The 53914-nt window shown below is 32.7% G+C and carries 79 protein-coding genes and 4 pseudogenes (1 of these 83 cut by a window edge); 69 read left to right on the forward strand and 14 right to left on the reverse strand.

All coding sequences use genetic code 11. The features are described 5' to 3' along the window. A partial coding sequence (gene istB / locus ACXQH5_RS10945; RefSeq protein WP_113590106.1) for an IS21-like element helper ATPase IstB occupies positions 1-739 on the forward strand: 739 nt, incomplete at its 5' end. Here the strand turns inward: istB and ACXQH5_RS10950 are convergent. The 5 genes from ACXQH5_RS10950 to ACXQH5_RS10970 all read right to left on the reverse strand — a co-directional run bounded on the left by ACXQH5_RS10950 (position 736) and on the right by ACXQH5_RS10970 (position 2982). Then, positions 736-927, reverse strand: coding sequence for a hypothetical protein (locus ACXQH5_RS10950; RefSeq protein WP_458067223.1), 192 nt, complete (start codon positions 925-927; stop codon positions 736-738). The two genes, istB and ACXQH5_RS10950, sit on opposite strands and share 4 nt — an antisense overlap. A 70-nt stretch (positions 928-997) precedes the next feature. Beyond that, a complete protein-coding gene (locus tag ACXQH5_RS10955; protein WP_000109189.1) occupies positions 998-1183 on the reverse strand; it encodes a hypothetical protein in 186 nt (61 codons plus the stop codon). After that, positions 1180-1326, reverse strand: a complete 147-nt coding sequence (locus ACXQH5_RS10960) for a hypothetical protein (RefSeq protein ID WP_000345949.1) — start codon at positions 1324-1326, stop codon at positions 1180-1182. The genes ACXQH5_RS10955 and ACXQH5_RS10960 overlap by 4 nt, the downstream gene beginning before the upstream one ends. A gap of 73 nt (positions 1327-1399) precedes the next feature. After that, positions 1400-2254, reverse strand: coding sequence for an HIRAN domain-containing protein (locus ACXQH5_RS10965; protein ID WP_001557601.1), 855 nt, complete (start codon positions 2252-2254; stop codon positions 1400-1402). A gap of 11 nt (positions 2255-2265) precedes the next feature. After that, on the reverse strand, positions 2266-2982 hold the full coding sequence (locus ACXQH5_RS10970) for a LexA family transcriptional regulator (RefSeq protein WP_001083975.1): 717 nt from the start codon (positions 2980-2982) through the stop codon (positions 2266-2268). 163 nt (positions 2983-3145) lie between these two features. On the opposite strand from ACXQH5_RS10970, the gene ACXQH5_RS10975 reads away from it, so the two are divergent. Genes ACXQH5_RS10975 through ACXQH5_RS10985 form a run of 3 tightly spaced genes read left to right on the forward strand, consistent with a single transcriptional unit; the run spans position 3146 to position 4002 of the window. After that, positions 3146-3388, forward strand: a complete 243-nt coding sequence (locus ACXQH5_RS10975; RefSeq protein ID WP_000639923.1) for a DUF739 family protein — start codon at positions 3146-3148, stop codon at positions 3386-3388. Positions 3389-3400: 12 nt separating this feature from the next. Next, positions 3401-3847: a hypothetical protein gene (locus ACXQH5_RS10980; protein ID WP_000435349.1), complete on the forward strand. Its 447-nt coding sequence runs from the start codon at positions 3401-3403 to the stop codon at positions 3845-3847. A 14-nt stretch (positions 3848-3861) separates the two neighbouring features. Further along, complete coding sequence (locus ACXQH5_RS10985) at positions 3862-4002, forward strand: hypothetical protein (protein ID WP_000939495.1); 141 nt, start codon at positions 3862-3864, stop codon at positions 4000-4002. On the opposite strand, the gene ACXQH5_RS10990 is transcribed toward ACXQH5_RS10985, so the two are convergent. Then, positions 3995-4204 carry a hypothetical protein gene (locus ACXQH5_RS10990; RefSeq protein ID WP_000772137.1) on the reverse strand — a complete coding sequence of 70 codons (210 nt, stop codon included), beginning with the start codon at positions 4202-4204 and terminating at the stop codon, positions 3995-3997. The genes ACXQH5_RS10985 and ACXQH5_RS10990 overlap by 8 nt on opposite strands. A 56-nt stretch (positions 4205-4260) precedes the next feature. Here ACXQH5_RS10990 and ACXQH5_RS10995 point away from each other — a divergent pair, with 56 nt between their 5' ends. Then, positions 4261-5010, forward strand: coding sequence for a phage antirepressor KilAC domain-containing protein (locus tag ACXQH5_RS10995; RefSeq protein WP_001148590.1), 750 nt, complete (start codon positions 4261-4263; stop codon positions 5008-5010). 12 nt (positions 5011-5022) lie between these two features. Next, positions 5023-5283, forward strand: coding sequence for a hypothetical protein (locus ACXQH5_RS11000; protein ID WP_000435343.1), 261 nt, complete (start codon positions 5023-5025; stop codon positions 5281-5283). Positions 5284-5306: 23 nt separating this feature from the next. On the opposite strand, the pseudogene ACXQH5_RS11005 reads toward ACXQH5_RS11000, so the two are convergent. Continuing rightward, a pseudogene (locus ACXQH5_RS11005) lies at positions 5307-5462 on the reverse strand (hypothetical protein); the annotation flags it as partial. A gap of 53 nt (positions 5463-5515) precedes the next feature. On the opposite strand from ACXQH5_RS11005, the gene ACXQH5_RS11010 reads away from it, so the two are divergent. The 47 genes from ACXQH5_RS11010 (at position 5516) to pepG1 (ending at position 36498) form a co-directional block, all read left to right on the forward strand. Beyond that, positions 5516-5836: a DUF771 domain-containing protein gene (locus ACXQH5_RS11010; RefSeq protein WP_001120936.1), complete on the forward strand. Its 321-nt coding sequence runs from the start codon at positions 5516-5518 to the stop codon at positions 5834-5836. Beyond that, a complete protein-coding gene (locus ACXQH5_RS11015) occupies positions 5833-5994 on the forward strand; it encodes a DUF1270 family protein (RefSeq protein ID WP_000048124.1) in 162 nt (53 codons plus the stop codon). Before ACXQH5_RS11010 ends, ACXQH5_RS11015 begins: the two co-directional genes overlap by 4 nt. A 94-nt stretch (positions 5995-6088) precedes the next feature. Further along, positions 6089-6349 carry a DUF1108 family protein gene (locus ACXQH5_RS11020; RefSeq protein ID WP_000291489.1) on the forward strand — a complete coding sequence of 87 codons (261 nt, stop codon included), beginning with the start codon at positions 6089-6091 and terminating at the stop codon, positions 6347-6349. A gap of 8 nt (positions 6350-6357) precedes the next feature. Further along, on the forward strand, positions 6358-6621 hold the full coding sequence (locus tag ACXQH5_RS11025) for a hypothetical protein (protein ID WP_001205732.1): 264 nt from the start codon (positions 6358-6360) through the stop codon (positions 6619-6621). Continuing rightward, positions 6618-8573, forward strand: a complete 1956-nt coding sequence (locus tag ACXQH5_RS11030; protein WP_155557517.1) for an AAA family ATPase — start codon at positions 6618-6620, stop codon at positions 8571-8573. Before ACXQH5_RS11025 ends, ACXQH5_RS11030 begins: the two co-directional genes overlap by 4 nt. A gap of 1 nt (position 8574) precedes the next feature. Further along, the gene (locus ACXQH5_RS11035) at positions 8575-9495 is read left to right on the forward strand and encodes a recombinase RecT (RefSeq protein WP_000138475.1); all 921 of its coding nucleotides are present in this window, start codon (positions 8575-8577) and stop codon (positions 9493-9495) included. Positions 9496-9575: 80 nt separating this feature from the next. After that, positions 9576-10193: an MBL fold metallo-hydrolase gene (locus ACXQH5_RS11040; protein ID WP_072460574.1), complete on the forward strand. Its 618-nt coding sequence runs from the start codon at positions 9576-9578 to the stop codon at positions 10191-10193. Continuing rightward, complete coding sequence (ssb, locus tag ACXQH5_RS11045) at positions 10194-10664, forward strand: single-stranded DNA-binding protein (RefSeq protein ID WP_458067234.1); 471 nt, start codon at positions 10194-10196, stop codon at positions 10662-10664. A gap of 29 nt (positions 10665-10693) precedes the next feature. Further along, positions 10694-11578: a DnaD domain-containing protein gene (locus tag ACXQH5_RS11050; protein WP_031833239.1), complete on the forward strand. Its 885-nt coding sequence runs from the start codon at positions 10694-10696 to the stop codon at positions 11576-11578. Between the two features lie 6 nt (positions 11579-11584). Further along, complete coding sequence (locus ACXQH5_RS11055; protein ID WP_000338530.1) at positions 11585-11803, forward strand: hypothetical protein; 219 nt, start codon at positions 11585-11587, stop codon at positions 11801-11803. Positions 11804-11811: 8 nt separating this feature from the next. Further along, positions 11812-12216 (forward strand): RusA family crossover junction endodeoxyribonuclease, encoded by a 405-nt coding sequence (locus ACXQH5_RS11060; RefSeq protein WP_000401960.1) that lies wholly within the window; start codon positions 11812-11814, stop codon positions 12214-12216. A 12-nt stretch (positions 12217-12228) separates the two neighbouring features. Continuing rightward, positions 12229-12600, forward strand: a complete 372-nt coding sequence (locus ACXQH5_RS11065; RefSeq protein ID WP_435749385.1) for an SA1788 family PVL leukocidin-associated protein — start codon at positions 12229-12231, stop codon at positions 12598-12600. After that, positions 12601-12849: a phi PVL orf 51-like protein gene (locus tag ACXQH5_RS11070; protein WP_114621340.1), complete on the forward strand. Its 249-nt coding sequence runs from the start codon at positions 12601-12603 to the stop codon at positions 12847-12849. 63 nt (positions 12850-12912) lie between these two features. After that, the gene (locus ACXQH5_RS11075; protein ID WP_114621341.1) at positions 12913-13260 is read left to right on the forward strand and encodes a YopX family protein; all 348 of its coding nucleotides are present in this window, start codon (positions 12913-12915) and stop codon (positions 13258-13260) included. Continuing rightward, positions 13257-13646, forward strand: a complete 390-nt coding sequence (locus tag ACXQH5_RS11080) for an acetyltransferase (protein ID WP_114621342.1) — start codon at positions 13257-13259, stop codon at positions 13644-13646. The genes ACXQH5_RS11075 and ACXQH5_RS11080 overlap by 4 nt, the downstream gene beginning before the upstream one ends. Then, the gene (gene higB, locus ACXQH5_RS11085; protein ID WP_031879102.1) at positions 13639-13887 is read left to right on the forward strand and encodes a type II toxin-antitoxin system toxin HigB; all 249 of its coding nucleotides are present in this window, start codon (positions 13639-13641) and stop codon (positions 13885-13887) included. The genes ACXQH5_RS11080 and higB overlap by 8 nt, the downstream gene beginning before the upstream one ends. Beyond that, positions 13880-14416, forward strand: coding sequence for a dUTPase (locus ACXQH5_RS11090; RefSeq protein WP_001066452.1), 537 nt, complete (start codon positions 13880-13882; stop codon positions 14414-14416). The genes higB and ACXQH5_RS11090 overlap by 8 nt, the downstream gene beginning before the upstream one ends. A 36-nt stretch (positions 14417-14452) precedes the next feature. After that, positions 14453-14659, forward strand: coding sequence for a DUF1381 domain-containing protein (locus ACXQH5_RS11095; RefSeq protein WP_000195779.1), 207 nt, complete (start codon positions 14453-14455; stop codon positions 14657-14659). Next, the gene (locus ACXQH5_RS11100; protein WP_000132920.1) at positions 14656-14850 is read left to right on the forward strand and encodes a hypothetical protein; all 195 of its coding nucleotides are present in this window, start codon (positions 14656-14658) and stop codon (positions 14848-14850) included. The genes ACXQH5_RS11095 and ACXQH5_RS11100 overlap by 4 nt, the downstream gene beginning before the upstream one ends. Continuing rightward, on the forward strand, positions 14847-15050 hold the full coding sequence (locus ACXQH5_RS11105; protein ID WP_001072795.1) for a hypothetical protein: 204 nt from the start codon (positions 14847-14849) through the stop codon (positions 15048-15050). Before ACXQH5_RS11100 ends, ACXQH5_RS11105 begins: the two co-directional genes overlap by 4 nt. Further along, positions 15043-15279: a DUF7366 family protein gene (locus ACXQH5_RS11110; protein WP_000608274.1), complete on the forward strand. Its 237-nt coding sequence runs from the start codon at positions 15043-15045 to the stop codon at positions 15277-15279. The genes ACXQH5_RS11105 and ACXQH5_RS11110 overlap by 8 nt, the downstream gene beginning before the upstream one ends. Then, on the forward strand, positions 15269-15658 hold the full coding sequence (locus tag ACXQH5_RS11115) for a hypothetical protein (RefSeq protein WP_170267442.1): 390 nt from the start codon (positions 15269-15271) through the stop codon (positions 15656-15658). Before ACXQH5_RS11110 ends, ACXQH5_RS11115 begins: the two co-directional genes overlap by 11 nt. Further along, positions 15655-15804, forward strand: coding sequence for a transcriptional activator RinB (gene rinB, locus ACXQH5_RS11120; protein WP_000595265.1), 150 nt, complete (start codon positions 15655-15657; stop codon positions 15802-15804). Before ACXQH5_RS11115 ends, rinB begins: the two co-directional genes overlap by 4 nt. Then, positions 15804-16004 carry a DUF1514 family protein gene (locus ACXQH5_RS11125; protein WP_000265043.1) on the forward strand — a complete coding sequence of 67 codons (201 nt, stop codon included), beginning with the start codon at positions 15804-15806 and terminating at the stop codon, positions 16002-16004. Before rinB ends, ACXQH5_RS11125 begins: the two co-directional genes overlap by 1 nt. Positions 16005-16031: 27 nt before the next feature. Then, positions 16032-16448 carry a hypothetical protein gene (locus ACXQH5_RS11130; protein WP_000590122.1) on the forward strand — a complete coding sequence of 139 codons (417 nt, stop codon included), beginning with the start codon at positions 16032-16034 and terminating at the stop codon, positions 16446-16448. A gap of 231 nt (positions 16449-16679) precedes the next feature. Then, the gene (locus tag ACXQH5_RS11135) at positions 16680-16979 is read left to right on the forward strand and encodes an HNH endonuclease (RefSeq protein ID WP_000988333.1); all 300 of its coding nucleotides are present in this window, start codon (positions 16680-16682) and stop codon (positions 16977-16979) included. Between the two features lie 130 nt (positions 16980-17109). After that, complete coding sequence (locus ACXQH5_RS11140; protein WP_000402904.1) at positions 17110-17454, forward strand: hypothetical protein; 345 nt, start codon at positions 17110-17112, stop codon at positions 17452-17454. Continuing rightward, positions 17451-19112 carry a terminase large subunit gene (locus ACXQH5_RS11145; protein WP_000625087.1) on the forward strand — a complete coding sequence of 554 codons (1662 nt, stop codon included), beginning with the start codon at positions 17451-17453 and terminating at the stop codon, positions 19110-19112. The genes ACXQH5_RS11140 and ACXQH5_RS11145 overlap by 4 nt, the downstream gene beginning before the upstream one ends. Before the next feature lie 15 nt (positions 19113-19127). Further along, complete coding sequence (locus ACXQH5_RS11150; protein ID WP_000025268.1) at positions 19128-20291, forward strand: phage portal protein; 1164 nt, start codon at positions 19128-19130, stop codon at positions 20289-20291. Beyond that, the gene (locus ACXQH5_RS11155; RefSeq protein ID WP_000861911.1) at positions 20275-21012 is read left to right on the forward strand and encodes a head maturation protease, ClpP-related; all 738 of its coding nucleotides are present in this window, start codon (positions 20275-20277) and stop codon (positions 21010-21012) included. Before ACXQH5_RS11150 ends, ACXQH5_RS11155 begins: the two co-directional genes overlap by 17 nt. 22 nt (positions 21013-21034) lie before the next feature. After that, positions 21035-22180, forward strand: coding sequence for a phage major capsid protein (locus tag ACXQH5_RS11160; RefSeq protein ID WP_000154567.1), 1146 nt, complete (start codon positions 21035-21037; stop codon positions 22178-22180). Between the two features lie 19 nt (positions 22181-22199). Further along, positions 22200-22484: a hypothetical protein gene (locus ACXQH5_RS11165; protein WP_000238240.1), complete on the forward strand. Its 285-nt coding sequence runs from the start codon at positions 22200-22202 to the stop codon at positions 22482-22484. Continuing rightward, complete coding sequence (locus ACXQH5_RS11170; RefSeq protein WP_000150936.1) at positions 22474-22758, forward strand: phage head-tail adapter protein; 285 nt, start codon at positions 22474-22476, stop codon at positions 22756-22758. Before ACXQH5_RS11165 ends, ACXQH5_RS11170 begins: the two co-directional genes overlap by 11 nt. After that, positions 22742-23104 (forward strand): phage head completion protein, encoded by a 363-nt coding sequence (locus ACXQH5_RS11175; RefSeq protein ID WP_000755150.1) that lies wholly within the window; start codon positions 22742-22744, stop codon positions 23102-23104. Before ACXQH5_RS11170 ends, ACXQH5_RS11175 begins: the two co-directional genes overlap by 17 nt. Next, positions 23101-23505, forward strand: coding sequence for an HK97 gp10 family phage protein (locus ACXQH5_RS11180; RefSeq protein WP_000114341.1), 405 nt, complete (start codon positions 23101-23103; stop codon positions 23503-23505). The genes ACXQH5_RS11175 and ACXQH5_RS11180 overlap by 4 nt, the downstream gene beginning before the upstream one ends. Beyond that, on the forward strand, positions 23502-23909 hold the full coding sequence (locus tag ACXQH5_RS11185) for a hypothetical protein (protein ID WP_000565498.1): 408 nt from the start codon (positions 23502-23504) through the stop codon (positions 23907-23909). Before ACXQH5_RS11180 ends, ACXQH5_RS11185 begins: the two co-directional genes overlap by 4 nt. After that, positions 23910-24551 carry a major tail protein gene (locus ACXQH5_RS11190; protein ID WP_000985141.1) on the forward strand — a complete coding sequence of 214 codons (642 nt, stop codon included), beginning with the start codon at positions 23910-23912 and terminating at the stop codon, positions 24549-24551. Beyond that, the gene (locus ACXQH5_RS11195) at positions 24512-24817 is read left to right on the forward strand and encodes an Ig-like domain-containing protein (protein ID WP_094969686.1); all 306 of its coding nucleotides are present in this window, start codon (positions 24512-24514) and stop codon (positions 24815-24817) included. The genes ACXQH5_RS11190 and ACXQH5_RS11195 overlap by 40 nt, the downstream gene beginning before the upstream one ends. A 50-nt stretch (positions 24818-24867) precedes the next feature. Beyond that, complete coding sequence (gene gpG / locus ACXQH5_RS11200) at positions 24868-25218, forward strand: phage tail assembly chaperone G (protein ID WP_001096355.1); 351 nt, start codon at positions 24868-24870, stop codon at positions 25216-25218. A 50-nt stretch (positions 25219-25268) separates the two neighbouring features. Next, the gene (gene gpGT / locus ACXQH5_RS11205; RefSeq protein WP_000566226.1) at positions 25269-25406 is read left to right on the forward strand and encodes a phage tail assembly chaperone GT; all 138 of its coding nucleotides are present in this window, start codon (positions 25269-25271) and stop codon (positions 25404-25406) included. 56 nt (positions 25407-25462) lie between these two features. Then, entirely contained in the window at positions 25463-29992 is a 4530-nt protein-coding gene (locus ACXQH5_RS11210) for a phage tail tape measure protein (protein ID WP_103150377.1), read from the forward strand. Beyond that, a complete protein-coding gene (locus ACXQH5_RS11215; protein WP_000567407.1) occupies positions 29989-31473 on the forward strand; it encodes a phage distal tail protein in 1485 nt (494 codons plus the stop codon). Before ACXQH5_RS11210 ends, ACXQH5_RS11215 begins: the two co-directional genes overlap by 4 nt. Positions 31474-31488: 15 nt before the next feature. After that, on the forward strand, positions 31489-35271 hold the full coding sequence (locus tag ACXQH5_RS11220) for a phage tail spike protein (protein ID WP_458067263.1): 3783 nt from the start codon (positions 31489-31491) through the stop codon (positions 35269-35271). Next, positions 35264-35416 carry a hypothetical protein gene (locus tag ACXQH5_RS11225; protein WP_001000058.1) on the forward strand — a complete coding sequence of 51 codons (153 nt, stop codon included), beginning with the start codon at positions 35264-35266 and terminating at the stop codon, positions 35414-35416. The genes ACXQH5_RS11220 and ACXQH5_RS11225 overlap by 8 nt, the downstream gene beginning before the upstream one ends. A gap of 45 nt (positions 35417-35461) precedes the next feature. Next, on the forward strand, positions 35462-35749 hold the full coding sequence (locus tag ACXQH5_RS11230; RefSeq protein ID WP_001262620.1) for a hypothetical protein: 288 nt from the start codon (positions 35462-35464) through the stop codon (positions 35747-35749). Positions 35750-35804: 55 nt separating this feature from the next. After that, positions 35805-36179 (forward strand): hypothetical protein, encoded by a 375-nt coding sequence (locus ACXQH5_RS11235; RefSeq protein WP_000340977.1) that lies wholly within the window; start codon positions 35805-35807, stop codon positions 36177-36179. Positions 36180-36363: 184 nt separating this feature from the next. Further along, positions 36364-36498: a type I toxin-antitoxin system toxin PepG1 gene (pepG1, locus tag ACXQH5_RS11240; protein WP_000880504.1), complete on the forward strand. Its 135-nt coding sequence runs from the start codon at positions 36364-36366 to the stop codon at positions 36496-36498. A 52-nt stretch (positions 36499-36550) separates the two neighbouring features. Here the strand turns inward: pepG1 and ACXQH5_RS11245 are convergent, their stop codons facing one another. Continuing rightward, positions 36551-36658, reverse strand: a complete 108-nt coding sequence (locus ACXQH5_RS11245) for a hypothetical protein (RefSeq protein ID WP_031762631.1) — start codon at positions 36656-36658, stop codon at positions 36551-36553. A gap of 51 nt (positions 36659-36709) precedes the next feature. Between ACXQH5_RS11245 and ACXQH5_RS11250 the strand changes: the two genes are divergently transcribed. The 4 genes and pseudogenes from ACXQH5_RS11250 to ACXQH5_RS11265 form a co-directional block, all read left to right on the forward strand. After that, on the forward strand, positions 36710-36964 hold the full coding sequence (locus tag ACXQH5_RS11250; protein ID WP_000611512.1) for a phage holin: 255 nt from the start codon (positions 36710-36712) through the stop codon (positions 36962-36964). An 11-nt stretch (positions 36965-36975) separates the two neighbouring features. Then, positions 36976-37731 (forward strand): CHAP domain-containing protein, encoded by a 756-nt coding sequence (locus ACXQH5_RS11255; protein WP_000861038.1) that lies wholly within the window; start codon positions 36976-36978, stop codon positions 37729-37731. 190 nt (positions 37732-37921) lie between these two features. Then, positions 37922-38413, forward strand: coding sequence for a staphylokinase (gene sak, locus ACXQH5_RS11260; protein ID WP_000920041.1), 492 nt, complete (start codon positions 37922-37924; stop codon positions 38411-38413). Positions 38414-39060: 647 nt separating this feature from the next. Then, positions 39061-39398 (forward strand): annotated as a pseudogene (locus ACXQH5_RS11265) (SH3 domain-containing protein); the annotation flags it as partial. 92 nt (positions 39399-39490) lie between these two features. On the opposite strand, the gene ACXQH5_RS11270 reads toward ACXQH5_RS11265, so the two are convergent. After that, positions 39491-39940 carry a chemotaxis-inhibiting protein CHIPS gene (locus tag ACXQH5_RS11270; protein ID WP_072491815.1) on the reverse strand — a complete coding sequence of 150 codons (450 nt, stop codon included), beginning with the start codon at positions 39938-39940 and terminating at the stop codon, positions 39491-39493. A gap of 680 nt (positions 39941-40620) precedes the next feature. Between ACXQH5_RS11270 and scn the strand changes: the two genes are divergently transcribed. Next, the gene (gene scn / locus ACXQH5_RS11275) at positions 40621-40971 is read left to right on the forward strand and encodes a complement inhibitor SCIN-A (protein WP_000702262.1); all 351 of its coding nucleotides are present in this window, start codon (positions 40621-40623) and stop codon (positions 40969-40971) included. A gap of 52 nt (positions 40972-41023) precedes the next feature. Here the strand turns inward: scn and ACXQH5_RS11280 are convergent, their stop codons facing one another. Genes ACXQH5_RS11280 through ACXQH5_RS11290 form a run of 3 tightly spaced genes read right to left on the reverse strand, consistent with a single transcriptional unit; the run spans position 41024 to position 41774 of the window. Continuing rightward, positions 41024-41284 carry a hypothetical protein gene (locus ACXQH5_RS11280; RefSeq protein WP_001791826.1) on the reverse strand — a complete coding sequence of 87 codons (261 nt, stop codon included), beginning with the start codon at positions 41282-41284 and terminating at the stop codon, positions 41024-41026. Next, positions 41263-41571 (reverse strand): hypothetical protein, encoded by a 309-nt coding sequence (locus ACXQH5_RS11285; protein WP_001792927.1) that lies wholly within the window; start codon positions 41569-41571, stop codon positions 41263-41265. The genes ACXQH5_RS11280 and ACXQH5_RS11285 overlap by 22 nt, the downstream gene beginning before the upstream one ends. 23 nt (positions 41572-41594) lie before the next feature. Next, positions 41595-41774: a hypothetical protein gene (locus ACXQH5_RS11290; RefSeq protein ID WP_000669789.1), complete on the reverse strand. Its 180-nt coding sequence runs from the start codon at positions 41772-41774 to the stop codon at positions 41595-41597. A 385-nt stretch (positions 41775-42159) separates the two neighbouring features. Here ACXQH5_RS11290 and sfaC point away from each other — a divergent pair. Further along, positions 42160-43062: pseudogene (sfaC, locus tag ACXQH5_RS11295) on the forward strand (staphyloferrin A biosynthesis protein SfaC); the annotation flags it as partial. A gap of 100 nt (positions 43063-43162) precedes the next feature. Here sfaC and ACXQH5_RS11300 read toward each other — a convergent pair. Further along, positions 43163-43289: pseudogene (locus ACXQH5_RS11300) on the reverse strand (hypothetical protein). Between the two features lie 164 nt (positions 43290-43453). Between ACXQH5_RS11300 and ACXQH5_RS11305 the strand changes: the two are divergent. The 4 genes from ACXQH5_RS11305 (at position 43454) to ACXQH5_RS11320 (ending at position 48050) form a co-directional block, all read left to right on the forward strand. Continuing rightward, positions 43454-44437: an ABC transporter substrate-binding protein gene (locus ACXQH5_RS11305; protein WP_001214647.1), complete on the forward strand. Its 984-nt coding sequence runs from the start codon at positions 43454-43456 to the stop codon at positions 44435-44437. Between the two features lie 11 nt (positions 44438-44448). Further along, entirely contained in the window at positions 44449-45480 is a 1032-nt protein-coding gene (locus ACXQH5_RS11310) for a FecCD family ABC transporter permease (RefSeq protein ID WP_000974920.1), read from the forward strand. Next, positions 45477-46445: a FecCD family ABC transporter permease gene (locus tag ACXQH5_RS11315; RefSeq protein ID WP_000989086.1), complete on the forward strand. Its 969-nt coding sequence runs from the start codon at positions 45477-45479 to the stop codon at positions 46443-46445. Before ACXQH5_RS11310 ends, ACXQH5_RS11315 begins: the two co-directional genes overlap by 4 nt. A 234-nt stretch (positions 46446-46679) precedes the next feature. Further along, on the forward strand, positions 46680-48050 hold the full coding sequence (locus tag ACXQH5_RS11320) for a YjiH family protein (RefSeq protein ID WP_458067277.1): 1371 nt from the start codon (positions 46680-46682) through the stop codon (positions 48048-48050). Positions 48051-48181: 131 nt separating this feature from the next. Here the strand turns inward: ACXQH5_RS11320 and ACXQH5_RS11325 are convergent, their stop codons facing one another. Beyond that, complete coding sequence (locus tag ACXQH5_RS11325) at positions 48182-48442, reverse strand: SunI/YnzG family protein (RefSeq protein ID WP_001251935.1); 261 nt, start codon at positions 48440-48442, stop codon at positions 48182-48184. Between the two features lie 177 nt (positions 48443-48619). Here ACXQH5_RS11325 and ACXQH5_RS11330 point away from each other — a divergent pair, with 177 nt between their 5' ends. The 6 genes from ACXQH5_RS11330 to lmrS form a co-directional block, all read left to right on the forward strand. Continuing rightward, positions 48620-49135, forward strand: a complete 516-nt coding sequence (locus tag ACXQH5_RS11330; protein ID WP_000147097.1) for a metal-dependent hydrolase — start codon at positions 48620-48622, stop codon at positions 49133-49135. Positions 49136-49178: 43 nt separating this feature from the next. Then, positions 49179-50366 carry a UTP--glucose-1-phosphate uridylyltransferase gene (locus ACXQH5_RS11335; RefSeq protein WP_000884744.1) on the forward strand — a complete coding sequence of 396 codons (1188 nt, stop codon included), beginning with the start codon at positions 49179-49181 and terminating at the stop codon, positions 50364-50366. An 18-nt stretch (positions 50367-50384) separates the two neighbouring features. Beyond that, on the forward strand, positions 50385-51068 hold the full coding sequence (trhA, locus tag ACXQH5_RS11340) for a PAQR family membrane homeostasis protein TrhA (protein WP_000047124.1): 684 nt from the start codon (positions 50385-50387) through the stop codon (positions 51066-51068). A gap of 172 nt (positions 51069-51240) precedes the next feature. Continuing rightward, positions 51241-52584 carry a multidrug efflux MFS transporter SdrM gene (sdrM, locus tag ACXQH5_RS11345; protein ID WP_001237512.1) on the forward strand — a complete coding sequence of 448 codons (1344 nt, stop codon included), beginning with the start codon at positions 51241-51243 and terminating at the stop codon, positions 52582-52584. Positions 52585-52682: 98 nt separating this feature from the next. After that, positions 52683-53156, forward strand: coding sequence for a multidrug efflux transporter SepA (gene sepA / locus ACXQH5_RS11350; RefSeq protein ID WP_000636857.1), 474 nt, complete (start codon positions 52683-52685; stop codon positions 53154-53156). A 565-nt stretch (positions 53157-53721) separates the two neighbouring features. Then, positions 53722-53914, forward strand: the beginning of a protein-coding gene (gene lmrS / locus ACXQH5_RS11355) for a multidrug efflux MFS transporter LmrS (protein WP_001141002.1). Its footprint extends 1250 nt past the window's final position; only the first 193 of its 1443 coding nucleotides appear in the window; its start codon is at positions 53722-53724; its stop codon lies off the right edge, out of view.

The following is a 53914-nucleotide window of genomic DNA, read 5'->3' on the forward strand; positions in this document are numbered from 1 at the left end:
GCGCTTAAAAGCGAATTTAGAATATTTGAAAATGAATCAAATGATTAATCATCTTGATGATGTTATCGATTTTAGTATTAAAAACAACCTGTCATTTATAGATACACTAATTAAATTAAGTGACTACGAAATCGAAATTAAAGAGAAAAATTTGATTGAATCGATGGTAAAGGTGGCGGCATTTCCGTTTAAAAAAGAAATATCAGATTTTGACTTTAATTTTCAACCGAGCATCAATCAACAAGAAATTTGGGATTTTACAGATTTGCGTTTTATAGAAAAATATCAAAACATTGTCTTTTTAGGCTCAAGTGGCGTTGGTAAAACACATTTAGCTACAGGCATTGGTATGGCTGCAGCTAAAAATAGAGTAAGTACTTACTTTATTAAATGTCATCATTTGATAGAGAATTTAAGAAAAGCAAAACTAGAGAACAGATTAGAAAATAGATTGAAGCACTATAGCAAGTATAAGTTATTAATCATAGATGAGATTGGGTACTTACCTATTGGAAGTGAAGATGCCAAACTATTCTTTCAATTAATAGATTTAAGATATGAGAAGAAAAGTACAATATTTACCACAAATATCAATTTCAACTTATGGAATGAAATATTTGATGATCCCAAAATCGCAAATGCGATTTTGGATAGGATATTGCATCATTCAAGTGTAGTTAAAATCACTGGCAAATCGTATAGATTAAAAGATCATTCACCTAAGAAGGAAATTACTTAGCAAACAATTTTGTACATTCTTATACAATCATTTATGTACATTTTTATATTGACATTTACATCCAAGTATTTACGCGCATTATGTGACGATAAATCTTTAGGTAACTCATAAGTGAATGGTTGATTACCACTAGTTAAAACTTCATATACTATAGTTTCTTTTTTTATTTTGCAATTAGTTATTTTCATTATAAACTTCCTTTCAAACACTGCTGAAATAGACGTCTTTTATATTAAAGCGCCACACAGGCGCTGTTAATCACAATTTAGTTCTATCAGTGATTTTAGACTCCATAACTCTTTGATGTGATTCTTTAGCTTCTCGAATCATATCTTTAAATTCTTGACTGTCTATAAAAGCTTTAGCCTCTTCTATTTGCTCTTGAGTAAGCTCTTTACCACCAGTATTGATGTGTAAGTGTTCAATTTCTTTATAAGTACTCATTTTTTCGACTCCTGTTCTTCAAGTTCACTTTTAGTTATAGGTAAACCATTGTTCAATCTATAAGTCAGTTCTTCTTCTGTATAAAAGGGGATTTCAACCATTTCCCACTCTTCAATGTTAATGTCAACTTCTTTAAAATCCATGTTAAACCCTCCTGTGAAATGAATTTTCTATTATTTATAGTAATTACTTATAAAAATACAATCTTTACCTATCTCAAACTTTGTATTCTAAATGTACTCGTAATCCATAGTCTGATTCTTTAGTAACGATTTTCTCTTCTAAATAATCTAAAGTTTTATACTTACCACCATTAATATATGCGTTACAAGAAACGATGTTGTCCATATGATTGACTAATCTTGAAGCATACTCTCTAGGTACATATCCAACGTGAAATTCAGAGTATTCATTTGAAATCATAACTTTTATCGCGTTTTCATCATAAGGATTATCCGGTTCTTTTTGTAAGAATACACCAGGAATAACCTCGTAATCAGAAATTTCATACACCTTGTCTTCATAAAGTAATTCTTCTTTAAGTTCATTTCCTTTCAAATCACTATATAAGAAAAAGAAATCGTCGTTATTTTTCATTTTCTTGATAAGTTTCTTTAATTCTTTTCTACGACCTTCATAATTTAATCCTACGACGTCGAAAATTTCAACTTTAGTTTGTTCATCATCATTAATAGGTAGACAATCATTCGAGATAATTGTTTCCTTATTCTTAGATAATTGCATATAAGTTTTTAAAATTGAGATGAATCCTGTTAAAGGAGAGTTTGTTACGAAATAAACTGTTAATTTTCTATTATCGTTTAATGTTAAAAAAGCTTGGTTTTTCCAAATAGTAACAACAGTGTTATAATCTATCACCTCTGATAATGAGATTTTGAATATATAATCTTCTTCTTTCCTTATAAAACAAATCTCTTCATGTGAAATGAATATAGAACCCATTCTCCTCTTGTTTTCGTCGAATTTTATGTCGCAACTGTCGCTGATTATTGGTTCAAAGTAACTGTATTGATCTGATAATATTTTTTCATCTTGCTTTCTAGGTTTCATTTTACTACCTCCTATAAAATAACTTTTCCAACTAACCTCACACTTTCGTTATCATAAAAATATAAATCTTTATACTTTTTATTTAAAGAAACCAACGTTAATCTATTATCTTCTACATAAACTTTCTTTACGTAAGCATCTCCATTTATAATAAAGACGCCTATTTGTCCATCTTTGATAGTGTGAGATTTTTCAATGAATATAATTTGTCCGTTTTTAAATAACGGCTCCATTGAGTCTCCATTTACTTTTAAAGCTATATCATGTGCGGGGACATAACCTCTTACGAATTCTTTTGAAATAGGCTCGTTATATAATCTTTCGCCAATACCAGCTGACGCACAACCATATATATCCACTTCGGATTTTTCTTGAATGTAAGAATTGAAATCTACCAGATTATCACTGTCATTATTTTGTTCTTCTAATTGATTAGTCGCATATTTTAGTACATTGCTTTGTCTTGGAGGCGTGAGTTTACTGTATATGGAAGTGATGTCGTTATTTTCAATTTTTCTATTCTTAGAAATATCAAACCCCATAAGCCACGCTTCGTTAACGTTTAAAGCCTTTGCTAGTTCAAAGACTTTGTCTTGTTTCGCTTCATATTTTCCGTTTAAATAATCGCTAATTGAGTTTCTACCAATACCAGTCCTTCTTGATAGCTCTGATTGAGATATCTTCCGTTCAGACATAATTTGCTTTAATCTATCCTTAAAACTGTTCATATTTCTGAACACCTCCTAAGAACATAATACTACGTACAATGACGATTATCAATAATTTTTAACAAATATTGTACAGAAAAATGTATTTTATGTGTTGACTTATTTGAACAAAGGTGTTTTAATTGATTTGTACAGAAAACCGAACAAGAAGGGAGGTGAGTTTATGATATACAATTTCGATTATAGTTTGCTGTACGAAAGAATGGCAGAGTATAGATATAGCCAAAGTTCTTTAGCGAACGCAATCCCTATTTCAAGGACATCTATTAATCACAAGTTGCAAGGAAAAAATTTATTTACACAATGGGAAATAAAACGAATCTGTGAATTATTAGAAATCCCACCAACAAAAGTAGGTAGATATTTTTTTGAACAAAATGTACAGAAACCTGTACAAATGTCGTAACAGGAGGAAACTATGGAACAAATCACATTAACCAAAGAAGAGTTGAAAGAAATTATAGCAAAAGAAGTTAGAGAGGCTATAAATGGCAAGAAACCAATCAGTTCAGGTTCAATTTTCAACAAAGTAAGAATCAGCCATAACGATTTTGATGAAATTAATAAAAAGTTTGCTTATACAGAACGTTTAAGAGGTGCTGACAATCTCGGCTTAGGACATCCATTATCTTTGAAGAAATATCAACACGGAATAGGATGTTATGAAAATTACAAAGCATACGCTAGTGAAATTCATGACCACATTAGAAAACTTACATTATCAGCTTTTGGTGTAACGCTTAATTCTGATTTAAAAGAGAGTGAATACGATGAAGCTAGCAGAATGTATGACATGTTGAAGAACTTTTATTTATATCGTTACCAAAAACGAATTGAAACCTTGTCAATTGAAGATTTCGAATAAAGGAGGAACTACAAATGTTACAAAAATTTAGAATTGCGAAAGAAAAAAATAAATTAAAACTCAAATTACTCAAGCATGCTAGTTACTGTTTAGAAAGAAACAACAACCCTGAACTGTTGCGAGCAGTTGCAGAGTTGTTGAAAAAGGTTAGCTAAATTCAACGGTAAGGATTTGCCCTGCCTCCACACTTAGAGTTTGAGATCCAACAAACACATAAGTTTTAGTAGGGTCTAGAAAAAATGTTTCGATTTCCTCTTTTGTAACAGTTTCAATTCCTTCATATCCTGGAAAAACAATTTTCTTTAAATCCGAAACATGTTTTTTTGAACCATCCTTTAAAGTAACTAGAAGTTTCATACTTATCACCTCCTTAGGTTGATAACAACATTATACACGAAAGGAGCATAAACAATATGCAAGCATTACAAACAAAATCGAACATAGGAGAAATGTTCAATATTCAAGAAAAAGAAAATGGAGAAATCGCAATAAGTGCAAGAGAGTTATATAAAGCTTTGGAAGTTAAAAAGCGTTTTAGCGCTTGGGCAGAAATTAACTTGAAGCATTTCAAAGAAAATAGGGATTTTACAAGTGTACTTACAAGTACGGTTGTTAATAACGGAGCTGTAAGACAACTAGAAGATTATGCTTTAACACTTGATGTAGCTAAACATGTTGCAATGATGTCAGGTACAGAAAAAGGTTTTGATTTTAGAGAGTACTTCATCCAAGTTGAAAAAGCATGGAATAGCCCAGAAATGATTATGCAACGTGCTTTAAAAATTGCTAACAACACAATCAATCAATTAGAAACAAAGATTGAACGTGATAAACCAAAAATTGTATTTGCAGATGCAGTAGCTACTACTAAGACATCAATTTTAGTTGGAGAGTTAGCAAAGATCATTAAACAAAACGGTGTAAACATCGGGCAACGCAGATTGTTTGAGTGGTTACGTCAAAACGGATTCCTTATTAAACGCAAGGGTGTGGATTATAACATGCCTACACAGTATTCAATGGAACGTGAGTTATTCGAAATTAAAGAAACATCAATCACACATTCGGACGGTCACACATCAATTAGTAAGACGCCAAAAGTAACAGGCAAAGGACAACAATACTTTGTTAATAAGTTTTTAGGAGAAAAACAAACATCTTAATAGGAGAACACTATGGAACAAATCACATTAACCAAAGAAGAGTGTGTCGAACAATGCATCAATAAAGACTTAAAACTTTTAGATTATCGAGTTCAACAAATTTTAGAAGGTGTTCTATCAGAAAGTACCACATACGGTGATGCAAGAAATAAATTAGAAACATTGAAAATTATTGCTGAATCTCATTTTAAAACCGAACATGCTTCAGTTATTTACAAATTAGCATTGAAAAAGTTAGACAAAAAAATCAACGCCACTCCAATTAAAGAGTGACGAAAAAGGAGGATTTCAAATGTTTAAGATTTTAAATGATATAAAAACTTCTTTAAAAAACCATCCTTGGGGTTGGAAAGAGCACTTACCTTATTTACTGATGTTAACTCTGTCACTTGTGGCTCTGATTTTCGGTGTTCTGTCCGCGATTCTATGATAACAGGTTTTATATAGATTCCTTACCTCCTCTCTGTAGGAGATAACAATATTATACACGAAAGGAATGATAGAAATGCCACATGTATTAAACGTAACCGTTCCAATACCTGAAACACACGTGCTTATCACAAAAGATGAATATGAAGAGTTAATAGCTTACTCATTAGACCCTGTATGGAACATGAGCGACTTAAAGAAGAAATTAAAAATTGCATCTGATGAGACTATCAAGGACAGATTACTATTTCATCCTAGATTTGAAAAAGAACTAAGAGCGCAAGGAATTGTGCATTACCCAGATGAGAATTTTAATCGCTGGAGATTTAACGCAAGAAAGATGAATAAATTCGTCGATGAGCATTTCAATGAAATATATAAGGAGAGAATAAAATGAGTAAAACTTATAAAAGCTACTTATTAGCAGTATTATGCTTCACAGTCTTGGCAATTGTACTTATGCCGTTTCTATACTTCACTACTGCATGGTCGATTGCGGGATTCGCAAGTATTGCAACTTTCATATTCTATAAAGAATACTTTTATGAAGAATAAAAAAACTGCTACTTGCGCCAACAAGTAACAGTGACAAACGATTAACAAAATTAATTCATGTTCAATATAAAACGAAATAAAGGAAGTGTCAACAATGTACTACAAAATTGGCGATGTATGTCAAAAAGTAATTAATGTAGACGGATTCGATTTTAAATTAGCAGTTAAGAAACAAGATTACAGCATTCTAGTGAATGTCTTAGATTTAGAAGATAGATTTATCGACAGTATAAATATAACAGATGAGAATGATCTATACACAGCATTAGACATATTAAATCAATCTATTTATGAATGGATTGAAGAGAACACAGACGAAAGAGACAGGCTAATTAACTTAGTCATGAGATGGTAGGTATAAGCATGAGAGATACAGAAAGAAATATATTGAATATTTTTAAAACGTTATTCGACGAATATACTTTGTCAAACCAACGAGCATTATTGGAAATTGAACGTAATCATCACGGATACTTATCGATTAATTTCTTGCACTATCACGACAGTTACAAAACGAACAATAAGCTTGTACAGATACATGAAATCAATCCGGACAGCCACGAACGAATAAAAAATTTAATTATCGAGGTGCTAAGAGGTCATCGGAAGATTAAAAAAGGAGCATGAGGATGGAAATAAAAATAAATAAGTTAACTATATCAAACTTTGCTGGAATCAAAGAAGAAAGCTTTAACTTTAACGGCAAAGATGCAAAAATATACGGCAATAATGCAACGGGTAAGACTACGACAGCAACCGCATTACAATGGCTGCTTTTCGATAAAGGTTTGGACGGATCAACCAAATCATTTAACCCTGTACCTTTAAACGAAAAAAACGAAGAAAATTATGAGTTAATTCCGACTGTTTTCGCAGAATTTGAAATCGACGGAAAAATTACGACTTTTAAAAAAGAGTCACATCCTAAATACACAATAAATCAAAAAACGAATCGCAAGGAATACTCACGAAGTCGAACGAAGAAACAATATATCAATGATGAATCAATAAAAGTAAAGGATTATAAAGCTCGTATTGATGAACTGATTGATGAAGATGTATTCAAGTTAATTACGAACCCTCAAGCATTTAACTTACTAGATTGGAAGAAGCGAAGAAGTTTGTTGTTTGAAATTGCTAAACCAATCAATGATGAGGATGTCATTAAAACAAATGATGATTTTAAAGAATTAAATAATATTCTTGGAGATCATGAAATTGAAACAAAGAAAAAGATTCTTACGGACAAGATAAAACAGATTAACAAAGATATCAAAGACATTCCGATACGTATTAACCAAACACAACAAAATAAGCAGGATGTACCTGAATTCGATAATGATAGATACGCAATTATCAAACAAGAAATTGAGCAACTTGAAAATGAGCGTATAGATATTCAAAACGGTAAGGAAGAAATTAATTTGCGTAATCAATTAGCTGATAAACAATCAGAATTGAAACGCATAGAAGACAATAACAGCGCAAGTAATGAGAACAAAATCCATGCTTTAACAAATGAATTACACGTTGAAAATGGAACGGCAGCAAACCTTAAAACGAGATTAAAGCAAAACAAACAACAAATCACGCATGAAGAAAATAGACGTAATCAATTATTGGAAAATCACAAAGGACTAAAAAGTGATTTAGAAAAAGCTAAAAATCAAAAATTTGAACATCTTGATGACAATGTATGTAGTTGTTGTGGTCAACAGTTACCAACTGAACAAGTGAATGAGGCAAGAGAAAAAGCTTTACAGAAATTCAATGTAAAAAAATCGAAAGAATTAGAAACAATACAAACATCTATCAATCACATTATTTCAGAAGGCAAGAAAATAAAGCCAATTATCGAGAAATTAGAGGATGACAACAATAATTTACAAATTAAAATCAACGAAGCAGAAGAGCGTTCAGCAAGAATACAAAACAAAATTAATAAGTTGAAAACAACTCACGTTGACGTTACGCAAACTGACGAATACAAAGCAGTAATGTTAGAGATAAATGAGATTAATCAAAAACGCTCTAACATCAGGAAAACTATTCAAGATAAAGTTTCAGGAATAGATGACAAAATAAGCGAACTTACTCAAGAAAAATCAGAAATTGAAGTGTCAATATCAATCGAAAAATCAAATAAACATCTAGATGATGTTATTTCTGAATTAAGAAATGAAGAAGACAGATTATTGGATGAAAAAGAAAAGTATTCACATGACCTTTATATCTTAAAAGAATTTACAACAACAAAAGTCAAAATGCTTACTGAAAATATCAATAATGAATTTGAGATTGCTGAATTTAAGTTATTCAATACCTTAGTTAACGGCGAATTAGAAGAAACATGTTCCACAACGGTTAACGGCGTCGAATACGACAGCGGTTTAAATAACGCCTCAAGAATTAATGTTGGCTTAGATATCATCAATACACTGTCAAAACATTTTAAAGTTACAGCGCCAATATTTATTGATAATGCTGAATCAGTAACAGAGCTTATCAAAACAGAATCACAACAAATTCAATTGATAGTAAATGAACAAGATAAAAAATTAAGAATGGAGACTATATAAAATGACTGAAAATAATAAATTACAAACTATTGAACAACAATTAGTACAAGAAAAGAACGTATCTGACAACGTATTAAACAAAGTGAGAGTTTTAGAGTCACAAGGCAATTTGGAATTGCCAAATGATTATTCACCAAGTAATGCCATGAAACAAGCATGGTTACAAATCAGCCAAGATAACAAATTAATGAGTTGTAACGATACAAGCAAAGCAAATGCCTTATTAGACATGGTAACGCAAGGTTTAAATCCAGCTAAAAATCAATGCTACTTTATTCCTTACGGCAACAAAATGCAGTTACAACGTAGCTATCACGGTAATGTAATGATGTTAAAACGTGATGCAGGTGCTCAAGATGTTGTTGCTCAAGTGATTTATAAAGGCGATACATTCAAGCAAGAAATGGGAGAAACAGGACGTATCAAAGCGATTAAACACGAACAAGACTTCTTTAACATCGACAAAGAAAACATTATCGGTGCGTACTGCACAATCGTATTTAATGATGGACGAGATAACTATATTGAAGTCATGACTATTGAACAAATTAAACAAGCGTGGATGCAGTCATCAATGATTAAAGATGAAAAAGCATTACAAAATTCTAAAACACATAATAATTTCAAAGAAGAAATGGCTAAAAAAACAGTCATCAATAGAGCTGCTAAACGTTATATCAACACATCAACAGATAGCAATCTTTTCAAATACGCACAAGAATCCGAACAACGTCAACGCAAAGAAGTGTTAGACGCAGAAGTTGAAGAAAATGCAAATCAAGAACAATTGGACTTTGAACAACCAGTTCTCGAAGAAGCACAATACACAGAATTAGAAAATGATAAGCCTATTGATGTATCTGACTTTGAAGAAATAAAAGAACCTGCAACAGAAAAAGAAAGCGAAGAAGAGCCATTTTAATTGAAACAATAGCAACTGGTTCAAGTGGTAACTGCTACGTCTTAAATGATGGACGTACTACGTTACTGCTTGAGGCAGGAATAAAATTTGAACGTGTTCAAAAGCATTTCAAATATAAAACAAGACATATAGCAGGGTGTCTTATCACACACGAACATGGTGATCATGCAAAGTACACAAAGCAGTTTGTCGACAATGGTGTAATAAGCTATATGACTGCTGGAACACAACAAGCTATGAATTTTGAAAGTCATCGCTTATGCACGATTAAGGCAAAGCAAGAGCTGCGAATAGGTACATGGTCAATTCTACCGTTTGACATCGAACATGATGCTAACGAGCCTGTGGCTTTCTTATTACAAAGCACATTAGGTTATAAGGTCCTGTATGTTACTGATACGAAGTATCTGAAATACAAATTTAACGGCATTACGCACATGATGTTAGAAGTTAATTATATCTATGAACAAATGCAAGAAAACATAAAAAACGGCAGTGTACACAGCGCATTAGCAAACAGAATTATGGAGTCTCATTTTAGCTTAGAACATGCTATAGGAATGTTGAAAGCAAATGATTTAACTAGACTTGAAGAAATACATTTAATTCATTTAAGTAGTCAAAATTCAAATGCAAAATACATTAAAAGTGAAATACAAAAAGTGACGGGCGCGCCCGTTTATGTTGGAGGTTTATAAATGCTAAACAGAACAATATTAGTTGGTCGTTTAACTAGAGACCCAGAATTAAGAACCACTCAAAGTGGTGTAAATGTAGCATCATTCACATTAGCAGTTAACCGTACATTTACAAATGCACAAGGCGAGCGCGAGGCAGACTTTATAAATGTCATCGTATTTAAAAAACAAGCAGAGAACGTTAATAAATACCTATCTAAAGGATCGTTGACGGGCGTAGATGGTAGGTTACAAACGCGGAATTATGAAAATAAGGAAGGTCAACGTGTATATGTTACGGAAGTTGTGTGTGATAGCGTTCAATTTTTAGAACCAAAGAACACAAATGACTCTCAACAAGATTTATATCAACAACAAGTACAACAAACACGTGGACAATCGCAATATTCAAATAACAAACCAGTAAAAGATAATCCGTTTGCGAATGCAAATGGTCCGATTGAACTAAATGATGATGATTTACCATTCTGATTTAACCGGTTTGAAAGTGAGGTGTGTATATGACTGGTTGGATAAAACTTCATAGAAAACTATTAGATTCGCCTATTTTTCAGAACGAAAAGTTATTCAAAGTATTTGCATATTGTCTTATGAAAGCTAGTCATAAGGATCATACACAGCTTGTTGGCAGGCGGGTTGTCGAATTAGAAAAAGGTCAATTTGTGTTCGGGAGAAAGCGAGCAAGCGAAGAGTTGCGTCTCAAAGAATCCACAGTAAGAGACTACATAAAGCTTTTAGAAAATCTTGGAACTATCGTCGTAAAGTCCGACAACAAATTTTCTGTTATAACCGTTGTCAATTGGGCGATTTATCAAAGTATGGAAGAAAATTCCGACAGCAAAAACGACAACAAATCAACAACAAATCAACAACAAATGGACAACAAATCAACAACAAATCAACAACAAATCAACACAAACAAGAATGTAAAGAATGGGGATAATGTAAAGAATGGTGAGAATGAGAAGAAGAAGGTAACCGCCTTCGACTTCTTCCAAGATAACGGATTCGGTTTCATAACTCCTTACAATTTAGACGATTTAAATTATTATCTTGATTCATTTGAAAATGATTCAGATCAAATAGTTACCGCATCACTTAAAATCGCTAAAGACAGAAATAAAGTTACTTGGGGATATGCTAAAAGCATTTTGAATACATGGCTTAATGCAAACTTGAAATCTATTGAACAAGTACGTGCATTTGAAAAGCAACAACTTGAAAGCAAAAAACAAAATTATAAACCTTTCGTTAAACAATCAAAAGAAAAAACACCCAAATGGCTCACAGACAGCACGAGAGAAACGAAAACGCCGGAAGTAGATGAAAACCTTGAGAAAGACAGAGAAGCTTTTATTAAGCGTCTAAATAGCAAATGGGAGTGATTGAAAATGGATGCATTTGATAAATACTATCTATTTGATCATGACGGCAACAAAATGTTTTCAGTTACACCACATTTTAAAGATGGACGGCATTTAGTTGTTGGATTAAAACATACAAAATTCAATGGTCGACGTTGGTACTTAGATGATTATGAATTAAAAACACTTATTGATAATGAACAAATGGAGTTAGGACACCAAACAAGCTTATTTGAATATATATGAGGGATTACATGGAGATAGAAATTAAATTTAACGAAACTTTCGAGGCACCTATGGGCTCGCCTCGACCGCGTTTTAGCACAAAAGGTAGATATGCACACACATATATGCCTACAAAATATACAGAACATAAAAAATATTTACAAAATCAAATGCCAAAGCTAAATCTAGAAAATGCATTAAAAATTGAATTAGAGTTTTACTTTACTCCACCTAAATCATGGTCGAAGAAAAAGAAAACTCAAGCGATTGGACAATTAAAAGTAACTAAACCAGATATCGATAATTTGATGAAGACAGTTCTAGACGCTTGTAACAATTATTTGTGGAAAGATGACAATCAAATTGCAGAAATAACTAGCTCAAAGCGTTATGGAATTGAGCCCAAAATAATCATACGAATAGAAGAAATATAAGAGGTGGATAAAATGGCGAGAAAAGCAAGGATTGTAACAATAAATGATAAACCTTATAGGTTCAGTAAATTTGAAATGGAATTAATAGAAAGTCACGGTATAACCGCTGGAATGGTTTCTAAGAGAGTAAAAGACGGTTGGGAACTACATGAAGCAATGGACGCACCAGAAGATACGCGTTTAAGTGAGTACAGAGAAAAGAAAACAATAGAAAGACTGGAACAAGCTAGACTCGAACGCAAATTGGAAAGAGAGAGAAAGAGAGAGGCTGAGCTAAGAAGAAAGAAGTCACACTTGTTTAATGTACCACAGAAACATTCACGTGATCCGTACTGGTTTGATAATACTTATAACCAAATGTTCAAGAAGTTGCAGGAAGTATAAATGCCTAAAACCGATAGCGCATGTAAAGAATACTTAAACCAATTTTTCGAATCTAAGAGATATCTGTATCAGGATAACGAACGAGTGGCACATATCCATGTAGTGAATGGCACTTATTACTTTCACGGGCATATCGTACCAGGCTGGCAAGGCGTGAAAAAGACATTTGATACAACCGAAGAGCTTGAAACATATATAAAGCAACAGGATTTGGAATATGAGGAACAGAAGCAACTAACTTTATTTTAAGGAGATGGAAATAATGAAAATCAAAACTGCAAGCATAGAGGTCGAAAAAGTGGAGGTAGTAGTATGATGCCGAAATTTAGAGCGTGGGATAAAGATAAAAAAGTTATGAGTTTTATTGACGAAATCGATTTTAATAGTGGGTACATTTTGATTTCAACAGGTTATAAAAGTTTCAATGAAGTAAAACTATTACAATACACAGGATTTAAAGATGTGCACGGTGTGGAGATTTATGAGGGGGATATTGTTCAAGATTCTTATTCCGGAGAAGTAAGTTTTATCGAGTTTAAAGAAGGAGCCTTTTATATAACTTGTAGCAATGTAACTGAATTAATAAGTGAAAATGACGACATTATTGAAATTATTGGAAATATTTTTGAAAATGAGGAGCTATTGGAGGCTATGAGATGACGGTCACCTTATCAGATGAACAATATAAAAACCTTTGTACTAAATTAAACAAGTTATTAGGTAAACTTCACAAAGCATTAAAACAACGTGATGAGTACAAGAAGCAACGTGACGAGCTTATTGGGGATATAGGTAAGTTAAGAGAACGTAACAAAGAGTTGGAGAACATGTGGCGCACTCTTAAAAATGAATTGCTTGGAAGATACGAACATTACTGTTTTAAATTTAGAGAACTACACCCTGAGAGCAAAGCGAACAGGATAGGAGCTCTCTATATAGGAGGTAAAAGCACTGCAGATATTATACTGTCGCGAATGGAAGAACTAGACGGAACAAATGAGTTCTACGAATTTTTAGGTCAAATGGAGGAAGACACTAATGAATAACCGCGAACAAATCGAACAGTCCGTTATAAGTGCTAGTGCGTATAACGGCAATGACACAGAGGGATTACTAAAAGAGATTGAAGACGTGTATAAGAAAGCACAAGCGTTTGATGAAATACTTGAGGGTTTACCTAATGCTATGCAAGATGCACTCAAAGAAGATATTTATCTTGATGAAGCAGTAGGGATTATGACGAGTCAAGTTGTCTATAAATATGAGGAGGAGCAGGAAAATGAATAACACATTAACAATTGATCAATTACAAGAGTTATTACAAATACAAAAGGAGTTCGACGATAGAATACCAACCAGAAATTTAAATGACACAGTAGCTAGTATGATCATTGAATTTGCGGAGTGGGTTAACACACTTGAGTTTTTTAAAAATTGGAAGAAACAACCAGGTAAGCCATTAGATACACAATTAGATGAGATTGCTGATTACTTAGCTTTCAGTTTGCAATTAACTTTGACTATTGTTGATGAAGAAGATTTGGAAGAAACTACTGAGGTTATGGTTGATTTGATTGAAAATGAAGTTACTTTACCTAAACTACATTCAGTTTATTTTGTTCATGTAATGCATACACTAACAGAACAATTTGTAAAAGGTATTGATAATAGTATTGTACAAGTTTTAATAATGCCTTTTTTGTACGCCAATACTTACTATACAATCGACCAACTCATTGACGCATACAAAAAGAAAATGAAAAGGAACCATGAAAGACAAGATGGAACAGCAGACGCAGGAAAAGGATACGTGTAAAGACATCTTAGATCGAGTTAAGGAGGTTTTGGGGAAGTGACGCAATACTTAGTCACAACATTCAAAGATTCAACAGGACAACCACATGAACATTTTACTGCTGTTAGAGATAATCAGACGTTTACAGTTGTTGAGGCGGAGAGTAAAGAAGAAGCGAAAGAGAAGTACGAGGCACAAGTTAAAAGGGATGCAATTATTAAATTAGGTCAGTTGTTTGAAAATATAAGGGAGTGTGGGAAATGACGGATGTTAAAATTAAAACTATTTCAGGTGGAGTTTATTTTGTAAAAACAGCTGAACCTTTTGAAAAATATGTTGAAAGAATGACGAGTTTTAATGGTTATATTTACGCAAGTACTATAATCAAGCAACCAACGTATATTAAAACAGATACAATTGAATCAATCACACTTATTGAGGAGCGTGGGAAATGAATCAGCTGAGAATTTTATTACATGACGGTAGTAGTTTGATATTACATGAAGATGAATTATTTAACGAAATAGTATTTGTTTTGGACAATTTTAGAAATGATGATGACTATTTAACGATAGAAAAAGATTATGGCAGAGAACTTGTATTGAACAAAGGTTATATAGTTGGGATCAATGTTGAGGAGGCAGACGATGATTAATATTCCTAAAATGAAATTCCCGGAAAAGTACACTGAAATAATCAAAAAATATAAAAATAAAACACCTGAAGAAAAAGCTAAGATTGAAGATGATTTCATTAAAGAAATTAATGATAAAGACAGTGAATTTTACAGTCCTATGACGGCTAATATGAATGAACATGAATTAAGGGCTATGTTAAGAATGATGCCTAGTTTAATTGATACTGGAGATGACAATGATGATTAAAAAACTTAAAAATATGGATTGGTTCGATATCTTTATTGTTGGAATACTGCGATTATTCGGCGTAATCGCACTGATGCTTGTTGTCATATCGCCTATCTATACAGTGGCTAGTTACCAAAACAAAGAAGTACATCAAGGGACAATTACAGATAAATATAATAAGAGACAAGATAAAGAAGACAAGTTCTATATTGTATTAGACAACAAACAAGTCATTGAAAACTCCGACTTATTACTCAAAAAGAAATTTGATAGTGCAGATATACAAGCTAAATTAAAAATTGGAGATAAAGTAGAAGTTAAGACGATTGGATATAGAATACACTTTTTAAATTTATATCCGGTCTTATACGAAGTAAAGAAGGTAGATAAAAAATGATTAAGCAAATACTAAGACTATTATTCTTACTAGCGATGTATGAGCTAGGTAAGTATGTAACTGAGCAAGTATATATTATGATGACGGCTAATGATGATGTAGAGGCGCCGAGTGATTACGTCTTTCGAGCGGAGGTAAGTGAGTGATGTGGATTACTATGACTATTGTATTTGCTATATTGCTATTAGTTTGTATCAGTATTAATAGTGATCGTGCAAGGGAGATACAAGCGCTCAGATATATGAATGATTATCTACTTGATGAAGTAGTTAAAACTAAAGGATACAACGGGTTAAAAGAATACAGGATTGAATTAAAGCGAATGAATAACGATATTAAAAAGTAATTTATATTATCGGAGGTATTGCATTGAATGATAAAGATTGAGAAACACGATATCAAAAAGCTTGAAGAATACATTCAGCACATCGATAACTATCGAAGAGAGTTGAAAATGCGAGAATATGAATTACTTGAAAGTCATGAACCAGATAATGCGGGAGCTGGCAAAAGTAATTTGCCGGGTAACCCGATTGAACGATGTGCAATAAAGAAGTTTAGTGATAACAGGTACAATACATTAAGAAATATAGTTAACGGTGTAGATAGATTGATAGATGAAAGTGATGAGGATACGCTTGAGTTATTAAGGTTTAGATATTGGGATTGTCCTATTGGTTGTTATGAATGGGAAGATATAGCACATTACTTTGGTACAAGTAAGACAAGTATATTACGTAGAAGGAATGCACTGATCGATAAGTTAGCAAAGTATATTGGTTATGTGTAGCGGACTTTTACCCTATGTAAGTCCGCATTAAAACAGTTTATTATGTTAGTATCAGATTAATATTTAAAGTTATTAAATGCTAATACGACGCATGAACAAGAGGCGCATCACTATGTGATGTGTCTTTTTATTTATGAGGTATGAACATGTTCAAACTAATTGTAAATACATTACTACACATCAAGTATAGATGCGTCTTGATACTACTTAAGTTATATAAGGTGAAACATTATGATGACTAAAGACGAACGTATACGATTCTATAAGTCTAAAGAATGGCAAACAACAAGAAAAAGAGTACTAGAAAGAGATAATTATGAATGTCAACAATGTAAGAGAGACGGCAAGTTAACGACATATGACAAAAGCAAACATAAGTCGTTGGATGTAGATCATATATTATCGCTACAACATCATCCGGAGTTTGCTCATGACTTAAACAATTTAGAAACACTGTGTATTAAATGTCACAACAAAAAAGAAAAGAGATTTATAAAAAAAGAAAATAAATGGAAAGACGAAAAATGGTAAATACCCCCGGGTCAAAAAAATCAAAAGCGATCAAAATACTTGGGGAACGGTTAGGGAGTAAACTTCGCGATAATTTTAAAAATCCATGTATAACCCCCCCTCTTATAACCATTTTAAGGCAGGTGATGAAATGGAGATTATAGTCGATGAAAATTTAGTGCTTAAAGAAAAAGAAAGGCTACAAGTATTATATAAAGACATACCTAGCAATAAATTAAAAGTAGTTGATGGTTTAATTATTCAAGCAGCAAGGCTACGTGTAATGCTTGATTACATGTGGGAAGACATAAAAGAAAAAGGTGATTATGATTTATTTACTCAATCTGAAAAGGCGCCACCATATGAAAGGGAAAGACCAGTAGCCAAACTATTTAATGCTAGAGATGCTGCATATCAAAAAATAATCAAACAATTATCGGATTTATTGCCCGAAGAGAAAGAAGACACAGAAACGCCATCTGATGATTACCTATGATTAGTAATAAATACGTTGATGAATATATAAATTTGTGGAAACAAGGAAAGATAATTTTAAATAAAGAAAGAATTGATCTCTTTAATTATCTACAAAAACATATATATTCACGAGATGATGTATATTTTGATGAACAGAAAATCGAGGATTGTATCAAATTTATTGAAAAATGGTATTTTCCAACATTACCATTTCAAAGGTTTATCATAGCTAATATATTTCTTATAGATAAAAATACAGATGAAGCTTTCTTTACAGAATTTGCTATTTTCATGGGACGTGGAGGCGGGAAAAACGGTCTAATAAGTGCTATTAGTGATTTTCTTTCTACGCCCTTACACGGAGTTAAAGAATATCACATCTCCATTGTTGCTAATAGTGAAGATCAAGCAAAAACATCGTTTGATGAAATCAGAACCGTTTTAATGGATAACAAACGAAATAAGACGGGTAAAACGCCAAAAGCTCCTTATGAAGTTAGTAAAGCAAAAATAATAAACCGTGCAACTAAATCGGTTATTCGATATAACACATCAAACACAAAAACCAAAGACGGTGGACGTGAGGGGTGTGTTATTTTTGATGAAATTCATTATTTCTTTGGTCCTGAAATGGTAAACGTCAAACGTGGTGGATTAGGTAAAAAGAAAAATAGAAGAACGTTTTATATAAGTACTGATGGTTTTGTTAGAGAGGGTTATATCGATGCAATGAAGCACAAAATTGCAAGTGTATTAAGTGGCAAGGTTAAAAATAGTAGATTGTTTGCTTTTTATTGTAAGTTAGACGATCCAAAAGAAGTTGATGACAGACAGACGTGGGAAAAGGCGAACCCAATGTTACATAAACCGTTATCAGAATACGCTAAAACACTGCTAAGCACGATTGAAGAAGAATATAACGATTTACCATTCAACCGTTCAAATAAGCCCGAATTCATGACTAAGCGAATGAATTTGCCTGAAGTTGACCTTGAAAAAGTAATAGCACCATGGAAAGAAATACTAGCGACTAATAGAGAGATACCAAATTTAGATAATCAAATGTGTATTGGTGGTTTAGACTTTGCAAACATTCGAGATTTTGCAAGTGTAGGGCTATTATTCCGAAAAAACGATGATTACATTTGGTTAGGACATTCGTTTGTAAGACAAGGGTTTTTGGATGATGTCAAATTAGAACCTCCTATTAAAGAATGGGAAAAAATGGGATTATTGACCATTGTCGATGATGATGTCATTGAAATTGAATATATAGTTGATTGGTTTTTAAAGGCTAGAGAAAAATATGGGCTTGAAAAAGTCATAGCTGATAATTATAGAACTGATATTGTAAGACGTGCGTTTGAGGATGCTGGCATAAAACTTGAAGTACTTAGAAATCCAAAAGCAATACATGGATTACTTGCACCACGTATCGATACAATGTTTGCGAAACATAACGTAATATATGGAGACAATCCTTTGATGCGTTGGTTTACTAATAATGTTGCTGTAAAAATCAAGCCGGATGGAAATAAAGAGTATATCAAAAAAGATGAAGTCAGACGTAAAACGGATGGATTTATGGCATTTGTTCATGCGTTATATAGAGCGGATGATATAGTAGACAAAGACATGTCTAAAGCACTTGATGCATTAATGAGTATAGATTTCTAATAGAGGAGGTGAGACATGAGTATTCTAGAAAAGATATTTAAAACTAGGAAAGATATATCATATATGCTTGATTTAGATATGATAGAAGATTTATCACAACAAGCGTATGTGAAACGTTTAGCGATTGATAGTTGTATTGAATTTGTTGCGCGAGCTGTCGCTCAAAGTCATTTTAAAGTATTGGAAGGTAATAGAATTCAAAAGAATGATGTTTACTACAAGTTAAATATAAAACCAAATACTGACTTATCAAGCGATAGTTTTTGGCAACAAGTTATATATAAACTAATTTACGATAACGAGGTTTTAATCGTAGTAAGTGACAGCAAAGAATTACTTATCGCAGATAGCTTTTACAGAGAAGAGTATGCTTTGTATGATGATATATTCAAAGATGTAACGGTTAAAGATTATACTTATCAACGTACTTTCACAATGCAAGAGGTCATATATTTAAAGTACAACAACAATAAAGTGACACACTTTGTAGAAAGTCTATTCGAAGATTACGGGAAAATATTCGGAAGAATGATAGGTGCACAATTAAAAAACTATCAAATAAGAGGGATTTTGAAATCTGCCTCTAGCGCATATGACGAAAAGAATATAGAAAAATTACAAGCGTTCACAAATAAATTATTCAATACTTTTAATAAAAACCAACTAGCAATCGCGCCTTTGATAGAAGGTTTTGATTATGAGGAATTATCTAATGGTGGTAAGAATAGTAACATGCCTTTTTCTGAATTGAGTGAGCTAATGAGAGATGCAATAAAAAATGTTGCGTTGATGATTGGTATACCCCCAGGTTTGATTTACGGAGAAACAGCTGATTTGGAAAAAAACACGCTTGTATTTGAGAAGTTCTGTTTAACACCTTTATTAAAAAAGATTCAGAACGAATTAAACGCGAAACTCATAACTCAAAGCATGTATTTGAAAGATACAAGAATAGAAATTGTCGGTGTGAATAAAAAAGACCCACTTCAATATGCTGAAGCAATTGACAAACTTGTAAGTTCTGGTTCATTTACAAGGAATGAGGTGCGGATTATGTTAGGTGAAGAACCGTCTGACAATCCTGAATTAGACGAATATCTAGTGACGAAGAACTACGAAAAAGCAAACGAAAATGGTAGTACATTGAAAGGTGGTGATGAAGATGAAAGTGGAGATTAAAGGCGTCATCGTTTCCAACGAAGATAAATGGGTTTACGAAATGCTTGGTATGGATTCGACTTGTCCTAAAGATGTTTTAACACAACTAGAATTTAGTGATGAAGATGTTGATATTATAATTAACTCAAATGGTGGTAACCTAGTAGCTGGTAGTGAAATATATACACATTTAAGAGCTCATAAAGGCAAAGTGAATGTTCGTATCACAGCAATAGCAGCAAGTGCGGCATCGCTTATCGCAATGGCTGGTGACCACATCGAAATGAGTCCGGTTGCTAGAATGATGATTCACAATCCTTCAAGTATTGCGCAAGGAGAAGCGAAAGATCTAAATCATGCTGCAGAAACATTAGAACATGTTGGTCAAATAATGGCTGAGGCATATGCGGTTAGAGCTGGTAAAAACAAACAAGAACTTATAGAAATGATGGCTAAGGAAACATGGCTAAATGCTGATGAAGCCATTGAACAAGGTTTTGCGGATAGTAAAATGTTTGAAAACGACAATATGCAAATTGTAGCAAGCGATACACAAGTGTTATCGAAAGATGTATTAAATCGTGTAACAGCTTTGGTAAGTAAAACGCCAGAGGTTAACATTGATATTGACGCAATAGCAAATAAAGTAATTGAAAAAATAAATATGAAAGAAAAGGAATCAGAAATCGATGTTGCAGATAGTAAATTATCAGCAAATGGATTTTCAAGATTCCTTTTTTAATACAAAAATAGGAGGTCATAAAATGACTATAAATTTATCGGAAACATTCGCAAATGCGAAAAACGAATTTATTAATGCAGTAAACAACGGTGAACCGCAAGAAAGACAAAATGAATTGTACGGTGACATGATTAACCAACTATTTGAAGAAACTAAATTACAAGCAAAAGCAGAAGCTGAAAGAGTTTCTAGTTTACCTAAATCAGCACAAACTTTGAGTGCAAACCAAAGAAATTTCTTTATGGATATCAATAAGAGTGTTGGATATAAAGAAGAAAAACTTTTACCAGAAGAAACAATTGATAGAATCTTCGAAGATTTAACAACGAATCATCCATTATTAGCTGACTTAGGTATTAAAAATGCTGGTTTGCGTTTGAAGTTCTTAAAATCCGAAACTTCTGGCGTGGCTGTTTGGGGTAAAATCTATGGTGAAATTAAAGGTCAATTAGATGCTGCGTTCAGTGAAGAAACAGCAATTCAAAATAAATTGACAGCGTTTGTTGTTTTACCAAAAGATTTAAATGATTTTGGTCCTGCGTGGATTGAAAGATTTGTTCGTGTTCAAATCGAAGAAGCATTTGCAGTGGCGCTTGAAACTGCGTTCTTAAAAGGTACTGGTAAAGACCAACCGATTGGCTTAAACCGTCAAGTACAAAAAGGTGTATCGGTAACTGATGGTGCTTATCCAGAGAAAGAAGAACAAGGTACGCTTACATTTGCTAATCCGCGCGCTACGGTTAATGAATTGACGCAAGTGTTTAAATACCACTCAACTAACGAGAAAGGTAAATCAGTAGCGGTTAAAGGTAATGTAACAATGGTTGTTAATCCGTCCGATGCTTTTGAGGTTCAAGCACAGTATACACATTTAAATGCAAATGGCGTATATGTTACTGCTTTACCATTTAATTTGAATGTTATTGAGTCTACAGTTCAAGAAGCAGGTAAGGTTTTAACGTACGTTAAAGGTCTATATGATGGTTATTTAGCTGGTGGTATTAATGTTCAGAAATTTAAAGAAACACTTGCGTTAGATGATATGGATTTATACACTGCAAAACAATTTGCTTACGGCAAAGCGAAAGATAATAAAGTTGCTGCTGTTTGGAAATTAGATTTAAAAGGACATAAACCAGCTTTAGAAGATACCGAAGAAACACTATAAAATTTTATGAGGTGATAAAATGGTGAAATTTAAAGTTGTTAGAGAATTTAAAGACATAGAGCACAATCAACACAAGTACAAAGTAGGGGAGTTGTATCCAGCTGAAGGGTATAACAATCCTCGTGTTGAATTGTTGACAAATCAAATCAAAAATAAGTACGACAAAGTTTATATCGTACCTTTAGATAAGCTGACAAAACAAGAATTATTAGAACTATGCGAATCATTACAAAAAAAAGCGTCTAGTTCAATGGTTAAAAGTGAAATCATCGACTTATTGAATGGTGAAGACAATGACGATTGATGATTTGCTTGTCAAATTTAAATCACTTGAAAAGATTGACCATAATTCAGAGGATGAGTACTTAAAGCAGTTGTTAAAAATGTCGTACGAGCGTATAAAAAATCAGTGCGGAGTTTTTGAATTAGAGAATTTAATAGGTCAAGAATTGATACTTATACGCGCTAGATATGCTTATCAAGATTTATTAGAACACTTCAACGACAATTACAGACCTGAAATAATAGATTTTTCGTTATCTCTAATGGAGGTATCAGAAGATGAAGAAAGTGTTTAAGAAACCTAGAATTACAACTAAACGTTTAAATACGCGTGTTCATTTTTATAAGTATACTGAAAATAATGGTCCAGAAGCTGGAGAAAAAGAAGAAAAATTATTATATAGCTGTTGGGCGAGTATTGATGGTGTCTGGTTACGTGAATTAGAACAAGCTATCTCAAACGGAACGCAAAATGACATTAAATTGTATATTCGTGATCCGCAAGGTGATTATTTACCCAGTGAAGAACATTATCTTGAAATTGAATCAAGATATTTCAAAAATCGTTTGAATATAAAGCAAGTATCACCAGATTTGGATAATAAAGACTTTATTATGATTCGTGGAGGATATAGTTCATGAGTGTGAAAGTGACAGGTGATAAAGCATTAGAAAGAGAATTAGAAAAACATTTTGGCATAAAAGAGATGGTAAAAGTTCAAGATAAGGCGTTAATAGCTGGTGCTAAGGTAATTGTTGAAGAAATAAAAAAACAACTCAAACCTTCAGAAGACTCAGGAGCGCTGATTAGTGAGATTGGTCGTACTGAACCTGAATGGATAAAGGGGAAACGTACTGTTACAATTAGGTGGCGCGGGCCTTTTGAACGATTTAGAATAGTACATTTAATTGAAAATGGTCATGTTGAGAAAAAGTCAGGAAAATTTGTAAAACCTAAAGCTATGGGTGGGATTAATAGAGCAATAAGACAAGGTCAAAATAAGTATTTTGAAACGTTAAAAAGGGAGTTGAAAAAATTGTGATTGATATTTTGTACAAAGTTCATGAAGTGATTAGTCAAGACAGAATTATTAGAGAGCACGTAAATATCAATAATATTAAGTTCAATAAATACCCTAATGTAAAAGATACTGATGTACCTTTTATTGTTATTGACGATATCGACGACCCAATACCTACAACTTATACTGACGGAGATGAGTGTGCATATAGTTATATTGTCCAAATAGATGTTTTTGTTAAGTACAATGATGAATATAATGCGAGAATCATAAGAAATAAGATATCTAATCGCATTCAAAAGTTATTATGGTCTGAACTAAAAATGGGAAATGTTTCAAATGGAAAACCGGAATATATAGAAGAATTTAAAACATATAGAAGCTCTCGCGTTTACGAGGGCATTTTTTATAAGGAGGAAAATTAAATGGCAATAAAACATGCAAGTGCGCCAAAGGCGTATTTTAACATTACTGGTTTAGGTTTCGCTAAATTAACGAAAGAAGGCGCGGAATTAAAATATAGTGATATTACAAAAACAAGAGGATTACAAAAAATTGGTGTTGAAACTGGTGGAGAACTAAAAACAGCTTATGCTGATGGCGGTCCAATTGAATCAGGGAATACAGACGGAGAAGGTAAAATTTCATTACAAATGCATGCGTTCCCTAAAGAGATTCGCAAAATTGTTTTTAATGAAGATTATGATGAAGATGGCGTTTACGAAGAGAAACAAGGTAAACAAAACAATTACGTAGCTGTATGGTTCAGACAAGAGCGTAGAGACGGTACATTTAGAACAGTTTTATTACCTAAAGTTATGTTTACAAATCCTAAAATTGATGGTGAAACAGCTGAGAAAGACTGGGACTTCTCAAGTGAAGAAGTAGAAGGTGAGGCACTTTTCCCTTTAATTGATAATAAAAAGTCTGTACGTAAATATATCTTTGACTCAGCTAACATGACAAATCATGGTGGCGACGGTGAAAAAGGCGAAGAGGCTTTCTTAAAGAAAATTTTAGGCGAAGAATATACTGGAAACGTGACAGAGGATACGGAAACTTTGTAACGAAACCGGCTTCATCGGAAACTGCGGTAAAGTCGGTTAGTATACCAGATAGCATTAAAACACTTAAAGTTGGCAACACATACGATTTAAATGTTGTAGTAGAACCATCTAATCAAAGGAAGCTAGTAAAATACACAACAGATCAAACTAATGTTGTATCAATAAATAGTGATGGTCAAGTCACTGCAGAAGCGCAAGGCATTGCCACGGTTAAAGCAACTGTTGGTAATATGAGTGACACTATAACAATAAATGTAGAAGCATAAGAGGGGGGCAACCCCTCTATTTTATTTGAAAATAAGGAGAGTATTATAAAATGGCAAAATTAAAACGTAACATTATTCAATTAGTAGAAGACCCAAAAGCAAATGAAATTAAATTACAAACGTACTTAACACCACACTTCATTTCATTTGAAATTGTATACGAAGCAATGGATTTAATCGATGATATTGAGGACGAAAATAGCACGATGAAACCAAGAGAAATCGCTGACAGATTGATGGATATGGTTGTAAAAATTTACGATAACCAATTCACAGTTAAAGACCTAAAAGAACGTATGCATGCACCTGATGGAATGAATGCACTTCGTGAACAAGTAATTTTCATTACTCAAGGTCAGCAAACTGAGGAAACTAGAAATTTTATCCAGAACATGAAATAAAGCCTGAAGATTTAACATATAAAGCAATGTTGAAAAATATGGATACTCTCATGATAGACTTAATTGAAAATGGTAAAGACGCTAACGAAGTTTTAAAAATGCCATTTCATTATGTACTTTCCATATATCAAAATAAAAACAATGACATTTCTGAAGAAAAAGCAGAGGCTTTAATTGATGCGTTTTAACCTTAACCGTTTGGTTAGGGTTATTTTTTTGAACTTTTTTAGAAAGGAGGTAAAAAATGGGAGAAAGAATCAAAGGTTTATCTATAGGTTTAGATTTGGATTCAGCAAATTTAAATAGATCACTTACAGAAATTAAACGAAACTTTAGAACCTTAAATTCAGACTTAAAGTTGACTGGAAACAACTTTAAATATACTGAGAAATCAACTGATAGTTATAAACAACGAATCAAAGAGTTAGATGGAACAATTGCAGGTTATAAGAAAAACGTTGATGATTTAGCCAAGCAATATGACAAGGTATCTCAAGAACAGGGCGAAAACAGTGCAGAAGCTCAAAAGTTACGACAAGAATATAACAAACAAGCAAATGAGCTGAATTATTTAGAAAGAGAATTACAAAAAACATCAGCCGAATTTGAAGAGTTCAAAAAAGCTCAAGTTGAAGCTCAAAGAATGGCAGAAAGTGGCTGGGGAAAAACCAGTAAAGTTTTTGAAAGTATGGGACCTAAATTAACAAAAATGGGTGATGGTTTAAAATCCATTGGTAAAGGTTTGATGATTGGTGTAACTGCACCTGTTTTAGGTATTGCAGCAGCATCAGGAAAAGCTTTTGCAGAAGTTGATAAAGGTTTAGATACAGTTACCCAAGCAACAGGAGCAACCGGCGGAGAGCTTAAGAAGTTGCAGAATTCATTTAAAGATGTTTATGGCAACTTTCCAGCAGACGCTGAGACTGTAGGCGGTGTTTTAGGGGAAGTTAACACAAGGTTAGGTTTCACTGGCAAAGAACTTGAGAGTGCCACAGAGTCATTCTTGAAATTTAGTCACATAACAGGTTCTGACGGCGTACAAGCCGTTCAATTAATTACGCGTGCAATGGGTGATGCAGGTATTGAAGCTGATGAGTATCAAAGTGTACTTGATATGGTAGCGAAAGCAGCACAGGCTAGCGGTATAAGTGTTGATACATTAGCTGATAGCATTACTAAATACGGTGCTCCAATGAGGGCTATGGGCTTTGAGATGAAAGAATCAATCGCTTTATTCTCTCAATGGGAGAAATCAGGTGTTAATACTGAAATAGCCTTCAGTGGTTTGAAAAAAGCTATATCCAATTGGGGTAAAGCGGGTAAAGACCCAAGAGAAGAATTTAAGAAGACATTAGCAGAAATTGAAAGGACACCGGATATAGCTAGCGCAACAAGTTTAGCGATTGAAGCATTTGGTGCAAAAGCAGGTCCTGATTTAGCAGATGCTATTAAAGGCGGTCGCTTTAGTTACCAAGAGTTCTTAAAAACTATCGAAGATTCCCAAGGCACAGTAAATCAAACGTTTAAAGATTCTGAAAGTGGCTCCGAAAGATTTAAAGTAGCAATGAATAAATTAAAATTAGTAGGTGCTGATGTATGGACTTCTATTGAAAGTGCGTTTGCACCAGTAATGGAAGAATTAATCAAAAAGCTATCTATAGCGGTTGATTGGTTTTCCAATTTAAGTGATGGTTCTAAAAGATCAATTGTTATTTTCGGTGGTATTGCTGCTGCAATTGGTCCTGTAGTTTTTGGATTAGGCGCATTTATAAGTACAATTGGCAATGCAGTAACTGTATTAGCCCCACTATTAGCTGGTATTGCAAAGGCTGATGGATTAATTAGTTTTTTATCGACTAAAGTACCTATATTAGGAACTGTCTTCACGGCTTTAACTGGTCCAATTGGCATTGTATTAGGTGTTTTGGCTGGCTTAGCAGTCGCATTTACAATTGCTTATAAGAAATCTGAAACTTTCAGAAATTTTGTTAATGGTGCAATTGAAAGTGTTAAACAAACATTTAGTAATTTTATTCAATTTATTCAACCTTTCATTGATTCTGTTAAAAACATCTTTAAACAAGCGATATCAGCAATAGTTGATTTTGCTAAAGATATTTGGAGTCAAATTAATGGATTCTTTAATGAAAACGGAATTTCTATTGTTCAAGCGCTTCAAAATATATGCAATTTTATCAAAGCTATATTTGAATTTATTATAAATTTTGTAATTAAACCAATCATGTTCGCGATTTGGCAAGTGATGCAATTTATTTGGCCGGCGGTTAAAGCTTTAATTGTCAGTACTTGGGAGAATATAAAAGGTGTGATACAAGGAGCTTTAAATATCATACTAGGTTTAATTAAGTTCTTCTCAAGTTTATTTACTGGAGATTGGCGAGGAGTTTGGGATGCGATTGTTATGATTCTTAAAGGAGTCGTTCAATTAATATGGAATTTAATTCAATTATGGTTTGTAGGCAAAATACTTGGCGTTGTTAGGTACTTTGGCGGATTGCTAAAAGGATTAATAGCAGGTATTTGGGACGTAATAAAAAGTATATTCAGTAAATCTTTATCAGCAATTTGGAATGCGACAAAAAGTATTTTTGGATTCTTATTTAATAGTGTCAAATCAATTTTCACGAATATGAAAAATTGGTTATCTAATACTTGGAGTAGTATCCGTACGAATACGATAGGAAAAGCGCAGTCATTATTTAGTGGCGTCAAATCAAAATTTACTAATTTATGGAATGCGACGAAAGAAATTTTTAGTAATTTAAGAAATTGGATGTCAAATATTTGGAATTCCATTAAAGATAATACGGTAGGAATTGCTAGCCGTTTATGGAGTAAGGTACGTGGAATTTTTACAAATATGCGTGACGGCTTACAAAGTATTATCAGCAAAATTAAAAGTCATATCGGCGGTATGGTAGATGCTATTAAAAAAGGACTTAATAAATTAATCGACGGTTTAAACTGGGTCGGTGGTAAGTTGGGCATGGATAAAATACCTAAGTTACATACTGGTACAGAGCACACACATACTACTACAAGATTAGTTAAGAACGGTAAGATTGCACGTGACACATTCGCTACAGTTGGAGATAAGGGACGCGGAAATGGTCCAAATGGTTTTAGAAACGAAATGATTGAATTCCCTAATGGTAAACGTGTAATCACACCAAATACAGATACTACTGCTTATTTACCTAAAGGCTCAAAAGTATATAACGGTGCACAAACTTATTCAATGTTAAACGGAACTCTTCCAAGATTTAGTTTAGGTACTATGTGGAAAGATATTAAGTCCGGTGCATCATCAGCATTTAACTGGACAAAAGATCAAATAGGTAAAGGTACCAAATGGCTTGGCGATAAAGTTGGCGATGTTTTAGATTTTATTGAAAATCCAGGAAAACTTTTAAATTATATACTTGAAGCTTTTGGAATTGATTTCAATTCTTTAACTAAAGGAATGGGAATTGCAGGCGACATAACAAAAGCTGCATGGTCTAAGATTAAGAAAAGTGCTACTGATTGGATAAAAGAAAATTTAGAAGCTATGGGCGGTGGCGATTTAGTCGGCGGAATATTAGACCCTGACAAAATTAATTATCATTATGGACGTACCGCAGCTTATACCGCTGCAACTGGAAGACCATTTCATGAAGGTGTCGATTTTCCATTTGTATATCAAGAAGTTAGAACGCCTATGGGTGGTAGACTTACAAGAATGCCGTTTATGTCTGGTGGTTATGGTAACTATGTAAAAATTACTAGTGGCGTTATCGATATGCTATTTGCGCATTTGAAAAACTTTAGCAAATCACCACCTAGTGGCACGATGGTAAAGCCCGGCGATGTTGTTGGTTTAACTGGTAATACCGGATTTAGTACAGGACCACACTTACATTTTGAAATGAGGAGAAACGGACGCCATTTTAACCCTGAACCATATTTAAGAAATGCAAAGAAAAAAGGTAGGTTATCAATTGGTGGCGGTGATGCTACTTCTGGAAGTGGTGCAACTTATGCCAGCCGAGTAATCCGACAAGCGCAAAGTATTTTAGGAGGACGTTATAAAGGTAAGTGGATTCATGACCAGATGATGCGAGTTGCAAAGCGTGAAAGCAACTATCAATCAAATGCAGTGAATAATTGGGATATTAATGCTCAAAGAGGAGACCCGTCTAGAGGATTATTCCAAATTATCGGCTCAACTTTTAGAGCTAACGCTAAACGAGGGTACACTAATTATAATAATCCAGTACATCAAGGTATCTCAGCAATGCAGTACATTGTTAGACGATATGGTTGGGGTGGTTTTAAACGTGCTGGTGATTACGCATATGCTACAGGTGGAAAAGTTTTTGATGGTTGGTATAACTTAGGTGAAGACGGTCATCCAGAATGGATTATTCCAACAGATCCAGCTCGTAGAAATGATGCAATGAAGATTTTGCATTATGCAGCAGCAGAAGTAAGAGGGAAAAAAGCGAGTAAAAATAAGCGTCCTAGCCAATTATCAGACTTAAACGGGTTTGATGATCCTAGCTTATTATTGAAAATGATTGAACAACAGCAACAACAAATAGCTTTATTACTGAAAATAGCACAATCTAACGATGTGATTGCAGATAAAGATTATCAGCCGATTATTGACGAATACGCTTTTGATAAAAAGGTGAACGCGTCTATAGAAAAGCGAGAAAGGCAAGAATCAACAAAAGTAAAGTTTAGAAAAGGAGGAATTGCTATTCAATGATAGACACTATTAAAGTGAACAACAAAACAATTCCTTGGTTGTATGTCGAAAGAGGGTTTGAAATACCCTCTTTTAATTATGTTTTAAAAACAGAAAATGTAGATGGACGTTCGGGGTCTATATATAAAGGGCGTAGGCTTGAATCTTATAGTTTTGATATACCTTTGGTGGTACGTAATGACTATTTATCTCACAACGGCATTAAAACACATGATGACGTCTTGAATGAATTAGTAAAGTTTTTTAACTACGAGGAACAAGTTAAATTACAATTCAAATCTAAAGATTGGTACTGGAACGCTTATTTCGAAGGACCAATAAAGCTGCACAAAGAATTTACAATACCTGTTAAGTTCACTATCAAAGTAGTACTAACAGACCCTTACAAATATTCAGTAACAGGAAATAAAAATACTGCGATTTCAGACCAAGTTTCAGTTGTAAATAGTGGGACTGCTGACACTCCTTTAATTGTTGAAGCCCGAGCAATTAAACCATCTAGTTACTTTATGATTACTAAAAATGATGAAGATTATTTTATGGTTGGTGATGATGAGGTAACCAAAGAAGTTAAGGATTACATGCCTCCTGTTTATCATAGTGAGTTTCGTGATTTCAAAGGTTGGACTAAGATGATTACTGAAGATATTCCAAGTAATGACTTAGGTGGTAAGGTCGGCGGTGACTTTGTGATATCCAATCTTGGCGAAGGATATAAAGCAACTAATTTTCCTGATGCAAAAGGTTGGGTTGGTGCTGGCACGAAACGAGGGCTCCCTAAAGCGATGACAGATTTTCAAATTACCTATAAATGTATTGTTGAACAAAAAGGTAAAGGTGCCGGAAGAACAGCACAACATATTTATGATAGTGATGGTAAGTTACTTGCTTCTATTGGTTATGAAAATAAATATCATGATAGAAAAATAGGACATATTGTTGTTACGTTGTATAACCAAAAAGGAGACCCCAAAAAGATATACGACTATCAGAATAAACCGATAATGTATAACTTGGACAGAATCGTTGTTTATATGCGGCTCAGAAGAGTAGGTAATAAATTTTCTATTAAAACTTGGAAATTTGATCACATTAAAGACCCAGATAGACGTAAACCTATTGATATGGATGAGAAAGAGTGGATAGATGGCGGTAAGTTTTATCAGCGTCCAGCTTCTATCATAGCTATCTATAGTGCGAAGTATAAAGGTTATAAGTGGATGGAGATGAATGGATTAGGTTCATTCAATACGGAGATTCTACCGAAACCGAAAGGCGCAAGGGATGTCATTATACAAAAAGGTGATTTAGTGAAAATAGATATGCAAGCAAAAAGTGTTGTCATCAATGAGGAACCAATGTTGAGCGAGAAATCGTTTGGAAGTAATTATTTCAATGTTGATTCTGGGTACAGTGAATTAATCATACAACCTGAAAACGTCTTTGATACGACGGTTAAATGGCAAGATAGATATTTATAGAAAGGAGATGAGAGTGTGATACATGTTTTAGATTTTAACGACAAGATTATAGATTTCCTTTCTACTGATGACCCTTCCTTAGTTAGAGCGATTCATAAACGTAATGTTAATGACAATTCAGAAATGCTTGAACTGCTCATATCATCAGAAAGAGCTGAAAAGTTCCGTGAACGACATCGTGTTATTATAAGGGATTCAAACAAACAATGGCGTGAATTTATTATTAACTGGGTTCAAGATACGATGGACGGCTACACAGAGATAGAATGTATAGCGTCTTATCTTGCTGATATAACAACAGCTAAACCGTATGCACCAGGCAAATTTGAGAAAAAGACAACTTCAGAAGCATTGAAAGATGTGTTGAGCGATACAGGTTGGGAAGTTTCTGAACAAACCGAATACGATGGCTTACGTACTACGTCATGGACTTCTTATCAAACTAGATATGAAGTTTTAAAGCAATTATGTACAACCTATAAAATGGCATTGGATTTTTATATAGAGCTTAGTTCTAATACCGTCAAAGGTAGATATGTGGTACTCAAAAAGAAAAACAGCTTATTCAAAGGTAAAGAAATTGAGTATGGTAAAGATTTGGTTGGGTTAACTAGGAAGATTGATATGTCAGAAATCAAAACAGCATTAATTGCTGTGGGACCCGAAAATGACAAAGGAAAGCGTTTAGAGTTAGTTGTGACTGATGACGAAGCACAAAGTCAATTCAACTTACCTACCCGTTATATTTGGGGAATATACGAACCTCAATCAGATGATCAAAATATGAATGAAACACGGTTGCGTTCTTTAGCCAAAACAGAGTTAAATAAACGTAAGTCGGCAGTTATGTCATATGAGATTACTTCTACTGATTTGGAAGTTACGTATCCGCACGAGATTATATCAATTGGTGATACAGTCAGAGTAAAACATAGAGATTTTAACCCGCCATTGTATGTAGAGGCAGAAGTTATTGCCGAAGAATATAACATAATTTCAGAAAATAGCACATATACATTCGGTCAACCTAAAGAGTTCAAAGAATCAGAATTACGAGAAGAGTTTAACAAACGATTGAACATAATACATCAAAAGTTAAACGATAATATTAGCAATATCAACACTATAGTTAAAGATGTTGTAGATGGTGAATTAGAATACTTTGAACGCAAAATACACAAAAATGATACACCGCCAGAAAATCCAGTCAATGATATGCTTTGGTATGATACAAGTAACCCTGATGTTGCTGTCTTGCGTAGATATTGGAATGGTCGATGGATTGAAGCAACACCAAATGATGTTGAAAAATTAGGTGGTATAACAAGAGAGAAAGCGCTATTCAGTGAATTAAACAATATTTTTATTAATTTATCTATACAACACGCTAGTCTTTTGTCAGAAGCTACAGAATTACTGAATAGCGAGTACTTAGTAGATAATGATTTGAAAGCGGACTTACAAGCAAGTTTAGACGCTGTGATTGATGTTTATAATCAAATTAAAAATAATTTAGAATCTATGACACCCGAAACTGCAACGATTGGTCGGTTGGTAGATACACAAGCTTTATTTCTTGAGTATAGAAAGAAATTACAAGATGTTTATACAGATGTAGAAGATGTCAAAATCGCTATTTCAGATAGATTTAAATTATTACAGTCACAATACACTGATGAAAAATATAAAGAAGCGTTGGAAATAATAGCAACAAAATTTGGTTTAACGGTGAATGAAGATTTGCAGTTAGTCGGAGAACCTAATGTTGTTAAATCAGCTATTGAAGCAGCTAGAGAATCCACAAAAGAACAATTACGTGACTATGTAAAAACATCGGACTATAAAACAGACAAAGACGGTATTGTTGAACGTTTAGATACTGCTGAAGCTGAGAGAACGACTTTAAAAGGTGAAATCAAAGATAAAGTTACGTTAAACGAATATCGAAACGGATTGGAGGAACAAAAACAATATACTGATGACCAGTTAAGTGATTTGTCCAATAATCCTGAGATTAAAGCAAGTATTGAACAAGCAAATCAAGAAGCGCAAGAAGCTTTAAAATCATACATTGATGCTCAAGATGATCTTAAAGAGAAGGAATCGCAAGCGTATGCTGATGGTAAAATTTCGGAAGAAGAGCAACGCGCTATACAAGATGCTCAAGCTAAACTTGAAGAGGCAAAACAAAACGCAGAACTAAAGGCTAGAAACGCTGAAAAGAAAGCTAATGCTTATACAGACAACAAGGTCAAAGAAAGCACAGATGCACAGAGGAGAACACTGACTCGCTATGGTTCTCAAATTATACAAAATGGTAAGGAAATCAAATTAAGAACTACTAAAGAAGAGTTTAATGCAACCAATCGTACACTTTCAAATATATTAAACGAGATTGTCCAAAACGTTACAGATGGAACAACAATCAGATATGATGATAACGGAGTGGCTCAAGCTTTAAATGTGGGGCCACGTGGTATTAGATTAAATGCTGATAAAATTGATATTAACGGTAATAGAGAAATAAACCTTCTTATCCAAAATATGCGAGATAAAGTAGATAAAACCGATATTGTCAACAGCCTTAATTTATCAAGAGAGGGTCTTGATATCAATGTTAATAGAATTGGAATTAAAGGCGGTAACAATAACAGATATGTTCAAATACAGAATGATTCTATTGAACTAGGTGGTATTGTGCAACGAACTTGGAAAGGCAAACGATCAACCGATGATATATTCACACGTCTTAAAGATGGACATCTAAGGTTTAGAAATAATACCGCAGGCGGTTCACTTTATATGTCACATTTTGGTATTTCAACATATATTGATGGAGAAGGCGAAGACGGAGGTTCATCCGGTACTATTCAATGGTGGGATAAAACTTACAGTGATAGCGGTATGAATGGCATAACAATCAATTCCTATGGTGGTGTCGTTGCACTAACGTCAGATAATAATCGGGTTGTTCTGGAGTCTTACGCTTCATCGAATATCAAAAGCAAACAGGCACCGGTGTATTTATATCCAAACACAGACAAAGTGCCTGGATTAAACCGATTTGCATTCACGCTGTCTAATGCAGATAATGCTTATTCGAGTGACGGTTATATTATGTTTGGTTCTGATGAGAACTATGATTACGGTGCGGGTATCAGGTTTTCTAAAGAAAGAAATAAAGGTCTTGTTCAAATTGTTAATGGACGATATGCTACAGGCGGAGACACTACAATTGAATCAGGTATGGGCAAATTCAACTTAGTTAAACGAAGAGATGGAAATAGTTACGTTAGCATTCAAAGTTATGATTTATTGGCGGTAGGTTCTGATAATGCTGGCGATAGAGTCGCTTCTAATTCTATTTATAAGCGTACTTATTCAGCACCTGCTAACTTACACATTACTTCTGCTGGAACAATTGGGCGTGCTACTTCTGCCAAAAAGTATAAAATTTCAATTGAAAACCAATACATCAATGAAGACGATCAGTTCAGTCATTCAAAAGAGATTTTAAAGCTTCCAATTCGTACATGGTTTGACAAATATGAATCGGAAATAATGGCTAAAGAATTGGAAAGTGGTAAAAAGTTATCTGATGATACTTTTAAACTTAGTCGACATACTGGCTTAATAGCGGAAGAGGTTGAAGAATTAGGATTTAATGAATTTGTTATTTATGATGACAACGGAGAAATCGAAGGTATCGCATACGATAGACTTTGGGTTCATTTAATACCTATTATTAAAAGCCAGCAATCAAAAATCGAAAAACTGGAGGAATTAATAAATGAATGATAGCAATCAAGGTTTACAAGCCAATCCACAATATACAATTCACTATTTATCGCAAGAAATCACAAGACTAACACAAGAAAATGCAATGTTAAAAGCATATATACAAGAACAAAATGAAAAAAGCAAAAGTGCTGAGGAAGAGTAATCCTTGGCACTATTTTTATACAAAAATTTAAGGAGGTCATTTAATATGGCAAATGAAATTATCAAAAAAACAGAGAGATTTATTTTAGTACAAATTGACAAAGAGGGAACAGAGCGCGTTTTGTATCAAGATTTTGTAGGCAGTTTTACAACGTCCGATTCAGCAAGTTATGCACAAGATTTTAAATCTGAGGAAAACGCTAAAAAGATTGCTGAAACTTTAAATCTTTTATATCAATTAACAGGCAATCAAAACGGTGTGAAAGTTGTGAAAGAAGTTGTGGATAGAACTGACTTGTCATCTGATAAATCAGTTGATAGCGAAATAATGTAACTATACTAAGTTATGAGCATTATGCTCATAGCTTTCTTAGAAAGTAGGTGTAGTTTTGGATGATATTCAGAAAATAAAAAAAGAGCTTTCTGAATTAGTTGAACGTGTTGATGATGTTGAAATACTAGCAAACGAAACAGCTGATCATGTGCTTGAACTTAGAGAGGAACATAAGCAACATCATAATGAACTAAGAGAATCTCATAAAGAACTTAAAGATAAGCAAGATAAAGTTGTAGATGAGAATTTAGAGCAAACAAAGATATTAAACAGAATTGAAGAAAGATATCAAACGCAAGTAGATGTTGCGCAAAAAAATGAAGAAAAGACACTCGCCCAAAATAAATGGCTCGTAGGTGCCATATGGGCGCTTGTAACAATTGTTATGATTGCAGTCATTACTGCATCAATTACTGCGTTATTACCTTAAGGGAGGTGGACATAATGAGTTGGGCAAGATGGTTATCATGTTATTTGTATGGTCGTAAATGTAAATAATGTTTTTGGTCAGTGCATCGGCACTGGCTTTTTATTTATTGTTGTAATTATGGTAATATGCAGAAGTGAGCAAGTTGGATAGATGGTGGCTATCTGAGTATAAGGAGGTGGTGCCTATGTTGGCATTACTGAAATCTTTAGAAAGGAGACGCCTAATGATTACAATTAGTACCATGTTGCAGTTTGGTTTATTCCTTATTGCATTGATAGGTCTAGTAATCAAGCTTATTGAATTAAGCAATAAAAAATAACCATCGCTAACTTTGGCTGGTTTCGATGGTTAAATGGTTATTAATTTAATCTTTAATCTAAAATAGCCACCGTCTTTTTAACGGGCTCACTAGGGTAACATGTTTGCGCATGTTGCCCTTTTTCTATATATAAATTAACACACCATAATATAAATATCAAATAGACGGCTTATTAGTCGTCTTTTTATTTTGGATAAAAGGAGATAAGAATATGATTAATTGGAAAATTAGAATGAAACAAAAATCATTTTGGGTAGCGATATTGTCAGCTATCTTTTTATTTGCTCAAAACATCGCCAAAGCTATTGGGTATGATATTCAAGTTTATACAGAGCAATTAACAGACGGTTTAAACGCTATATTAGGATTTTTAGTATTAACTGGTGTGATTCAAGACCCGACTACTAAAGGTATAGGTGATAGCCACCAAGCTTTAGAATATGAAGAACCAAGAAGAAAATACTAGGAGGTAAAATAATGAAAACATACAGTGAAGCAAGAGCAAGGTTACGTTGGTATCAAGGTAGATATATTGATTTTGACGGTTGGTATGGTTACCAATGTGCAGATTTAGCAGTTGATTACATTTATTGGTTGTTAGAAATTAGAATGTGGGGAAATGCAAAAGATGCAATCAATAACGATTTTAAAAACATGGCAACAGTATATGAAAACACACCATCGTTTGTTCCACAAATAGGTGATGTGGCTGTATTTACCAAAGGAATATATAAACAATACGGTCATATTGGTTTAGTGTTTAATGGTGGTAATACAAATCAATTTTTAATTTTGGAACAGAACTATGACGGTAACGCAAATACGCCTGCAAAGTTACGTTGGGATAATTATTACGGCTGTACTCACTTTATTAGACCTAAGTATAAAAGTGAGGGCTTAATGAATAAGATCACAAATAAAGTTAAACCACCTGCTCAAAAAGCAGTCGGTAAATCTGCAAGTAAAATAACAGTTGGAAGTAAAGCGCCTTATAACCTTAAATGGTCAAAAGGTGCTTATTTTAATGCGAAAATCGACGGCTTAGGTGCTACTTCAGCCACTAGATACGGTGATAATCGTACTAACTATAGATTCGATGTTGGACAGGCTGTATACGCGCCTGGAACATTAATATATGTGTTTGAAATTATAGATGGTTGGTGTCGCATTTATTGGAACAATCATAATGAGTGGATATGGCATGAGAGATTGATTGTGAAAGAAGTGTTTTAATTCTTAGGTTAAAATGTTAAATATTTGTTAATTATTTTTTAATGTAAGTTTAGTTTCTTTTAATATTTTATTGATTTTTAATATTTTCTCAATATAAAATGAAGTTGTTGATATTTATCATCTTAAATAAGGGTGTTAGCTATAAAAAGAGATAAATAAAAACAAATATATTATATTTGGAGGAAGCGCCATGCTCAAAAGAAGTTTATTATTTTTAACTGTTTTATTGTTATTATTCTCATTTTCTTCAATTACTAATGAGGTAAGTGCATCAAGTTCATTCGACAAAGGAAAATATAAAAAAGGCGATGACGCGAGTTATTTTGAACCAACAGGCCCGTATTTGATGGTAAATGTGACTGGAGTTGATGGTAAAGGAAATGAATTGCTATCCCCTCGTTATGTCGAGTTTCCTATTAAACCTGGGACTACACTTACAAAAGAAAAAATTGAATACTATGTCGAATGGGCATTAGATGCGACAGCATATAAAGAGTTTAGAGTAGTTGAATTAGATCCAAGCGCAAAGATCGAAGTCACTTATTATGATAAGAATAAGAAAAAAGAAGAAACGAAGTCTTTCCCTATAACAGAAAAAGGTTTTGTTGTCCCAGATTTATCAGAGCATATTAAAAACCCTGGATTCAACTTAATTACAAAGGTTGTTATAGAAAAGAAATAAAACAAAATAGTTGTTTATTATAGAAAGCAATGTCTTGATTGAATATGTGTAGTGAAAATTATCTTTCATCAAATTCTCATTCATGCACGAATGGTTCTTCCCCACCTAATCAGATATTAGGTGACTTATGGGGAGAAATCAGTTAGGATGAAAAAGTGGATAATCCTTTTTTAGGCAGGTACTTCGGTACTTGCCTATTTTTTTATGTTATAATCTTTCTAGACGTATTCAAAGGACGTCTTTTTAGATTGTATGTTATAGCTAGCTTTCGGGCTAGTTTTTTGCTATGATGTGTTACACATGCATCAACTATTTACATCTATCCTTGTTCACCCAAGCATGTCACTGGGTGTTTTTTTCTTATGATAGAGAGCATAGTTTTCATACTACTCCCCCGTAGTATATATGACTTTAGCATTCCCGTATAATAGTTTACGGGGTGCTTTTTATGTTATAATTAACTGTATATAGTAGGAGTGAACTATATAGCCTGTTAAGTGGCCTAGTAACCTAACACTTATCCTGCAATTGATATCCTTTTTGCCCTTCACTCGATACATATATCTCAACAACATAGAAATATTACAGTCGCTACACCGCATCTTAAATGGTGTGGTTATTTTTATTGGAAGTGTGTATCAGGTATCAGTAATGTTAAAACACCAGCTAAAAATGAAAAGAATTCACCAGTGCCAGCAGGTTATACACTCGATAAAAACAATGTACCGTATAAAAAAGAGACTGGTTATTACACAGTTGCTAATGTTAAAGGTAATAACGTGAGGGATGGCTATTCAACTAATTCAAGAATTACAGGTGTATTACCCAATAACGCAACGATCAAATATGACGGCGCATATTGCATTAATGGCTAAGATGGATTACTTATATTGCTAATAGTGGACAACGTCGTTATATAGCGACAGGAGAGGTAGACAAGACAGGTAATAGAATAAGCAGTTTTGGTAATTTTAGCGCAGTTTGATAATTATATATAAAGGTTTGGCAAGTTATGAAATGTCTGCCAAACCTTTATATAAAAAAGAAATAGCTACCTTTTAATTTATGTAACTACTATTAGTATGCATATTCATTAGTTTTACCAGGACCATTAATTACATAAGATGATTTAGACTCTCCTTTTTTAAAGAAGTATGTTTTATACATTTTACCTAGTAACTCAACATTTTTTCTATCTTCATCAAGTGGTGTATTCAGATATACTGTATAGTAACCTTTATTTTCAGTTAAAATAACCATTTTTTCAAATTGAGCAGAATTTTTTGTGCCTTTCTTTAAATAATTTCTCAAACGTTCATCTAATTTTCCTAGTGTTGTAGGAAGACCACTATTTTTAAATGATTCTTTATAAGCTTTTTCTTTCTCTAACAATTTCTTATTTGATTCTATTTCTTCATTTGTAGGAAACGGTTCAAAAGTAAAAGCTTTCGCTGAATGATGGTGTGTACTGATTCCTGCCGTTAAAAAACTTAATGCTAAAACTGTTGTTGCTAATTTCTTTTTCATAATGATGTTAATTCTCCTTAAATTCTATATTTAAATTTATAGTTAGTTTTGCGAAATTCCTAAAATGAGTTTAATCTAATCGACGAAATATATTAATTAACTGGAAATTAATAAAAGATTAATTGTTTTTAACTCAAAATTAAAGTTCAATTAGTGTTTTGATGAATTTGGTCTTGATAAATTGAAATGATCTAAAAAACGCTATAATTTTTCTATTAATAGTAATTAATATGTGCTATATTTATCTTAGACACAGCAATGTGTTCAAATTTTCATCTATTCATAAGCTAGCCTTCGGGCTAGTTTTTTTGTGCTATATATTTGTTTTAATTAAATAAAATTAGATAATGCAATAGTAGCCATTTTATGTTAATATTACCTTGGGCGTTTTCAAGGAGCGCCTTTCATTTTTTATGTATTGCTCCCCTTCGGGCTAGTATATTAAATTTATTTTTGCGCTTTCCAAATCAATGTATATGTGTTATATTGTTTATGGGAAGTAGGTAAGCATTTCGGTGCTTACCTTTTTTGTTTTTCTATAAATACAATAAGGTATGTCAATTTGATAATTTATTAATTTTCATTTAATAAGAAGATCTATATAGTTAATGAATAATTAATGTACTTTTTTTAGTTAGTCATTAAAATAAATTAGTACTAATTACTAAGGAGAATAAAAAATGAAAATTAGAAAATCTATACTTGCGGGAACTTTAGCAATCGTTTTAGCATCACCACTAGTAACTAATCTAGATAAAAATGAGGCACAAGCTAGCACAAGCTTGCCAACATCGAATGAATATCAAAACGAAAAGTTAGCTAATGAATTAAAATCGTTATTAGATGAACTAAATGTTAATGAATTAGCTACTGGAAGTTTAAACACTTATTATAAGCGAACTATAAAAATTTCAGGTCTAAAAGCAATGTATGCTCTTAAGTCAAAAGACTTTAAGAAAATGTCAGAAGCAAAATATCAACTTCAAAAGATTTATAACGAAATTGACGAAGCACTAAAAAGTAAATATTAAAAAAACCACCCTTTTACGGGTGGTTTTAATTTTCTAGATAATATAAAAGTGTTCATAAATAAAACAGTATAGGCAAACAATAAAGTATTGAAAAAAGTAAGTTTAATATGAAAATTGTTAAATGAACGACATCTTTTGTTTTTATAAATATCAAGAAAATAATCAAACTCAAAATAAATAACGTAACTGTAGTCATAGGCGTCCATACATAATCAGCATTAGTCATTAAGAATGGTGCAGCCATTATGAAAAAATTTATAATGCAGATGAAATAGACAATTAGACTATAAATTAGGTAAATAACAATACACACCCTTCATAAATAAATAATTTAAATCCTATATATTTTAACAAAAGTAAAACACAGAAGTGTAGAAAATAAAAAATATTGGTAAATAAAATCAATAAGTTTAACCAATATGTTGCTCGCTTCATACCGTATATTGCAACAAAAATTCCGATCAAGAAAAATATAGCCCCTATGATAAAACAGAAATCCGATGCTGAACTATTAAAAAATGAGGTGTTTAGAGTTAGAAAATGAGTTAATGAGTTGACTATAACTAATAAGATATTAATTATATTTGTATGGTTCTTCACATGATACCTCCAAGTAAAAAAATCTAATTAATAAAGTGAATGCTTGATGAACAAGCAGTTATTCCAAACAGAATCAATAAGAAAAGTAGAATCAACATGCTAATGCCCCATAAACAACCCTTTTCACTTTCTCTATTATTAATTTCTTGACTTCTTTTAAAGATATTATTACTTTTACATTCTTTAGTTGTTTTAAATTTCACGTTTTTATTACTTCCTTTTGTCTAAAAGTTTACAATGAATTTTTGATTATAATAATATATTCAAAATAGTACTATCTAGTTTGATATGTCAAGCAATATTATTATAAAATTGGAATTCTGAGTTGTCTACTCTAATTTATTATATTTACCTATAAAAATACACCTCAAAAAATAGATTTTTCAGTCTAGCTTTTGGGGTGTACATTCCACACAAACATGTGATTATTTTGATGTTTCTATTAAACTTGTAATTTTAAATTTAAAGTCCCTAAAAAGTCCCTAAAATTTTATTTTATATGAGGTATTATTGATAATGATAAAGTTATAAACCTTGATATTATGCTGTTTTACTTTTTGAATGATAAGTAATTTTATGTTAAAAGTCTCCAGATTGGATAACATAATTAGTATTGCAGATCAGGATTTAACATATACGTTATTGCGTACGCCTGCCAAAAAAGAGATTTCAGATATGATAGAAAAAGTTGATATGAGTATCCAAACAGAATTATCTACCATACATCAAATAAATGAAGTAGCAGAAGTTTTAGGAAAAAAACATAAGATTTTATTAATGGTAGATTGGAAAGATGGCCGTGAAGGTGTTCTGACTTATGATGTTTTAGATTATATTAAAGAAATTATTCACTTGAAAAATATTCATTTTGTTGGTTTAGCATTCAATTTTATGTGTTTTAAATCTGATGCGCCAAGTGATGATGATATCTTTATGATTAATCGATTCGTCTCAGCTGTTGAAAGAGAAATAGGATATCGATTGAAAATTATTTCAGGCGGTAATTCGAGCATGTTACCACAACTTTTATATAATGATTTGGGTAAAATAAATGAATTGCGAATAGGTGAAACGTTGTTTAGAGGTGTTGATACAACGACAAATCAAGCGATAGCTATGTTATATCAAGATGCGATTACATTGGAGGCTGAGATTTTAGAAATTAAACCTCGAGTTAATACACAAACGCATGAATCATTCATACAAGCTATTGTAGATATTGGTTATTTAGATACAAAAGTCGATAATATTTCACCTATGGATCAGCATATCAATATTTTAGGCGCTTCGAGTGATCATTTAATGCTTGATTTAAATGGTCAAGGACACTATCAAGTTGGAGATCATATATCTTTTTCATTAAATTATGAAGCACTTTCTCATTCGATGTATATGAAAAATTTACATAAGGTATATATTGATGATTCAAAGATTGATACGCTACTTCAAAATTTTGATGTGAAATCTCCTGCTATGGTAAACCAATATTAATATATTTATCAATAAGTCTAAGTTGACTAGTTATACTACATATCGTTTACACGGTTGTATCATAATTGTTCAACTTAGATTTTTTGTATTTGTTGATTTATCAATTTAAGTGTAACAGTTCGTCACATAAAAAATGCAACAGGTAATAACAGCTGAATTACAGGGATAACGATCATGCTAAATGGTGTCAATTGTATTAATTCAAAGATGATATAGCCATGATACATTATCAGTATTTTGTCTAAGGAAATGTGCTAATTGTAGTCATAATTACTAGAGGGAATATATAGTCATACATTTTAGTAATATAAAAAGATTGAACACTACTTGACAATGATAATTGTTATCAATAAAATAATAAATGAAGTTATACATATTAAGGAGTGGAACGATGAGAGGTCTAAAAACTTTTGGTATATTGGGATTAATAGTTGCCTTATTTTTAGTTGCAGCTTGTGGTAATACGGATAATTCAAGTAAAAAAGAATCATCAACTAAAGATACTATTTCGGTAAAAGATGAAAATGGTACAGTAAAAGTACCTAAAGATGCAAAACGTATCGTTGTATTAGAGTACTCATTTGCAGATGCATTAGCAGCATTAGACGTTAAACCAGTTGGTATTGCTGATGATGGTAAGAAAAAACGTATCATTAAACCAGTTAGAGAAAAAATTGGGGATTATACTTCTGTAGGTACACGTAAACAGCCAAACTTAGAGGAAATTAGTAAATTAAAACCGGATTTAATTATCGCTGATAGCAGTAGACATAAAGGTATTAATAAAGAATTAAACAAAATTGCACCAACATTATCATTAAAGAGTTTTGATGGAGACTACAAACAAAACATTAATTCGTTCAAAACAATTGCTAAAGCTTTAAATAAAGAAAAAGAAGGCGAAAAGCGTCTTGCTGAACATGATAAATTAATCAAAAAGTATAAAGATGAAATTAAGTTTGATAGAAATCAAAAAGTGCTTCCAGCAGTTGTTGCTAAAGCTGGGTTATTAGCACATCCAAACTATTCATATGTTGGACAATTTTTAAACGAACTTGGATTTAAAAATGCATTAAGTGATGATGTAACAAAAGGTTTAAGTAAATACTTGAAAGGACCTTACTTACAATTAGATACTGAACATTTAGCTGACTTAAATCCTGAACGCATGATTATTATGACAGATAATGCTAAAAAAGATTCTGCTGAATTCAAGAAGTTACAAGAAGATCCAACTTGGAAAAAGTTGAATGCAGTTAAAAATAATCGCGTGGATATTGTTGACCGTGATGTTTGGGCAAGATCTCGTGGCTTAATTTCTTCTGAAGAAATGGCTAAAGAACTTGTTGAATTATCAAAAAAAGAACAAAAGTAAGGTGGAAGTAAATGGCTATAAAAGAAATAAGTAGCCAATCTGCCATAGATTATAAAAGAAAAAGACGCACAACACTCACGTATATAGTGAGTTTGTGCTTTCTTTTTATTTGTATATATTTAAATATGGCGATTGGTTCTTCGAAAATTAATTTTAGCGATATCGTTCACTATGTTACTGGTCATACAGATACGAAAGCAACGTTTTTATTGCATAACGTACGTATGCCAAGGATGATTGCAGGATTATTTATTGGCGGTGCATTAGCGGTATCTGGTTTGTTAATGCAAGCAATGACACGCAATCCGCTCGCATCACCTAAAATTTTTGGTGTCAGTTCTGGTGCATCGTTTTTCATTGTATTTGTGACGATTATCATTCCATCATTAGAATATTATGCATTATATTTAGGTGTAATAGGTGCATTTATAGGTGGTTTAACTGTTTATACACTTTCAGGTGCTACGAAAGGTATGACACCAATTAAATTAGCATTGGCTGGTATGGCCATCCATTTGTTTTTTAGTAGTATGACTGAAGGTATTATTATTTTGAATGAGAATTCAAACGAACAAGTGATGTTTTGGCTTGTCGGTTCATTATCCAGTATGAAGTGGGATGAAATTTTAACCATTTTACCATGGATTATTGGTGCTTTAATTGTAACGATTTTTATTGGACGTCAACTAACGATAATGGAACTAGGCGATGACATTGCTAAAGGATTGGGTCAAAATATAAATAAAGTTAGAATTATCATTGGACTATTAGTCATTATTCTTACAGGTATGTCGGTGTCAGTGGCAGGACCAATTGGATTTGTTGGCTTAATCGTACCGCATATAGTCAAACGCTATGTGAGTAAGAATTATTTAGTCATGATTCCATTAACATTTATTATAGGTGCAGATTTGTTACTACTATCAGATGTATTAAGTCGTTTAATTACATATCCTTATGAATCACCTGTAGGGATTGTTACATCATTCGTAGGTGCACTTTACTTCTTATTTATAACGATTAGAGGGGTGAAAAGAATATGATGACAACGAAAATTATACGTCGTTATAGTTTAATCACAATCCTTTTAATTGTGAGTATATTCATAAGTTTATGTGTAGGGTCTGTCATGATTCATCCGATTGATGCTATTAAGGGAATATTTACACAAGATGATTTTATTTTAAATGAGTATCGTATACCTAGAACATTACTTGGTATTATTATCGGTAGTAGCTTGGCTATATCAGGTGCAATTATACAAGCTGTAATAAGAAACCCGTTAGCCTCACCTGATGTTATAGGTATTTCTAAAGGTGCCAGTTTAGCTGCTGTAATTATTATTATGATCTTTCCAACAGCACCTTTGTTTGTATTACCTATAGGTTCATTCTTTGGTGCCTTTGCAGTAAGTTTATTTTTATCATTTTTAATTTCAAAATATGATGTTAAAGGTTCAAAGCTTGCCTTAATTGGTTTAGCAATAGGCGCAATATGTACGGCGATTGTGCAGTTCTTATTAATCAGAAATCCACTGGAAGCAAACAAAGCGCTTGTTTGGTTGACAGGTAGTCTATATGGTCATGATATGTCGAATATTTATACTATATTACCTTGGTTTTTAATAACGATACCAATCATCATTTTATTGAGTTATCAATTAGATGTATTGAATCTAGGTGATGCTGTTGCAACCGCACTCGGTTTAAAAGTTAAAACGATTAAAATGATATTGCTAATTTTAGCAGTAATATTAGCTGGATCCGCAATTTCAGTTGTCGGTGGTATTAGCTTTTTAGGATTAATTGCACCTCATATTGCGAGACAGTTAATAGGAAATAAAACATTACACGTTATTATCATGTCGGGGTTAATTGGTGCTATATTGTTAACATTTGGAGATGGTTTAGCCCGTGGCATTCATCCGCCACTGGATATTCCTGTAGGGGTTATCATTGCAATTATCGGTGCACCATACTTCTTAATATTATTACGAAGAATGAAATAACTAACATATGATTAGAGTTAAAAAAGGTTAAGTACGAAATCAGTAATTGTACTTAACCTTTTTTGAATTCACCTTGAAAAATTACAAGAAATAGCGTATATTTAATAACTGTAATTATTCATTATTTTGCATACATAAACATTTTGAAGGATAGAATGATAAGGAATATGTTTGTTAACTGAATAGAATTCTGTATATACTTAAAACGAATACATAGAGAAATGGATTGATTTTATGGATAGCTTTTCAAGGAAAGAGATAATCATTGGGAGACTTAAGTTTATTACGATGTCTTTAATTGGTATCTTATTATTTCTAGTACCAATTCCAGTCGAACAAGATGGACAGAAGCAAACAACGTTGCCCGTGGCATTTTTAGCAGGCGTGCTTAAAGATGTATTAGGTGGCGTAATGCCATTTTTAATTGTGACGATAATTACTTTATCGGGTATCATAACGCTGATTTGTTCAACTATTTTAAAAGATAAATTGAAACCTGACGGGCTAATGAACAATGCTTTTAACGTTAGAATTGGTTGGTTAATTTTACGAATATTAGCAGTTGTTTTTGCATGGATGACATTTTTACGAATTGGTTCAAAGGTTATTTACTCAGATGAAACGGGGGGATTATTGTTCTCAAGTTTATTGCCAACATTAGTGGCAGTATTCTTATTTGCAGCTCTATTTTTACCGCTATTAATGGAATACGGTTTGTTAGAGATGTTGGGTCCTATTTTTAGACCGGTTATGAGACCTTTATTTACATTGCCAGGACGTTCGACGGTAGATAATTTAGCATCATTTATTGGAGACGGAACTGTTGGGGTCTTAATTACAAGTAGACAATATGGTGAAGGATATTATTCTCGTCGTGAGGCAACAGTTATTTCAACGACATTTAGTGTAGTTTCTATCACCTTTGCAATTGTAGTTGCTGAAACAGTGCACATGCAAAATCAATTTTTTGCTTTCTATTTATCAGTGATAGTATCCTGCCTCGTTGCAGCAGTCATTATGCCAAGAATTTGGCCTTTAAATAAAATTCCTGATGAGTATGCTAAGGAGGTACCTGAAAGTGCGCGTACTGAGGCATTGCCAGAAGGAAAGACGGCATTGAGACATGGCTTTGATACTGCAACAGAAGTAGGTATTAAAGCACCGGGCGTTATAGGCTTTTTTAAGTCAGGATTAAAAACAGTCGTTGATATGTGGTTTGTTATTTTGCCTGTAGTGATGAGTATTGGTACTATTGCTACCATTATTGCGAACTACACGCCCTTTTTTGTCATATTGGGTAAACCTTTTGTTCCATTTTTAGAGTTAATGCAAATACCTGAAGCGGCACAGGCTTCTCAAACGATTATTATCGGTTTTGCCGATATGTTTTTACCTTCTATATTAATTGAAGGTGTACAAAATGATATAACTCGTTTTGTAATTGGAGCACTTAGTATATCGCAGTTAATATACTTGTCTGAAGTAGGTGGCGTCATACTTGGTTCGAAGATTCCTGTAAGCATCGGCAAATTGTTTATGATTTTCTTGATTAGAACAATCATTACACTACCGATTATTTCTTTGATGGCACACTTGTTATTGTAATTAGATATAGAAAAGGACAACTGTTAAAATTGTGGAAACAGTTGTCCTTTTGTATTTGTTTATGCTGGGTGTTGAATCAATTAAAAAAATCATTCATGAAGCCCTCACCATGAATGATTTTTTTATACAATTTATTTAGTTAATTCATTGTAAACTTTTTGATCATTTTGAGTATAAATAATGTATTCGTGGTCTTCAGTATCGATAATAACGCGATTCGTTTTACCAAATGTTGAGCCGATTCTAGATACATCTTTGCTGTCTAATTTAGGAACTGCATGAATATCTTGGTCTTGTGTTATATTTTTAATTTCACTTGTAGGAATTTTGATATCAGCAACTCTCCATTGAATACGCACTTCATTATTATCCTTTTTTACTGTCATTGCCATTATTCAAACACATCCTTTAAATATTTTGTAAATACATCATAAACGATTTTGTAATCGTTTTCAAGAGTTTATGTGATACTTTTTTAAATTGTGTCATACTAATGAAGTTTAACCCGAAGATATGTTCGTGTTTTTGTTAGGGATATGGTAAAATGTGAGTATTAAAGGAGAACAAATATGACAGGTAAAACACATGCTTCATGCGGCATGCTCGTTGGAGCGCTAACAACACAATATTTTCAAACGGATATTTTTTCGTCGGTTACGGTTATCATTCTAGCAACTCTAGCTAGCTTATCACCCGATATATGTCACACTCAAAGTAAGATTGGCAGAAGGTTTAAGGTAATTAGTTTTTTTGTGAGATTGATCTTTGGACATCGAACCTTTACGCATTCAATATTATTTATCGTAATCATAGCATTTTTATTGCAAATTATTCAGACGCCTAATTATTATATGGTAGCAATTATAATTGGATTAGTGTCACATGTTATACTAGATATGATAACACCAAAAGGCGTGAAATTATTTTATCCGTTACCGTTTAATGTGAAGACACCAATCCAATTTAAAACAGGTGGACTTGTAGACTTATCTTTAGCTACTGCGTTAATGGTCGGAACAGTTTATGTTTTATTTCAGCCTTTCATCAATGATATAATAAGCAACTGGAATACTAAGTTTTTATAGAAAATAAATTATTAAAGGTTACAAACTCAGCAGGAGGCATAAAATGCTAGATAAAAATCAATTAGCTAAATATAAACAAGATCATTTATGTGAATATGAAAAAATAATGAGTAACAATGAAAAAGAAGCGCTTGAAGAGAAGGTAGCGTCATTAGATTTAGATTTTATTGCCAAATTATATAACGATTTATACATCAATAAGAAAACAATAGATGATGTATCTGCAGTTTCTGAAGTGAAATATGGTATTAAATCACAAATGAGTGATGATGAGATTAAGCGTTTAGAGGAACAAGGACTTCAAGCTATTAAAGAAGGACAATTTGCAGTACTTTTGATGGCAGGTGGTCAAGGAACAAGACTTGGTTACAAGGGACCTAAAGGTTCGTTTGAAATTGAAGGTGTAAGTTTATTTGAACTTCAAGCTAACCAATTAAAAACATTGAATCATCAATCTGGACATACGATTCAATGGTATATTATGACAAGTGATATCAATCATGAAGAAACTTTAGCTTATTTCGAAGCACATAGTTATTTTGGATATGATCAAGAAGCAATCCATTTCTTTAAACAAGATAATATTGTGGCGCTTAGTGAAGAAGGAAAGTTAATTTTAAATCAACAGGGTCGTATTATGGAAACGCCGAATGGTAATGGTGGCGTGTTTAAATCTTTAGACAAGGCAGGATACTTAGAAGAAATGTCTAATAATGGCGTTAAGTATATTTTCTTGAATAATATCGATAATGTTTTAGTAAAAGTGTTGGATCCACTATTTGCAGGATTTACGGTAGAACATAATTACGATATTACTTCTAAAACGATTCAACCAAAACCAGGAGAAAGTGTTGGACGATTAGTTAATGTCGATTGTAAAGATACAGTATTGGAGTATTCAGAATTAGATCCAGAAGTTGCAAATCAATTTAACAATGCTAATATCGGTATTCATGCATTTAAACTTGGCTTTATTTTAAATGCTGTAAATCGTGAATTACCTTATCATTTAGCTATTAAGAATTTGAAGCAATTAGATGAGAACTTTGGGGTTATTGAACAACCAACTTTAAAATTCGAATTGTTCTATTTTGACATATTTACTTATGGAACTAGTTTTGTCACGTTACAAGTTCCTAGAGAAGAAGAGTTTTCACCCCTTAAAAATAAAGAAGGTAAAGATAGTGTTGCAACAGCAACTGAAGATTTACGTAGAATGGGTTTAATTTAATGTTAGGCGGTGACTATGATGTCCAAATCAAGTAAAAAAAGTAATGACACAATTGCAGAAACATTTAAGGATATCATTCCATTGTCATTTGGAGAAGAAATAGGCAATGCTGCATCTCATGGGCTGGCAGCGCTGTTAACACTATTAGTCTTACCTTATGCGGCTGTACATAGTTATATTGCAAATGGCACACTTGCATCAGTTAGTATGTCAATTTATGTTATTTCTATCTTTATGATGTTTATTTCATCAACAATTTATCACTCTATGCAAAATGAAACACCCCATAAATATATTTTAAGGATTATTGATCACAGTATGATTTACGTAGCAATTTCAGGTACATACACTCCTATTTTGTTAACAATTGTAGGTGGTTGGATAGGTTGGACAGTATTTATTTTATTATGGGGAACGACTCTTTGGGGAATTTTATATAAATCCATAGCTGTCAAAGTTAATCAAAAGTTAAGTTTAATTGTCTATTTAGTGATGGGCTGGGTAGGTATTATCTTGTTGCCAATTATTTTTATTCGCACATCATGGATATTCATATTATTCATTTTCTTAGGCGGTGTGTCATATACAATTGGTGCATGGTTTTATGCACAAAAGAATAGACCATATTTTCATATGATTTGGCATATTTTTATTGTTATAGCATCACTATTGCATTTAATTGCAATCTTATATTTTATGTAGTCGTTTAGAAAAGGTGGGGGAAACTCCGCTTTTTTTATTACATAAATCATTCTATTAGGGGATTGTATTGTAATAAAATTATCGTTAAGCTTTGAAAGTCAAAAGTGTTTATACATATAAAAATCAATAGTTTGTAAATAAAATCTTATAAATATATAGAAGGAGGTATTTCATGCGATTAAAGTCAATCATAACTGTTATAGCTTTAATATTAATTATGTTTATGTCTGCGATTGAATCATCTATTATTTCGCTTGCATTACCTACAATTAAACAAGATTTAAATGCAGGAAATTTAATTTCATTAATTTTTACCGCGTATTTTATCGCATTAGTAATTGCAAATCCTATAGTGGGCGAATTACTTTCGAGATTTAAAATTATTTATGTGGCAATTGCAGGATTACTTTTATTTAGTATAGGTAGTTTAATGTGTGGTTTAAGTACTAATTTTACTATGCTAATTATATCACGCGTGATACAAGGTTTTGGATCAGGTGTATTGATGTCATTATCGCAAATTGTTCCAAAGTTAGCATTTGAAATTCCGTTACGATATAAAATTATGGGCATAGTTGGCAGTGTTTGGGGTATTTCTAGTATCATTGGGCCACTTCTAGGTGGCGGTATATTAGAATTTGCAACATGGCATTGGTTATTCTACATAAATATACCGATTGCGATCATTGCCATTATATTAGTTATATGGACATTTCATTTTCCAGAGGAAGAAACAGTTGCTAAATCAAAATTTGATACTAAAGGGCTCACGCTATTTTATGTATTTATTGGATTGATTATGTTTGCTTTATTAAACCAACAGCTATTACTTTTAAATTTCTTAAGTTTTATCTTAGCTATCGTTGTGGCAATACGTTTATTTAAAGTAGAAAAACATGTTTCTTCACCATTTTTACCTGTGGTTGAATTTAATCGTTCGATTACTTTAGTTTTTATAACTGACCTTCTAACAGCTATTTGTTTAATGGGATTCAATTTATATATTCCAGTCTACCTTCAAGAACAACTAGGATTATCTCCATTACAAAGTGGATTGGTTATTTTTCCTTTATCTGTAGCTTGGATTACATTGAATTTTAATTTACATCGAATTGAAGCAAAACTATCAAGGAAAGTTATTTACTTACTATCATTTACGTTGCTACTAGTAAGTAGTATTATCATTTCATTTGGTATTAAACTGCCGTTACTTATTGCATTTGTATTAATTTTGGCAGGATTAAGTTTTGGATATATTTATACGAAAGATAGTGTAATTGTCCAAGAAGAAACTAGCCCATTACAAATGAAAAAAATGATGTCATTTTATGGATTAACTAAAAATCTTGGGGCATCAATAGGTTCAACAATAATGGGATATCTTTATGCGATACAATCAGCAATCTTTGGTCCAAACTTACACAATGTGTTAAGTGCTGTTGCTGTAATTAGCACTGGGCTTATTGTTTTATGGGTCGTATTTTTTAAAGAACAGTTATCTCAATCAAAAGAATAGAATTATGATTAAAATTGATGTAGTGTAATTAAAGTAAGAAATAATAAATTTACTAGATGCTAGATAAATCGTTCAATATTTTATTAATAAGGAGGCCAATGATTGTGAATTATCTTAAACATAAGTTTTATAACTTGTTAACTACAATGATTGTTCTCTTTATTTTTGTACTTTCTGGTGCGATTTTTTTAACATTTCTAGGCTTTGGTTTATATGGATTAAGTAGAATACTTATTTATTTTAGGTTGGGTGACTTTACATATAATAGAAGTATGTACGATAACCTATTGTATTATGGCAGTTATATAATCTTTGGGTACTTCATCATATTTGCAGTCGAGCATTTAATGGATTATTTTAGAAAAATGTTGCCTGAAAATGCATATTTTAGAGGCGCGACTTTTCATTTGATTTCTTACACAGTTGCAACAACGTTATTTTATTTCATCATTCATTTAAATTATGTTTATATCAATATCGATTTTTGGGTAATCATGGTTATTATAGGGTTCTTATATGTTTGTAAGCTTCAATTTTACCCTGAAAGTAAAAATTTAAATAATAGAAAATAGATATCTGAAGTTGAGTGCACATATGTGTTCCAACTTCTTTTTGTTCAATAGAACAATCGATAATAGTGAGTCTTAGTGCTCAATTTGTGGTAAATAAGTTAAATAACCATTGTATGAGTCTGAGACATAAAATAAGTTATTAGGCGCTACAATGTTATATTGTTAGTTTTTTAAGTCAGGCTGGGACATAAATCAATGTTCTATGCTCTACGTAGTTATATTGGCAGTAGTTGACTGAACGAAAATGCGCTTGTAACAAGCTTTTTTCAATTCTAGTCGGGGCCCCAACACAGAAGCTGGCGGAAAACCAGCTTACAATAATGTGCAAGTTGGGGTGCGGGGCCCCAACAAAGAGAAATTGGATTCCCAATTTCTACAGACAATGCAAGTTGGGGTGGGACGACGAAATAAATTTTGCGAAAATATCATTTCTGTCCCACTCCCAAGAACCAATAATGATTTAATATGTAGTGCTTCTTTATCATTTGAGTACTACTCCCATTATGTTAATGGCTATATGTATTAAAAGGACAAGTGTATATCTGTTTAAAAAGGAGGAATTATGATGGCTAAAGTTGAATTAACAACCCGGAGACGAAACTTCATAGTTGCTGTTATGTTGATTAGTGCGTTTGTAGCTATTTTAAATCAAACATTATTAAATACAGCGTTACCTAGTATAATGAGAGAATTAAATATTAATGAAAGTACATCGCAATGGCTAGTTACTGGGTTTATGCTTGTTAATGGCGTCATGA

The sequence above is a fragment of the Staphylococcus sp. SA22 genome (assembly GCF_054165785.1).

What these genes read in the sequence shown, in the direction of transcription:
- ACXQH5_RS10950 (WP_458067223.1), bottom strand. Translation starts at nt 927, where the DNA reads ATGAAAATAACTAATTGCAAAATAAAAAAAGAAACTATAGTATATGAA.
- ACXQH5_RS10955 (WP_000109189.1), bottom strand. Translation starts at nt 1,183, where the DNA reads ATGAGTACTTATAAAGAAATTGAACACTTACACATCAATACTGGTGGT.
- ACXQH5_RS10960 (WP_000345949.1), bottom strand. Translation starts at nt 1,326, where the DNA reads ATGGATTTTAAAGAAGTTGACATTAACATTGAAGAGTGGGAAATGGTT.
- ACXQH5_RS10965 (WP_001557601.1), bottom strand. Translation starts at nt 2,254, where the DNA reads ATGAAACCTAGAAAGCAAGATGAAAAAATATTATCAGATCAATACAGT.
- ACXQH5_RS10970 (WP_001083975.1), bottom strand. Translation starts at nt 2,982, where the DNA reads ATGAACAGTTTTAAGGATAGATTAAAGCAAATTATGTCTGAACGGAAG.
- ACXQH5_RS10975 (WP_000639923.1), top strand. Translation starts at nt 3,146, where the DNA reads ATGATATACAATTTCGATTATAGTTTGCTGTACGAAAGAATGGCAGAG.
- ACXQH5_RS10980 (WP_000435349.1), top strand. Translation starts at nt 3,401, where the DNA reads ATGGAACAAATCACATTAACCAAAGAAGAGTTGAAAGAAATTATAGCA.
- ACXQH5_RS10985 (WP_000939495.1), top strand. Translation starts at nt 3,862, where the DNA reads ATGTTACAAAAATTTAGAATTGCGAAAGAAAAAAATAAATTAAAACTC.
- ACXQH5_RS10990 (WP_000772137.1), bottom strand. Translation starts at nt 4,204, where the DNA reads ATGAAACTTCTAGTTACTTTAAAGGATGGTTCAAAAAAACATGTTTCG.
- ACXQH5_RS10995 (WP_001148590.1), top strand. Translation starts at nt 4,261, where the DNA reads ATGCAAGCATTACAAACAAAATCGAACATAGGAGAAATGTTCAATATT.
- ACXQH5_RS11000 (WP_000435343.1), top strand. Translation starts at nt 5,023, where the DNA reads ATGGAACAAATCACATTAACCAAAGAAGAGTGTGTCGAACAATGCATC.
- ACXQH5_RS11010 (WP_001120936.1), top strand. Translation starts at nt 5,516, where the DNA reads ATGCCACATGTATTAAACGTAACCGTTCCAATACCTGAAACACACGTG.
- ACXQH5_RS11015 (WP_000048124.1), top strand. Translation starts at nt 5,833, where the DNA reads ATGAGTAAAACTTATAAAAGCTACTTATTAGCAGTATTATGCTTCACA.
- ACXQH5_RS11020 (WP_000291489.1), top strand. Translation starts at nt 6,089, where the DNA reads ATGTACTACAAAATTGGCGATGTATGTCAAAAAGTAATTAATGTAGAC.
- ACXQH5_RS11025 (WP_001205732.1), top strand. Translation starts at nt 6,358, where the DNA reads ATGAGAGATACAGAAAGAAATATATTGAATATTTTTAAAACGTTATTC.
- ACXQH5_RS11030 (WP_155557517.1), top strand. Translation starts at nt 6,618, where the DNA reads ATGAGGATGGAAATAAAAATAAATAAGTTAACTATATCAAACTTTGCT.
- ACXQH5_RS11035 (WP_000138475.1), top strand. Translation starts at nt 8,575, where the DNA reads ATGACTGAAAATAATAAATTACAAACTATTGAACAACAATTAGTACAA.
- ssb (WP_458067234.1), top strand. Translation starts at nt 10,194, where the DNA reads ATGCTAAACAGAACAATATTAGTTGGTCGTTTAACTAGAGACCCAGAA.
- ACXQH5_RS11050 (WP_031833239.1), top strand. Translation starts at nt 10,694, where the DNA reads ATGACTGGTTGGATAAAACTTCATAGAAAACTATTAGATTCGCCTATT.
- ACXQH5_RS11055 (WP_000338530.1), top strand. Translation starts at nt 11,585, where the DNA reads ATGGATGCATTTGATAAATACTATCTATTTGATCATGACGGCAACAAA.
- ACXQH5_RS11060 (WP_000401960.1), top strand. Translation starts at nt 11,812, where the DNA reads ATGGAGATAGAAATTAAATTTAACGAAACTTTCGAGGCACCTATGGGC.
- ACXQH5_RS11065 (WP_435749385.1), top strand. Translation starts at nt 12,229, where the DNA reads ATGGCGAGAAAAGCAAGGATTGTAACAATAAATGATAAACCTTATAGG.
- ACXQH5_RS11070 (WP_114621340.1), top strand. Translation starts at nt 12,601, where the DNA reads ATGCCTAAAACCGATAGCGCATGTAAAGAATACTTAAACCAATTTTTC.
- ACXQH5_RS11075 (WP_114621341.1), top strand. Translation starts at nt 12,913, where the DNA reads ATGATGCCGAAATTTAGAGCGTGGGATAAAGATAAAAAAGTTATGAGT.
- ACXQH5_RS11080 (WP_114621342.1), top strand. Translation starts at nt 13,257, where the DNA reads ATGACGGTCACCTTATCAGATGAACAATATAAAAACCTTTGTACTAAA.
- higB (WP_031879102.1), top strand. Translation starts at nt 13,639, where the DNA reads ATGAATAACCGCGAACAAATCGAACAGTCCGTTATAAGTGCTAGTGCG.
- ACXQH5_RS11090 (WP_001066452.1), top strand. Translation starts at nt 13,880, where the DNA reads ATGAATAACACATTAACAATTGATCAATTACAAGAGTTATTACAAATA.
- ACXQH5_RS11100 (WP_000132920.1), top strand. Translation starts at nt 14,656, where the DNA reads ATGACGGATGTTAAAATTAAAACTATTTCAGGTGGAGTTTATTTTGTA.
- ACXQH5_RS11105 (WP_001072795.1), top strand. Translation starts at nt 14,847, where the DNA reads ATGAATCAGCTGAGAATTTTATTACATGACGGTAGTAGTTTGATATTA.
- ACXQH5_RS11110 (WP_000608274.1), top strand. Translation starts at nt 15,043, where the DNA reads ATGATTAATATTCCTAAAATGAAATTCCCGGAAAAGTACACTGAAATA.
- ACXQH5_RS11115 (WP_170267442.1), top strand. Translation starts at nt 15,269, where the DNA reads ATGATGATTAAAAAACTTAAAAATATGGATTGGTTCGATATCTTTATT.
- rinB (WP_000595265.1), top strand. Translation starts at nt 15,655, where the DNA reads ATGATTAAGCAAATACTAAGACTATTATTCTTACTAGCGATGTATGAG.
- ACXQH5_RS11125 (WP_000265043.1), top strand. Translation starts at nt 15,804, where the DNA reads ATGTGGATTACTATGACTATTGTATTTGCTATATTGCTATTAGTTTGT.
- ACXQH5_RS11130 (WP_000590122.1), top strand. Translation starts at nt 16,032, where the DNA reads ATGATAAAGATTGAGAAACACGATATCAAAAAGCTTGAAGAATACATT.
- ACXQH5_RS11135 (WP_000988333.1), top strand. Translation starts at nt 16,680, where the DNA reads ATGATGACTAAAGACGAACGTATACGATTCTATAAGTCTAAAGAATGG.
- ACXQH5_RS11140 (WP_000402904.1), top strand. Translation starts at nt 17,110, where the DNA reads ATGGAGATTATAGTCGATGAAAATTTAGTGCTTAAAGAAAAAGAAAGG.
- ACXQH5_RS11145 (WP_000625087.1), top strand. Translation starts at nt 17,451, where the DNA reads ATGATTAGTAATAAATACGTTGATGAATATATAAATTTGTGGAAACAA.
- ACXQH5_RS11150 (WP_000025268.1), top strand. Translation starts at nt 19,128, where the DNA reads ATGAGTATTCTAGAAAAGATATTTAAAACTAGGAAAGATATATCATAT.
- ACXQH5_RS11155 (WP_000861911.1), top strand. Translation starts at nt 20,275, where the DNA reads ATGAAAGTGGAGATTAAAGGCGTCATCGTTTCCAACGAAGATAAATGG.
- ACXQH5_RS11160 (WP_000154567.1), top strand. Translation starts at nt 21,035, where the DNA reads ATGACTATAAATTTATCGGAAACATTCGCAAATGCGAAAAACGAATTT.
- ACXQH5_RS11165 (WP_000238240.1), top strand. Translation starts at nt 22,200, where the DNA reads ATGGTGAAATTTAAAGTTGTTAGAGAATTTAAAGACATAGAGCACAAT.
- ACXQH5_RS11170 (WP_000150936.1), top strand. Translation starts at nt 22,474, where the DNA reads ATGACGATTGATGATTTGCTTGTCAAATTTAAATCACTTGAAAAGATT.
- ACXQH5_RS11175 (WP_000755150.1), top strand. Translation starts at nt 22,742, where the DNA reads ATGAAGAAAGTGTTTAAGAAACCTAGAATTACAACTAAACGTTTAAAT.
- ACXQH5_RS11180 (WP_000114341.1), top strand. Translation starts at nt 23,101, where the DNA reads ATGAGTGTGAAAGTGACAGGTGATAAAGCATTAGAAAGAGAATTAGAA.
- ACXQH5_RS11190 (WP_000985141.1), top strand. Translation starts at nt 23,910, where the DNA reads ATGGCAATAAAACATGCAAGTGCGCCAAAGGCGTATTTTAACATTACT.
- gpG (WP_001096355.1), top strand. Translation starts at nt 24,868, where the DNA reads ATGGCAAAATTAAAACGTAACATTATTCAATTAGTAGAAGACCCAAAA.
- gpGT (WP_000566226.1), top strand. Translation starts at nt 25,269, where the DNA reads ATGATAGACTTAATTGAAAATGGTAAAGACGCTAACGAAGTTTTAAAA.
- ACXQH5_RS11210 (WP_103150377.1), top strand. Translation starts at nt 25,463, where the DNA reads ATGGGAGAAAGAATCAAAGGTTTATCTATAGGTTTAGATTTGGATTCA.
- ACXQH5_RS11215 (WP_000567407.1), top strand. Translation starts at nt 29,989, where the DNA reads ATGATAGACACTATTAAAGTGAACAACAAAACAATTCCTTGGTTGTAT.
- ACXQH5_RS11225 (WP_001000058.1), top strand. Translation starts at nt 35,264, where the DNA reads ATGAATGATAGCAATCAAGGTTTACAAGCCAATCCACAATATACAATT.
- ACXQH5_RS11230 (WP_001262620.1), top strand. Translation starts at nt 35,462, where the DNA reads ATGGCAAATGAAATTATCAAAAAAACAGAGAGATTTATTTTAGTACAA.
- pepG1 (WP_000880504.1), top strand. Translation starts at nt 36,364, where the DNA reads ATGTTGGCATTACTGAAATCTTTAGAAAGGAGACGCCTAATGATTACA.
- ACXQH5_RS11250 (WP_000611512.1), top strand. Translation starts at nt 36,710, where the DNA reads ATGATTAATTGGAAAATTAGAATGAAACAAAAATCATTTTGGGTAGCG.
- ACXQH5_RS11255 (WP_000861038.1), top strand. Translation starts at nt 36,976, where the DNA reads ATGAAAACATACAGTGAAGCAAGAGCAAGGTTACGTTGGTATCAAGGT.
- sak (WP_000920041.1), top strand. Translation starts at nt 37,922, where the DNA reads ATGCTCAAAAGAAGTTTATTATTTTTAACTGTTTTATTGTTATTATTC.
- ACXQH5_RS11270 (WP_072491815.1), bottom strand. Translation starts at nt 39,940, where the DNA reads ATGAAAAAGAAATTAGCAACAACAGTTTTAGCATTAAGTTTTTTAACG.
- scn (WP_000702262.1), top strand. Translation starts at nt 40,621, where the DNA reads ATGAAAATTAGAAAATCTATACTTGCGGGAACTTTAGCAATCGTTTTA.
- ACXQH5_RS11305 (WP_001214647.1), top strand. Translation starts at nt 43,454, where the DNA reads ATGAGAGGTCTAAAAACTTTTGGTATATTGGGATTAATAGTTGCCTTA.
- ACXQH5_RS11310 (WP_000974920.1), top strand. Translation starts at nt 44,449, where the DNA reads ATGGCTATAAAAGAAATAAGTAGCCAATCTGCCATAGATTATAAAAGA.
- ACXQH5_RS11315 (WP_000989086.1), top strand. Translation starts at nt 45,477, where the DNA reads ATGATGACAACGAAAATTATACGTCGTTATAGTTTAATCACAATCCTT.
- ACXQH5_RS11320 (WP_458067277.1), top strand. Translation starts at nt 46,680, where the DNA reads ATGGATAGCTTTTCAAGGAAAGAGATAATCATTGGGAGACTTAAGTTT.
- ACXQH5_RS11325 (WP_001251935.1), bottom strand. Translation starts at nt 48,442, where the DNA reads ATGGCAATGACAGTAAAAAAGGATAATAATGAAGTGCGTATTCAATGG.
- ACXQH5_RS11330 (WP_000147097.1), top strand. Translation starts at nt 48,620, where the DNA reads ATGACAGGTAAAACACATGCTTCATGCGGCATGCTCGTTGGAGCGCTA.
- ACXQH5_RS11335 (WP_000884744.1), top strand. Translation starts at nt 49,179, where the DNA reads ATGCTAGATAAAAATCAATTAGCTAAATATAAACAAGATCATTTATGT.
- trhA (WP_000047124.1), top strand. Translation starts at nt 50,385, where the DNA reads ATGTCCAAATCAAGTAAAAAAAGTAATGACACAATTGCAGAAACATTT.
- sdrM (WP_001237512.1), top strand. Translation starts at nt 51,241, where the DNA reads ATGCGATTAAAGTCAATCATAACTGTTATAGCTTTAATATTAATTATG.
- sepA (WP_000636857.1), top strand. Translation starts at nt 52,683, where the DNA reads ATGATTGTGAATTATCTTAAACATAAGTTTTATAACTTGTTAACTACA.